Source organism: Chryseobacterium sp. UYP7, from assembly GCF_056279225.1.
This window is the reverse complement of the sequence record NZ_JBWBQW010000008.1, coordinates 1-57,671: the sequence shown is the minus strand read 5'-3', so window position 1 is coordinate 57,671 and position 57,671 is coordinate 1. Positions and strand designations below refer to the sequence as shown.

Below are 57,671 nucleotides of genomic sequence, written 5' to 3'. Positions count from 1 at the left end.
ATCATTTCTGGTTAGTGTTAATGAACGGATTAACACGCCGATAGCACCTTTTTTTGCAGCTTCTACTGCACCTCTATTTCTTTAATCCACAGCTTTTAAGTAAGCTGTAAAGGTTTCAATCTCTGTTGGATCCATGGCTCTATTAAAAAAGATTATTTTATTTTTAGAGCTTTCAAGATCAATTTGTTTTAACTCCGCGCAAGATCTTACTTCTATAACTTTTGCGGTTAGTATACCATCGGTTACGACCGAACCTCCAAGAGCACTTATATCAATGGTCACAGGTATACCAATGGTTGAAATATAGTAAGCTATTTCTTTCGGACCTCTTATCCAATTAGAAACCATATCCTCTTGCAGATATACAGTATCTGGTTGTATTTTTTCCATTGATAACTTAGCCCAGTTGACTGCCTTTTGAGCATTTGCTGAACCTGAAATTTGAAGTAAGGTGTTTTAAATTAACCTCCACGTCGCCTTGTAATAATGCTTCATTAAATACATGTCTTATAATTGTAGAATCATTGGAAATCAAATTCTGGGCAGGTATTTTGAAGACGGATGTTACTAAAAGCAATAGCATTACAAGCAATGTGCGGTGATTGAATAATAAATAAGAATTTGTTTTTTTTAAGTTCATAATTTTTGATTTGTATATTACTGACCCAAACCTGTTGTTGAATAATTAATAGGATACCATCGGTACTCTTTTTTGGCTTTACTAATGTGCCCAATACCTGGAAATGAAAGATGATCGCCTGCGATCCAATAATTTTTTTTCACTCCATCCGCAAATGCTTTTTTTCTTGATTCCGCAGCCTCTTTTGCGTTTACATCGTAAATAATTGTAACATCGGGATTTACAAATTGTACTGCAGCAGAATGTATTAAATCTCCCCAAAAAACTATAGTTTCCTCTTTACTTGAAACACTATAAATTGTATGACCTGGTGTATGTCCGGGGCTGGGAATTGGCATAATACCAGGAAATAATTCTTCACCGTAATCAAATTTCCGGATTTTACCCGCGTTAAGAATAGGTGTTATTTTCAGAATAGCTTCATCATAATAGGGTTTTAATTTATCTGAAACCTGTGCATAGTTTTCAGCAGTCATCCAAAAATCAAATTCTTTTTTACTTATGTAGACAGTTGCATTTGGAAATGTGATTTTGCCATTTGTAACCAGTCCTCCCGTGTGATCAGTGTGAATATGTGTTACTAAAATTGCATCAATTTGTTCTGGTGAGACCCCAATTTTCTTTAAGCTTTCAGGTAGGAAACCAAGAGTAGGTCCATACAAATCAGAAGTTCCAGCATCGATCAAAATTAATTTATTATTTGTTTTTATAAGATATGCATTTACAGATGCTTCAACAATTGGAGATTGGAAATTTTGCGATGTCAAATGATCTACTTCACCAGGTTTCACATTTGTTAAAAGCTTGCTTAGATCTTGTGGTATACTACCGTCCGATAGTGCAATAATAGTCATATCTCCTAATTTCATACTGTAATCACTGGTTTGCATTAAGCTTTTTGAACTTTGCTGGGCAACTACTGTAGATCCAAATAATATGAATAGTATCAGAGATCTAATCATGGTTGAAAAAGATTTTTTAGAATGGTTTATATGGGTTTTCATTGATTTTTATTTTATTAAAATTATCTACTGCAAAAATAATTATATATGTACATAACCGCAATAACGTACTTTATTATAGCATAGGGACAAAATCAGCAATATAGACTTTTTTGTACATTTGCATTACTGTAAAAAAATAGAATATGACTTACGAGAGAAAAACTCCGAAAAACTTGGATTGTGGAATGGCAATGATAATGGATGTAATAGGAGGGAAATGGAAACCCTGTTTGCTCTACAATATCTCTAAAGGAAGTAGAAGACCCAGTGAAATTCAACGTTTAAATCCTTTGGCAAGCAGACGTGTGCTCAATGAGCAATTAAAAGAATTGGAAGCTCACAAAATAATAACAAGAAAAGTCTATCCTGTTCTTCCACCGAAAGTTGAATATTTTTTAACCGAAATGGGAGAGTCACTTTTACCTATCATAGACACAATGGATAGTTGGGGTGAGCAATACTTGCAGGACCCTGGTTCTATACCTAAGTTAAATTTAAAATGTATAAGTAAATAAATTTGTATAAAATGATTTTTTATTTTCGTTTTCTGTACAATTTACATATAGATTAACCTTAGAGAAACATCTGGTTAATTAGAAAATAAAGTAATGATGACAATCCTTTTGATTAAAATTCTACGAACAATCATTGAAATAACAGGAAATTTATAAATTCTCTCAAAAAGGAGTATGGTTTCATTTTTGAAATTATTAATTTTGATTTCAAATAAAATACTATCTAATGTGCTACTACATTTCAAACAATCTGACCAAGAAAGAAATTAAGGATTCATTTGGTGTAAAATATAATGCTACAGATTTCAAAGGTTCAGGATTTCTAAATGGATTCTCACATCCCAAAACACCAATTATTATGGATGAAAATCCGGATGAGGCAATCTTGGGAGATTGGGGCTTAATTCCTTTTTGGGCAAAGAACAGAGATGTTCAGAAGATGACACTTAATGCCAGAATAGAAACTCTAACAGAAAAACCAAGTTTTAAAAATTCAGTTTCTAACAGATGCTTGGTTCTGGTCAATGGGTTTTATGAGTGGAAATGGTTGGATTCTAAAGGTAAAAACAAAGAGAAATACTTCATTAATTTAGATAATGGCAATCAACCTTTTGCTTTAGGTGGAATCTACAACATATGGACTGATAATGATACGAATGAAGTGCTTACAAGTTTTTCAATTGTGACTTCAAATGCCAATGAGTTAATGGCTGAGATTCACAATACAAAGGACAGAATGCCTTTAGTCTTATCTAAAGAAGCAGAAGAAGCATGGCTATCAGATAGACCTGTATGTGACTTTGCATTTCCACATTACAATCCGCAATTAGTAGCTTTAAATCTAGATTCTGCAAATCCAACCACGCTTTTTTAAGCTAAGAAAAGTATGGAAAAATAAACCTCGTTTTCAAGTGGTTTTCCTTGTTACATTACTATTTTGTTATTGATAAAATAAAAAATCTCTGGGAATCAAAATTATACAGGTTCTTGATACCCAGTGTAATCTTCCCATCTTTAGGCACATTCAAAAGTAGAGTTTTTTGTTAATAATTTATTGTTTTTGTTGTTGAAATTTTGTTGGAATGTGGGAAACTCATTTGCGCTATTTTGATTGAGTTTTCCATATTTCGATAAAAAATCTCGTGGTGTAAGGTATTGTAACGCACTATGCGGTCTTTCATTATTGTACATCCACATCCATATTTCTGTATGATTTCTCATTTGGCTTATGTTCTCAAAGAGGTAAACACTTAAAAACTTTGTCCGGAATGTTCTATTAAACCTCTCAATTAATGAGCTTTGTGTAGGTTTCCTTGGTTGAATGAAGCCTAGTTCGATATTCTCTTTGCGGCAATAATCTTTCATTTTTTCTGCAATAAATTCCGGTCCGTTGTCCACTCTTATTTTTTCTGGTTTTGTTCAAATTTTCTATATTTCTTTTGGTTTCACGAATGCTTTGCATTTCCACGCCATTCAATTAATTGTTTCAATTGCGAGATTACTTTTGCCGAGGGCAAGCTGCTGTCAATAGTTATATTCAAAATCTCTCTGTTAAAATCATCAACGATATTAAGAGTTCGCACGCTTTTACCATTTTCCAAACTGTCATGCATAAAATCCATACTCCAAGTTACATTTGGATAAATTGGGCGAACCAATGGTTGTTTTATCCGTGTTGGAAGCCGCTTTTTCCTTTTGCTTCTCAAATTTAATCTCATCGATTTATAAATCCTATAAACTCGCTTATGATTCCACCCAAAACCCAGATTTTTCAATCGATTATGCATCATCCAAAAGCCCCAGGTTTGGTTGGAATCTGCAAGCAGAACCAACTCGGCGCGGATCTCATCATCTGAACCTTTGTTCACCTTACGATAATAGAAAACTGAACTTCTTAAATTGAATACTTTAAACGCCTTGCGCAAACTCATTTTATGGATTTCTTTCGAATAATCCACCAATTCACGCTTCTCGCAAGGCGTCAGAGCTTTTTTTATTCAAGTCTTATATTTTTTTAATGATTTCATGATTTTGCGTAGCAAAGTTCGATTACATCTTTTAAAACCACAATCTCCAAAGTTTGCTCGGTAACAATTTTTTTTAATTGTGAAAGTTGCTTCTCCAACTCCTTCATTTTCGAAAGTTGATGAACATCCAATCCACCATATTTACTCTTCCAATTATAAAAGGTTGGCTGGCTAATTCCATGCTCCCGGCAAATCTCATTCACCGTTTTTCCTTATTTTTTTCAGATAATATCTTGATGATCTGAACTTCTGAAAATTTACTGTTTTTCATATTCTTCCCAAATTTAAAAACTCTAATTTTAACTGCCATAAATTTTTTCTTTTATTTGATAGTTACAACCCATTAGTATAAAAGTCAAAATAAATAAGGGTAATATTTTTCTCATTAACATCTCAATTTTGTTCGGTAGGGGCTCGATCTACCAATATTGTCGATGTTTTATTAGTCTGAGTGCTTACGGTTAGGAATTTCCGTACTCAGAATAAAAATACAAAAAATTTTTAGGAATAAATCTAATGGTAATGAATGTTTTGTCAAAATAAAAAAGATTTTATTTTAATCAATTTAAGGTTAGGATTGTAAAAAAGCTCAGCGTATAAAAACTGAGCTTTATTTTAGCCTATTTGGTTTTCTTTAATATGATTTCTTACTTTTTAATGATTTTTTTTATTAATTCTTTGTTATCCTTAGTAAGGATTTTAAGAAGGTAAATGCCTTTGGTTAAATGCGATACATTCATTTCAGAAGATTTGGAGAAGGCTGTTTGGCGACCGGACATATCATATAAGGTAGCGGAATTGACCGCAGTTCCGATATGAAGAACCTCTGAAACAGGATTAGGATACACCGAAACATTGGAAGTTTCTGGATTGCTAACGCGTAAAGTTGAAAAATTAATGGTGTAAGTGGCTACTCCCAAATCTGAGGTTCCAAGATAGACCGTTGCGTTATTTCCAGAAAAATCCGTCATCATGATATTGGTTTCTACATTAAATAGTTTTTCCGAATCAATAGAAGTCCAAGTGTTGCCATGATCGGAAGAGTAGGATAGTGCAAAATTGCTAGTTTGTGAACTTAAATTTGCGGCCACCAAATTACCGTCACCCGTATCAGAATAATCGATTTTTCTTACTTCCACGTCGGTTTTCTGCGCCCAGATTTGTCCGCCGTCCGTAGAAGAGAACACCCCTTTGGAACTCGCTATTGCTAATTCGCTTTTGTTGAAAGGATTCTGGGTAATATCATATAGGGAATCTGAAGAGGTGAGTACTGATAATCCTGAATCGAGATTGATCCAAGTGGCACCACCATCGGTAGTTTTATAAATTTCAGATCCAGCTAAAATCACTAATTCATTGGAAGAGGTTCCTGTGTGCAGTAATTTGAACACTGTTGCAGTAGAAGGAAGATACACATTTTCAATGTTGATTGCATCTGGATTTGAAACGTCTATTCTAATCACTTTCGCCTCTCCATTTTCATAAAAAGAAGCCCAGATTAGATTGTGATTCACGGGATCATTTTTCAAATCAAACATTCCATCAGAATAATTCATTTCCAAGAGTTGAAAAGTCTCGCCATGGTCGGAACTCATTTTTAAAGAACTACCCATAAAAGTATCAAGGGTGAACTTGAAAATTCTGCCTTCGGTATAAGAATCTGCGTAAACCTGAACACCGGAAGCATTTCCGAACATATTAAGCGCTCTCAAACCGTGTTCTGTTTCCACTTGGGTTGTAAGATTTTTATGCACAAAACCATATTGCACTCCATAATAAAGATGTTTGGGACCGGCGTTTTCATACTGGCTAATTCTCCCCATCGAATTGAAAAAAGGAGTCGTAATGGTTTCAAAAGTTTCCCCTGAATCTTGGGATATCATGGGTCTGTAGTTTTGCCCGATGACCAACTCATTCGCCCGTACCGGGTTGAAACTTACATTTAAACCGTAATAATAATCGGTCATATTATCTACATCATATTCCTTTTTCGACCAAGTGTTACCGCCGTCTTTAGAAATGGCTAATTCATCTTCTTCCAGCACATAGATGTAATTGTTCAGAGGGTTAAAGGATATTGCCAGAAAGTCATTGGAGATGCCCGTATTATTCCAATTGATAGGTACCGTACTCCAACTTGTGCCTCCATTGGTAGAATGGTACAATTGTTCATCTCCCTCATATTTATACCCTGTAGCCATATAAATATCATTGCTGTTGTTAGGGTTAAAAGCTATTGGTTTCAGGGTAATCCCCTGAAAAGTTTCAGTAAAATTATTGCCGCCGTCTTCTGAAATCAAAAGTCCACCTTCTACGCCCATCGAACCTTGGCTTCTCAATAAAAATAATTTGTCCGAATTGATTGGATCAAATGCCATGGTGTAAAGAAAAACTTTATCATGTTCGTTGGTATTGTAAATTTCTTTCCAGCTGTTGCTGCCGTCTTTGGTTAAAAAAGCCCTTCCTAAAGGTTCTCCATCTACCCGCATATTGGTATCCATTATTAATAGATTAGGATCTTTTGGAGAAAAGCTGTAGGAATTAATTGTAGGATTTTCTGCAAGATTCGGTGCAATAAATCTTTTTACGACTGTTTTGGAGGTCAAATTAAAAACGGCAACCGCTGCCTGACTACCTCTTATCGCAAAGGTCAAGGTGGATCCGTCTCCACTGATTTTGAGTTGGGATAATGAATTCCCCAGGGATAAAGGCAAAGAGTACAAAACATCCCAAGTTACCCCGTTATCATCGGAAACGACAATATGATTACTTAAAGTGGCAGCATAAATTTTGTCTGGATTGGTTTTGTCATAATTTAGGTCGAAGATTCTACCCAAAGTATTGGTCGAATTTACATTTAATTGTGCCGATACCATCTGGCTTGCCATCATAAAGGCGGCGGTAATGAGTAATGGTAATTTTTTCATTGAATTAATATTTAGTTTTAATTTTCCAAATATTCACAATAATAAAAAACAATACCCATAAATCCCCGGAAATTGCAGGACATACTTTTGGAAAAAGTGTGACAATTTCGTTAAATTCCTGAAATATAGACAAATAAGTCTCCATCTCCTGCGAGATTCATTTTTCGGCCGATGCGCTCTTTTCTTTTTCTGCAGGCTTCCAAAGTAATATTCAGGAGTGAGGAAACCTCTTTGGAACTCAGATTCATGTACACATAAGACAAAAAACGGATGTCGTTAGAACTTAAATCCGAATGTCTTTCTCTTAGTCTCTGCAGAAATCCCTGATTAACTTCCTCGAAATGGAATAAAAAATCCGACTGTTCGTTCTCTTCTCTGATGCCTTGTTTCAGTTGATTCACAGCAGCAGATAATGACGAACTATTTTCGATGGCAGGTTGCAACATCAGCGACTGCACTACTTTTTCAATAAGTTCATTTTTGCTCGATAGCTGAAGCACCTTTACCATCAGCTTCCTGTTTTTGGCTTCAATTTCGTTTTTTAATTTTTCCTGTTGAAGCAGCGACTGCATTTCGTTCTCTTTATAATGGTTCCGAAGGATTTCTTTGTCTTTCTTTTCCTGTTCCAGCTCCAGTTCTATTATTTTTTTTGTGGTTTCCTCAATCACTTTTTCCTGTTTCATCCGGATGTTTTTATTTCTGAGGAATAAAAAGATGCCTCCAATAAACATCAAAATACAACCGGTACTGATGATGAAAATAAGACGTTCGGACTGCAGTTTTCTTTTGCTGTCGGCTAAATTCTTTTCAGAATTCTGCAATTCAAATTTAATTCGGCTGTTTTCAAATAATCTTCCGTTTTTAATGATATTGATGGAATCGTGCACCACAATCACCGAATCTTTATACCGCAATGCTTGTTTTAGATCATTTTTTTGTTCATAGATTTCGGTTAAGTTTTGAAATATACTTTCTTTATTTAAAATTCCTGCATTTTCGTCCAGTGCCTTTTGACAATAGCTAATTGCATCGCCTAACCGATTTCGATTTTTAGCAATCTGAGCCAATAATAAAAATACCGCCACCCTGTTTTCTTTGTTCTGAATCCCTTTTAATTCCGGCAAGATGCTGAATGAAAGTTTTTGGGCATCAACATATTTCTTTCGTAAAACAAAATTTTCTGCCTGTACAATCTGAGCCTGTAAAAGGAGTTCTTTAAGGCTTAATACGGCAAAAGCCTCCTGAATATAGGCCGTAGACTTATCCAATTGTTGGGTTTGATTGGCGACCGTGGCAATGTTGATCGCGTAAATACCGATCTTAATGCTGTCTCCACTTTTTTGAGCAAGCTCGTAAGCTTTGAGGAAATAGTCTTCGGACTTCACATATTTTTTTTCCTCAGAATAAAGAATCGCAATATTATTAAGCACCGTCATTTCCGACTTGTAATCCAAATACATCAATGCAATTTTATACGCTTCGAGGTAATTATTGAGCGCTTCTCCATAATCCAACATGGCATAGAAATTTGCCCCGATGTTATTAAGGGCTAAGAATTCCTGTCGGTGCCATTGGTTTTCTTTCGCCAACGATCGGGCATCTGTAAGGATTTCCAAAGACTTGGAGTGATTTCTTTCCTTCATGGCTTTGACTCCCTCTAAAATCAGCTGGTCACAGGCTTTGATGGTAGTGGCAAAAATGGGTTGAGAATAAAAAAAGAGGAGAAAAAGAAAGAGTGTTTTAAAGGATGAAATCTTCCACAGCTTCATTGTATAAAAATTTGTTTGTAAATATAAGGAAGAAATTAATGAGGTTATTTTATTATTGAGAGACATAAACCGTCTCGAGATGAAAAAAATAATAAGCACTGCTGCGAAAAGTCTCCTACTTTGAGCAATTTATTTTAATCAATCCATTATTAATTGCAAATCACAATTTCCTACATAAACATTTTAAACAAAATATCGTCGGCATGCAATTCATGACTTTCATGCTACGTAAGTACCGTATTGGTAGGGTTTGCATCCGCTGCTAATTTATGTTGCAACTTCGTGGCTTGTTACACAAAATTAAAAATAAAAGAGTCGCAAATCATATTAAAAAAAATGGCTGGAGCAGATTTGTATGCCGTATTAATATCAATACTTAAAGCACGCTGTGTAGAAAAAGTCACCGACTACAAATCCGCGCCATCGGGAGTGCAATCTGTACTCCTATTACAAACTAGCTTTTCTAAACGGGTTTGCTCACTAGTCTATTAAGTAAAATACAATCCAAGCGGAAAGTAACGGTGTAGTTGTAGGTCATCATATTTATCCGCCAACCGTACTCCCATCAATATCTTCGCAAAAAAAACCAAGAAAAAGAATTCCGACATCAGGTTTTTGTGGCAGGATTACATATTCGATTAACACTTCGTACCTGCTTCTAGAAATACCGTGTATTATGTGCAGGTTATTCAGGGGTAGCCTCGCTTCCAGCTAATATTCCCCCGTCTATATTCAATTCTGTTCCGGTAATATATTTTGATTCATTTGTCGATAGAAATAATGCTCCATATGCCACATCGATTGGTTCTCCAAAATGACCAAGTGGAATTCCATTTTCTATAGATTTTATCATTTTTTTCCTTTCTTCTCCTTTTCCCAACATCATATCCCACATAGGGGTCATTATCGCTGCTGGATGTATGCTGTTGCATCGTATATGATATCCTTTTTCTGCGCAATAAAGCGCAACACTTTTCGTGTGATTTCTAGATGAGGCTTTACTAGAAGCGTATGCAACTGCTGTTGGAATACCAACAATTCCACTTCTCGAAGAAATATTTACTATTGCTCCTCCTTTCTCTTTCATCAATTTGATCGCATACTTGCATCCTAACATTACTCCATTGGAATTAACATGGTGTACTTCATTCCAAGAATTTAAATCAACATTTTCCGCATCAAATGGACCGGTAGTCTCAAGAAAACCTGTTATTCCAGCATTATTAATGAGAACGTCTAATTGGCCATATTTTTCTGAAATTTTATTGGTTACTTCTATCCATTCTTCTTCGCTTTTCACATCTAAATGGAAATATTCGGATTGGTTCCCTAATTCTTTAGATAGTTCTTTTCCTTCTTCATCTAAAAGATCAGTTACAATAACCGTTGCTCCTTCAGAGCAGAACAATTCCGCTATGGCTTTTCCTATTCCTCTTGCAGAACCTGTAATAAGAACAATTTTATTTTCTAATCTTCCTTTCATTCGATATTCTTTTTTTATTTAAACATAACGACTGGGTATTTCCGGATGCGAGATAAACATACGAAAATTTTCTACTTGTGAAAAGCCTTTTTAATCGTTAAAATCTTCGTTGAAAACTTTATATCCACTTGTAGTAATACCAAGATTAAAAATCTCCGTTTAACGGGTTTTCATTTCTTTTCTATAGACAAAACGAAAGCTTAGTTATTGTAGGCAGTGCTTTATTTTGAAAATTTAAACTTCTTACTATTCAAAGCTTTCTGTTTTATCCATTGAATTGAAATAGCAACAGTTTCTGTAATATCGCCGGAAGAAGTATCGTGACCTAACGCTGAAAACAAAGTATATTCGAAAGGTTTGCCTTGAACTTTGAATATATTAAGTTGCTCTATACATAACTTTACTGGAATTTGAATATCTTTCTCGCCGAAAAGCCAAAGTCCTGGAATTGAAAGTGTATTCAAAGAATTTTTTGGATCAGTTGCTGTAAACTGATACCGGTCAGGATCATTTTTGATATGTTCATGAGCTTCTGCATCCGTATGATTTTCCCAAAAGTTATTATTTCCGTTGGTGTAAAACTGAAATCGCATTTGTTCTAGTGTTGTAATGGTCGGGGAACTAAATAAAACCATAAATTCTATTTGTGGGTTTTTGTTTGCAGCAATGGGTATGATCCATCCTGCTTGACTGAAACCAAGTAATCCGATAGGGGTCTTTTTATCTTTCAAATAAGTTCGAAATAGATGTACTGCTGCATTTGCATCTTGAGATAATAAATTAAGATTGGTAGGGTCAATATTATTCGTGCCAACAGATGGTCCTACATATACGCCACCAGATTCTCCAACTCCACGTTTATCATAGGTCAACACAGCAATACCTTCTTTGGCAAGACGTTTTGCGAATTCCATTTCTCTTTTTACAGGATCAGATCCATGAACAATTACAACTGCCGCAAATATTTTTTTAGGCGTTAAAATGGAGCCTGCAAGAGTGATACCCTGACTTTCAAACTTTACATCTTGAATGGTGAACTCAGCCGATTGAGAAAATACCTTTTCTGGTAAAGCTATAAATAGTAACCAAAAAAATAATTTAGAAGAAAAGTTCATGTTCATTTTAGTTTAATATAAAAGATGGTCTTGGATTGTTGACCAGTGCTAGCATTGCCTACAACGATTGGTTATTTTCGCACGAGGTATAAAAATACGAAACTTTCTCTTTGCTAAAAACTTAATTAATTGCTATAATCTTCAATAAATATTTCATATCTGATTGTTGTATATGTTATGGGCAGTTTCTATTGATTTCTTTTTCAGTTTCCAAGCTATTTTTTGTAACTGTTTTTTAATAAGTTCTTAAAAAATAGAAGTAGCGATTTTTTCTTAAATACTGTATTTAGGTGGTGCACTTTGTCTCGGAATAAGTGGTGCACTTTGTGTTGGAATGTTGGTGCAGTTTACAGTGGAATATTTAAAAATTTCCGATTAGATTAAATAAGCATGAAAATAGGTTCCGCATTCGCCGTGCGTTGCATGCGTTTTATCTCACCGATTCCTTTTATCAGAAGATTTCTGAGATTCAAAAACCCGATTTGGTATTTATTTGTGTAAAAGAATATAATTTAGAAAACGTTTGTCATGAATTAGCCCAAGTTATTTCAACAGAAACCGTGTTATTTCCGATGATGAATGGCGCTGATATTTATGACCGAATCCGTGCGATACTGCCTAAGAATATTATTCTTCTTCTTCTGTCCTGCGTCTATGTGGCTTCACATATCAAAGAAAAAGGAATCGTGGAGCACAAAGGCAAACCAGGGAAAGTGATTTTTGCTAAAGACCCAGCGCACCTTTCTGAAAATGTTGACTGGATTGTCAATCTGATAGAAAAAAGTAAAATAAGTTTTGAATATAAGGAAAATGCTTTAGAAGATATTTGGACCAAATTTATTTTTATTGTAAGTTTTGGATTGGTTACTGCAAAATATAATTCTTCCATTGGAGCAGTCTGCTCCAATCAATCTCAAAAAGAAGAAGCTACAAAAATAATGGCGGAAATAAAATCAATCGCAGATAGAAAAGGAATTTATTTAGAAGATGACATTATTTTTAAAACATTTGAAAAAGCAAATACCTTTTCTCCACAAACACCAACATCCCTGCAACTCGATGTGAATTTAGGTAAAGAGAATAATGAATTAGAACTGTTTGCAGGTGCAGTAATACGATATGGAAAGGAGCTCAAAATCAATACATTTAATACCGAATTAATCTACGAAGAAATAAAGACGATGCTCCTATGAAAAGATAGTGCAGCAATCCACCCTTTTAATTGATGCGAGCAAGTGAAATGACGATAACCTCTTTTGAAGTAATGTAAGAGCGGTTTTTTTGATTTACACCGATTTCTAATTTGAACTGTTTCTCACTTCAAAAAGGGGTAGATCGCGTTTTATATTTTAAAGAAATATCAGATTTATGTTTTGAAAAAAATGCGATATTGGGTGAACTTTTCTTATTGTAAAAAGTACTTCAAATTGTTTGTATGATAGGTTGATGAAAAAAAACATGAAATGATATAAACAAATATCCGGTAAAGATATCAAACCAGGATTTTTTTTAAGTAAAAATATGCTCGACCTTATTTTGTGAAGAAGCTCCGAAAAGTCAGGAGACTTCGGAGCGCAGTTGCGTAGTTCCACTTTGTCAGACAAAAGCATTTCTCAACAGATCGCTTTTTTCAAAGCCTTCACACTGCAGCTGCGCAACCTTATCGAAGTAGGAGGAAGCGAAAATGTATCAATAAGAATTACTGATCTTATTGCATTACGCTGTAATGAATATAACCAATTTTCCTGCTCTTTGCGATTTCAACTTTGTACCACAGATTTTGGTATTCCAATATCATCACTTTCGTTCCGTTACGTACTTTTTCCAGAATTTCTGCATTTAAGTCGGGGCGTGTTCTAACATTGACCATATTCATTCTAAGGATAATAAATTTACCCACAACGGGGGTTTCCCAAGTGTTAGATGCATCCCTTTTATTTTCACTTTTTGGTCTTTTGTAGATCCCTACAGTTGATTTGCCCGCCGGTCTTTTAGAGGTGATCACAGGGGATTTTGTTTTTATCTTTTTAGGAGCAGCTTTGTAAGCAGAAAAGCTTCTGCCTGAAAAACTGCCACTGCACACTCCACAACTGCCACCTGAGGAACAATGTGCACACCGTGAACAATTGGAGCAGGCAGCGCAACTTGATGAACCTGTGCATCGAGCTTCTTCGACACTTTTTTTTGCACTATCATTTGCTTTTACGCATGAAATCAAAAAGAAGGCAGTGATAAGTATTTGTAAAAATATTTTCATATTATTTATTTTTTTAACCTCTGTTAATGAAGGCATCATTTAAAGCATTTACGATTTTCTGAATATAGATTTTATCTTTGGATACAATACTGTTGGCTTCGCCGGCATTGGTACTGATACGCACTGCGTACTCATTTTTAATGGAGGTGAACCACCATATTCCCAGAGCAATCAAGACTATGCCGACATAAAAAATATCTTTCGAAAACAGTACAACCAATCCGATAAGGATTAATAAAATGGCTTTTACCTTACTTTTGACAATTTCGAAAATATGAACCGAGGAAATGTTTCGCATGGTATAGGTTTTAGACTGCGTAACATATCTTGAAGGGGTGACTGTTACCCAGGCATCCTGATAAAAAATTCTTTCGTTGTTGGTTTCCATGATTATGTGTTTTTTAGGATTGTGTATTAAAGGTTATTTCTGGTCTCCAGGTTGATGTTCATGCGGTTTCAATGCAGGGTGTTTCGGTTTTGTCTCAGGGGTAACCCGTCTTCTTCGGTCCGGCGTCCCATCCTCTTTCTTAGGCTTTGGACCTGGTTTTATTGCAGTTATATTCATTGTGTTTTGTGGAATTAATAATTTTTTTTGTTAGGAAAAGATTAAAAAGGGATCTTCTTCATTTCATGAAGAACTCTTTTATAAAAGTTTAATAAGAACTGTTATCCCTTAGGAAGTGTGACATGGTTTAGAGCACGTTTTGCATCCATTGGATTTGGTATATGTTTTTTTAGCTTCTCTTACCGCTGTATCACAGTTATAAAATTCTCCCAGATATGATCTATTGATCAAAGAGGGCAGATAGGTACAATGAATGTGATGTACCTCATGATCTCCGTTCGGTTGTGCATTTTTGTTGACATAATACTTTTTCATAAAATTGTGTTTAATTTGTTTAACACTCAAAAGTATATTGTTTTGGCAGAATTATATTATGGAAAACCATAATATCGCAATACTTTTTTTAATCATAAAAATTTGAGATCAGAGTATTCCTAAATCTTTGCACAGGACAATCATTTCTATATTATTTTTTGCATCTAGCATTTCACGAAGGTCATTGAGTCGTTTTTCAACTGCGCTGCGGCTGTCAGGTTTTATACTGTGATCGGAAAAATGTTTTACTATTTCTTTCTGTTTCCACCCTTTTGCGATCAACTGTAAGAGACTTAAATCATAGTTGGTGAGGCTTTGGGTGGTATTTCTGATCGCATTGAGAAGGTGTTGAGGGAGGATTTTTTCGCCGGTGAAGACTTTTTTAATCGTGGTGACGAGTTCGCTCCCGTCATTTCTGCCTTTGCTCACAAAACCGTCAATGTTGTATCCTTTAAAAAGTTCGTCTATAACCGCCGGCTTTTTTTCAATAGAAAAGGCAATAATTTTAAGGTCGGGTTGAAGAGCCAATGCTTCACGGATCAGTTCCTGTCCGGTAGTTAAGCGCTGAGCCCGGTGGTCCGCAATAAATCCCAAGTCGGTGATGAGTAACTGAAAAGGATTGTTTTCTTGTAATGCATTTTTTAATTTGGTGTAGGCATCATCACAGTAATTTGCAAATGTAAAATCTTTAATCATCAATTCTTTTAAGGTATTAATGACCCCTAAATTTTCTATTTCGTGATCTTCTGCGATCAGAACTTTGGTAAACATGCTCAATTATTTGAAATTAAAATATCAATCATTAGACCTCCATTAGGATTCGGTTCAAAATTAAATGTTCCGCCCAGTTTTTCAATACGGTTTTCCATATTGTGAAGTCCTGATTTTTCTGAGGCGCCTGAAACGTCCATCCCAATTCCATTATCGGTGTATTTAATGTGAACATTTTTTTCCCGTTCTTCAAAAATAAGAGAGGCAAATTTAGCCTCACTATGTTTTCTCATATTGACCATTAATTCGCGTAAGACATAAAAAATTTCCATCTGATTCGCAGCGCACAGTTGCTCCCAAATTTGAGGAGTATTCCCAATAATGAGAATACGTTGATGATCGGATGAGTAAGACACCAACATCTCGTATAAATGAAGGGAAAATTCTTTATGGGATTCTGATTCATAATCATCTTTCGCAATATCACGTGACTCTTCATACAATTTTTCAATTCCGTTCAGCAGGATCTTTTTATCAATGTTCGGATTGTTTTCTATTTCGACCATGATATGGTACAGTCCGTTGGCTACTACATCATGAACTTTCTTCGAATATTTAATCTGCGTATCCTTCACGGCGATTTCTTTTCGGTGCGCCTGCTGTTTTCGCCATTTAAAGAATGCAATTACACCAATTCCTACTAGAGCAATCAATGTCAGAATAGATATCCGCTGATTCAAAATCTGATTTTGTGAATCCAGTATATCGGCCTTGTTTTTTTCCGACTCGTAGATCACGGAGGTGAACTGATTTTTTGATCTATTTTTACTATTTTCGAGACTGTCATTCAGTTTCCGGTACTGATCAAAAAGAGGTTTAATGTTTTCGCCTCCTGACGCATCCATCATCTTTTTCAATGCCTCTAACTGATCATCCGAATTTCCGGTTTTTCTCGCATTGTCGTACATTGCCGCGGCAAATTCGTAGGATTTAAGTGAATTGGTAGGATGGTAAAAATCTGCCAGGTGAGCGAGACTGGCCGTCATTCCAAAACGGTCGTTGTTTTTTTTTCTTTTTTTTAAAATATTCAACATTTCGCTTCCCGCCTTATTGCTTTTGCCAGATAAAAATTGCACATAAGCAAAATTGTCCAGAACCCTGTTACGGAAGTTAATACTGTCTTTAATAGTTGGGTTTTGGGAAATTTCTTTGAATATGTTTTCGGCCTCGGAATATTCTCCCATTTTAAGGTGGGAAATGCCTATATTGTTCTTAATGCTTAATTTAGAATAGGTGTTTTCGGTAAGCAGTAACGCTTTATCATACCAGTATACCGCTTCTTTGTTGTTTTTCAAATAGTTATGGTTGATGGCAAACTGATTGTACACGGAGGTGAGCAATATTTCATCTTTCCCGGCAAGGCGGGCGGCTTTGCTCAGATTTTCGTTGCTGCCGAGAACATCTCCTTTTTCAGTCTGTATAATTGCAAGAAAAATGAGGGAGTAGGAGGCATCGTTATATTTTTTTTCGAGGAGGTACCCTTGATACGCCTGATAAAAATAAGGAAAGGATGCATCGTAGTTTGAGTGATCGTACAAATTTTCCCCTTTTTTATAAGCTGTATCTGCAAGAGACGACTCTTTACTATTTCTACAGGAGAAATGCAAAAGCAGGATTAATAAAAAAAGGGAATGAACTGTTTTCATTCCCCTAAATTAATAAAAATAACGTTACTTTCTCGGAGGGATCGGCTGTGTTTCGCCTCCCGTGTCACCATCGGCGTTGGAAGGTTGATTCTGGTTCACGGGATGATTCTGGTCAAGCTTTGCTGAATGATGATTTGTCGTATTCGTATGGTTAAAGTTTAACCCTAAAAGGATCATTAATAATTGTAACATTGGTAAAAAATTTAAGATTGAATAATACACATGCATGTTCAGAACACAGGTTCTGATCAGAGGGCATGAAAAAAAGAAGCGCTTCTTAAAATTTTCAGGGAAGTACGGCAGGTGATTAACAAAGGGGAATTCCGCTTCCCCAAAACCAGTTTTACCCTCTGCTTTTTCTGCCGTTTTTTAAAATCAGTTTTGTAACTTTGTTTTTTTAAGAGTTTCTTATCTCACTGATTTATAGGACAAAGTAACGGCTGATCAAATGAATTTGGAAGACAGGGGAAAGACAGCTTGAAGACAGAATATCTGCTTTGTTTTATGGAAAACCTTATTTTTCAGGACATCAATCTGTCTATTTTTAGACAATAATTTTAAATATTTCTTCCGACTGCTATGCAAAAAAAACGAGCTCTTCTTAAAATGGTGTTTGATAAGGCCAGAACAGAACTTCCGCAAGGAAGCATTACGACGCTTGCCTCTTATTTAAGTGCACATTTTGAAGAACGTTTTGGGCACGCTAAAAATGAAAGAACATTTGTGAGGTATCATAAAAATCTCGTGGTCGATCATGTGGATTATGGAATCGATGAAATCACGCTTGATCGCTTAAGCGCGTATGTGGGTTTTAAAAATTTTGCAGAATTTTCATGGAAAGCCAAAGAGGAAGAGGCCCAATTAAAACATCCCTTACAGGTTACGGTTTCAGATGGGGAAAATGAAGTGAGCACGCTTTCGGAAACGCTCTCCAATATTGTGATTCATATCACCAACTCACCGGTGTTCACGCTTCCGCAGTTTATTTCGCATCATAAAAACAGTTTTGGTATGGTGGGCTTTTTGTTACTGGGAAGTTTTATTGCGAGTCGATCGGGATACTTTCAACAGCAAAAAGCGCAGCCTCTGATCGTGAAAGGCAATCCTGTGCAGACTGAGATCGCTCAGAATCCCATCTTGATTCCACAACCATTGATATCAGCAGTAAATGCTACTCCTGCTTCTACTATAATAGTTCCACAGGAACGGAAAAAGGAGTGTATGTACTGGAAAGAAGACCACTATGAAGCGGTTTTCTGCGATGAAAAAATAGCAGGATCCACCGTTATCGCATGGGATGAAGGAAAATACAAACAGCTGAAAAAAATCAATTTACCCGATACCTTAACGGTGGATAATGCGATGGGAAAAGTTTGGTATGACAAGTCGAACAATCAACTTGAATATTTTACTAATTTTGGAATTCATCCTTTGAACGGTAAAACACTGAGACCAATTACGAAGCATATTGTTGAAAATCATCTCGAATGAAGTAATTCATTTATTAAAGTCCATTTTAGAATCAACAGGAGGAAAATTAGGTTGCATATTCTGAATCCTGTTATGTCCAATTCTTTTTTAGATAATTTGAAATGACTGGCATTTAGTTACCATTTGATAGTCGATCTACGCTTTGTCGTGGAGTATTTTTAGAGTAAATAGGCGACTTTTCCTGAAATAGATTCACACAACAATTTTACAGGTTAGATCAATTACAAGAGAATTTTTAAAATCAATAATTAGACCTAGTTTCAAGAGAGACTATATAAATAAAAACTATAAATATAAGATGTATTTATAGTTGTAAATTACGGTTAACCGTAAGGTTTTTAGATTGTTGTAATGTAAATTTGAATTTAAACTTAATACCTTATCATTATGGCAAAAACCGCAGCATTCCACAGTCCTCAACAGAAAGTTCATCACAACAACACGTCCTGTACAGAAGGAAACAACATTGAAGCAAGAAACAGAAAAGATGGAACGGGGGGCAAACCACTTTGTTCGCACTGTGCAAAGCTTTAATAAGACTCTTTAATCAGAAGGCTCACCACGATCGGTGAGCCTTTTTCGTTAATTGCAATAAATGAGAAGCTACTTCTTCAATTCATCAATTTTACTTTTCGCATCGGTAAATGCTGTTTCAATGGTATCGCCATCATTAATAAAAAAGGTATTATCTGTTCCAAATTTTTCAAGTTTGATATACCAATTAGCTTTTCCTTTACTAACGTAATAGCCAACCTGAAAACCATCAACAGTCACAAATTTGTTTTCCATATAGTCTGAGTTAGCGGCAATATCGTTGACGACTTTGCCCTTCAGAACTTTTACAGCTTTTAACAATTCAATCAGATCGGCGTATTCGATTGAGGCAACACTGTTGCTTTATTTGCCCTCTTTTGTTATTTGATAAAAGTACGCCGTAGCTACTCCATTTGTTATTTTTCTAACTCTTGTTTCTGCAGACCCATAGGAGGCGGATAGGTTGGGTAGTTTATTATCGACAAACTTTGTGATACTACCGGTTTTCGACGCAAAGACATCCATTTTAGTTTTTACGGATTCTGCTTCTTTTTTAACATCTTGTCCGTAGGAGAGAGTAGTGATAAAAAGGATTCCAGAAAAAAAGCATAATTTTTTTAGCATTGTATATTTTTTTTACAAAACAAAATTATCTGTTTAATATATTAGCTCATTACGGAAAACCACAAATCATAGTTGCTGAATTGTCATATATTTATAAAAATTTACAACCAATTTAATTATCTTCAAAACTAAAAGCCGATGACCTTATTTCTCCTATTTGTTATTTTCTTACTCCTCCTCATTTTTATAAGCCAAATCAATGCGAAGAAAAAGGAAATCACAGCATTCAAAATAAAAATTCAGGAATTAACAACAGTCAATGTTAATTTAACAGCCACCAATCAGAATTTAAATCAAAGTGTAACAGGCCTGAATGTACAGGTGTCTTCGCTAAATAAATATCAGGGAATCGTTGACACGGAGAAGAAAGCCAATGAACTTCTTGCAGATGCGGGTCATAATGCTCAATTAATTATTAGTGCAGCAGAAGACTACAAGTTGAATATTCTGAATGATGAAACAAAAATTAGAGGAGAAGCAGAGGAGACGCTAAATGCTGCTAGAAATCAGTCTAAATTAATACTCGAACAATCACAAGTGAAATTGGATTCATCAGTACATGAATCTGCTAAGATTATTCAGCTCGCAGAAGAAAAAGCGATAGAAATTGCAGGTAGTGCTTATGAAGCAATGAAAAATGCTGAAGAATATCAAAAGACGGTCACTGCCATGAAAAATATTATAAAAGGATATGGTGACGAGTATTTGAAACCAACTTTTAGTCTTTTAGACGATTTAGCAGAAGAATTTGGCCATACAGAGGCGGGGCAGCAATTAAAAATTGCTCGGGATCGAAATAACAGTTTAGTAAGAACAGAATTGGCTGCTAAATGTGACTATGTAGAATCAAACAGAAAAAAAACTGCGGTTAATTTTGTGCTCGATGCCTTTAATGGTAAAATTGATTCTATTTTATCTAAAGTTAAAAAAGACAATTATGGTATTCTGGAGCAAAAAATGAAAGATGCTTATTACATTGTAAATAATAACGGAAAAGCATTTAGAAATGCTGAAATCACAACCGAATATTTAAATTCTAGGGTAGATGAATTGCATTGGGCGGTCATTGTACAGGAACTGAAATGGGCAGAAAAAGAAGAGCAACGGCTTATCCGGGAACAAATACGGGAAGAAGAAAAAGCCAGACGCGAATATGAGAAAGCAATTAAAGAAGCTGAAAAAGAAGAGCAACTCCTGAAAAAATTAATTGAAAAAGCGCAGAGAGAAGTAGAGAAAGCCAATGAGGAGGAGAAAGCACAGTTCCTGGATCAATTAAACGATCTCCAAGAAAAGTTGAGGACTGCTGAAGAAAAAAATCAGCGGGCAATTTCAATGGCACAACAGACCAAAGCAGGAAATGTATATGTTATTTCGAATATCGGATCCTTTGGAGAGGATGTCTTCAAAATCGGTATGACAAGAAGATTGGAGCCGTTAGATCGCATCCGAGAATTAGGGGATGCAAGCGTGCCCTTCGAATTTGATGTTCATGCGATGATCTACAGCGACAATGCACCTTCGCTAGAGCGGCAACTTCATAAAAGGTTTTTAAAACTGCAAATGAACAAAGTGAATCCGAGGAAAGAATTTTTTAAGATCGGTATAATTGAGATCAGGGATACTGTAAATGACTTGGGGATCACTGGGAAATGGACCATGGCTGCAGAAGCCAGACAATATAGAGAGAGTCTTGCGATTAATGAAGCGATAAAGAACAATATAAATCTGGAACGGGAATGGGAAAGCTTTCAGGAAGAGGCTGAAATTGAAATACAGGAGAGGGAAGTAGAGGCGATTGAATGAGAGGGATCACGATTTCTCAAGGAAGAAACGTCGAAGGCTGGATAAATATTGGAGATAAAATGTGTTTTTCGATTAATTATAATATTTTAATTTAAATTTACTTTAAAATAAAACCTATGATTAAAGATAACAAATTTTGCGATTTACAAGAATTGTCAGATGAGCAAATTTTAAAAGAGTTTGTTAAAAGATTTAACTGCGACGGTGCAATCCTATTATATTTGGAGAAAAATCATGAAAATGGAATCGCACAATGGGTAAATAATGATGGAAAGAAGTGGGTTAAAAACCTTATGCCCTTGATAAAAGAAATTCATACATAAACTAATATAAAACTAATACGATGAAAGGAGGTGGAGGCGGAAGCCTGAATTACAGCAGACCATTAGCTGGAGCAACAGTAGGAGGGAATCTCCAAGATGGTGATGAAGAATGTTTAAAAATTAAATTTGAAGCAGTTCTTAAAAAGTTGCAAAGTAAAATACAAACTTTAAACATTGGAGATGTTTTGCAACTTGATTTGGAGCCCGATATGCAATTGGTAAATGCATTGTCAGATGGTTTCTTATGTGGCACACTAGATGCGCCACAGGTAATTCAATTGCGAATTTGCATGAAAAAAGGATATAAATTTAAAGCTACAATAGTTGAACTGGATAGTAATTCATGTAGAGTAGTAGTACAGAATTTAATAACTATTCCATGATTGATATAGTTGGAGGAACGTACTATGAAGTCTGTCATGAACCCCAGTATGAGGATCTTTTTGGTTCTGGGTTAAGAGGAGCAGTAGCGTTGAGTGAAAAAGGAATTACAATTAATTATCATTCCTCAATTGGCAGGGAGTTAAAGGGTCAATTTGATTATAAAACTTCTCTATATGGTATCAAAGGTCACATGGAAGTTCAAGAAGAATCAGTTGTATTTGATTACTATCATCCATTATCAAAACCAACCCCTTATAATTTGCCCATTGATAATTTCAAGTTACCACCATTAAAAGCAAAAAACATTCTTTATTACGGCATGATCGAATGTGATTGCTCAGTTGACGGTGAATATGTGGTTTACGACCCGCAGAATCACGTAGGCTTTAAAGAAACAAACTCAAAAGCAAAACATTTAGCCTTAATTCTTAATAAAAATGAGGCAATGTTGTTAAGCGATAACATTAGTGATAATCTTACAATAGTTGGCAAACATTTATTAAAAACCGAAGGTGCAGAAGTAGTCGTAATTAAGAATGGAGCAAAAGGTGCAACTGTTTTTTTTGAAGATAAATGCACGGTTATTCCAATTTTTGAATCGGAATCAGTTTGGCCAATCGGTAGCGGCGATATTTTTTCTGCAGTATTTGCTTGGAAATGGATTATTGAAAAACTTTCACCACATGAATCAGCATTATATGCCTCAAAGTATACAGCTGATTATTGTAATTCTAAAAATATCCCTTTATCAACTGAACCAAGAGAATTTGATAGCATAGCACCAACTGGGAGAAAAAAAATATATTTAGCTGGCCCTTTCTTTACAATCGCTGAAAGATTTTTAATTAATGAAATACATTCTGTATTAGAAGGTTTTGATGTTGATGTTTTTTCGCCATACCATGATGCAGGCATATCAATAAATAGAGATGATAATAATGAATTGCTAAAAAAAGATATCGAAAATTTGGAAGATTGTGACGTGGTTTTAGCCATATTATCAGGTAATGATCCTGGGACAATCTTTGAAATTGGATATGCAAAAGCGCTAGGTAAAAGAGTAATTATTTTCTGTGAAAATTATAAAGATAGCGACTTGTTTATGTTCGAAGGAACTGATTGTGAATTGACCTCAGATTTACCGACTGCCATTTATAAGTCAACATGGTAAAAAAAGCATTTATAATTATCGGCCTGGGTTTTGGCGATGAAGGAAAAGGAATTGTTACTGATTTTCTTTCATACAAATGTCCAGATTCAATAATTGTGAGATTCAATGGTGGCCATCAGGCAGGACATTGTGTTGTAAATTCAGCCACTGGTAAAAGTCATATTTTCTCAAATTTGGGATCTGGTACATTTAGGGGATTACCTACTTATTGGTCGGCATATTGCACTTTTGCCCCAACATATTTTGTAGAAGAAATTTCAGATTTAGATATCGATTTAAAATTTTTCATTCATCGTAATTCGCCAGTGACAACTCATTACGATATTTTATATAATAGGACTTCGGAATTATCTCTTGGGAGTAAAAGGAAGGGAAGTTGCGGAGTTGGCTTTGGTGCAACGATCGACAGGAATCAAATTATTTCTTTAACAGTATCTGATTTGTTTAATGATGAAAAGTTTTTAATGGGAAAGCTTGGAGAGATTCGCAACTACTACAGAAAACTTATAAATATTGAGACTTCTTTTGATTTCAGTCATTTTGATCATGAAAGCGAAGATTTATTCTTTATGCAACAAATTGACTATCTAAAAAAAATAGAAGCAAACGGGTGCTTTACTATTGTCAATTCTGAACAAGAAATATTTAAAAATTGGAATTCTTTTATCTTTGAAGGATCACAAGGTATTCTAATAGATCAAAATTTTGGGACAAAACCCTACATAACAAAAAGTAATACGACTTCGGAAAATGCTGTCGAAATGCTAAAGCAATCTGGAATATCTATAGATACAGAAATTTTTTATGTAACACGGTCATATCAAACTAGGCATGGTAACGGTCCGTTTAAAGAAAATAATCCTACATTTCATCTAATTAACAATTCTACAGAGACCAACATAGATAATGAATATCAGGGAATAGTTCGAGCTAATTTTCTAGATATTGATGACTTAAAATATGCAATTAAATGTGATAACCAATACTCACATAATATCAATAGGAATTTGGTAATTACATGTCTTGATCATATGATATCAGAAGAGATACAAGTTTACCATAAAGGTGAATTGTTTATAACAAATTACAGAAATATTGCTAAACTCCTTAAGGTCAATTTTAAAGAGGTTTTCTTCAGTAAAAGTAATGTGTCAGAAAATATTTTTCAATAGAATTTTTTATCAAACTTTAGCTAATTAAGAAATAATATCACATTTTGCCAAATAATAGATTGATTTTTTGCTTATTAAAAACCACGTATGGAGTTTAGATTACCTGATGAAATAAAGGAGCGCATTTACAATGAGATAATTTCCTTAAATAATCCATTTGCATTAAATGAAAATTTCACTTTGATAGATTTCTTATCAAAGCTGATCAATTTAAAAGATTTGCCATCAGAAGATGAAAGATTTGAAAATGCTTACGAAGATGCAGTGCAGCATCTAGTAAATAACGATGACTGGGATTATGACTATACTTTTAGACATAGATTTAAAGTCTTAGAAAATAACGAGTTATTTAAAAAATTTGTAGAGATTGTAATAAGTGAGGTTTCAAATCCGGATAGTATAGCTATTTCCTCAATTGTTAATAACTACATTGAGAAATTTAATTATAAATTAATTAAATCCCGAAATCCTGACGGAAATCCTGTTTTCATAATCAGAGAAATTGATTTACGATTTAATGTTTTTGATATACCCGAAAATAAAATATTATTTTATGTCACCAAAAAAAATGAAATTGTTGATATTAAAGAATATCCTTGCTTTCTTTTGGAGTATGATTTTTGGGATGATTTTAGTTTCAAAACAAGATTTGAACTATCATATTATGACGTCGAAAAAAAATATTTAAATATTGGAAAAATAAAAATATTAAAACGTGGAGAATATAGAACTTATGAAGTCATTGAAAAGGAATTTTATAAATTAAGTAATGAGTATTGTAGCCTATTTTTAAATGAATACAGTTATTTTGAATTAAAAGAAATATTCGGAAATAATTTTGATTCTATTCTTGCGGCTCTAAATGACGCGGCTTACTTTCCAATAATCAATGAGAAATTTGAGAATGAAAAAGGCTTTATTGATTCATTATGTAGAAATGATAAAGTGTCTGAAAAAATATTAAGAACAATTCGACATAAACTTAGTTATGAAAATATATCCGACCTGTTTGTCTTTAATTACTTATTTACTCCTTTGTATTCTCAATCGAATGTAAATTTTAATTTTGATTTCAATGGTAGTACCCCAATAGCAAAAAGAGTATACAGTGTTATTGGAAAAAACGGAGTTGGGAAAACATTAATGATAAAGGATTTACTTGAAAATTTATCTAAAAAAAATTCTGAAATAATTAAGCCTCGAATTCCTCTTTACGGTAAAATAATACTAGTATCTTTTAGTTATTTTGATGCGTACGAAAAAATTAAAAATAAATTAGATTTTAATTATTTGTTTTGTGGACTTGTCGATATTGAAGAGAAAAGACCTCTAACTCATGATGAAATTAAGTCTAGATTAATTGCTTCTCTATTAAAACTTACTGAAAAAAATGTCTTGAACAAATATTTTTTTATTATTAGAGAATTTATTGATGAAGAAGTACTACGCCTCATTATCAAGATCCCGAGTGGCGATATTGATTTAGAATATTTTCGAAATAATGAATTCGTCAAATTGAAGATAAACATTAAAAGAGTTGCGGAAGTTGTTGATAAAATGAGTTCTGGTCAATTAGCTTTATTTTATATTATTACTGAAATTATTGCTAATATTAGATATAACTCATTGTTGATTTTTGATGAACCTGAAACTCACCTTCATCCTAATGCTATTACTGAGTTTATGTCAGCCTTAATGCAATTATTGGAAGAGTTTGATTCTTACTGTATTATTGCAACGCACTCGCCTTTAATTGTTAGAGAGATTTTTTCTGATTGTATTTATGTTTTTGAAAAAGAAGAAAATGTACCAAGCATAAGAAAATTAGAGTTTGAAACTTTTGGAGAAAATTTATCTACCTTAACTGAGGAAATATTTAATAATAGAGATGTGCCAAAATATTTTTTTAAAAGTATTGAAAAGCTTGTTGAGCAAGGAAAAAGTTATGAAGAAATTGAAAACCTTATTCAAGGAGAAGTTCCCTTGAATTTAAATGTGAAAATTTTAATAAAGAGTTTGGTAAAAAATAGAGATGAAGAATCTGAAGTATTATAATGATGACTGCTTTGCCATTCATAAAGAAGCGGTAAGTAATAAAAATGATAACGAAAGCAAGAGAGTTTTAATTTCTGTCGAAAATAAAGTTGAACGACAATACGGAGTTTATTTAGATAAATTTCAAAATAAAAAAATTTTTGAAGTCGTTTCAGATAACTTTTCAGATGTGGAGAAAGATATAATGATTGATTTGTACCAATATAAATCCTCTATAGTTAAGAAAATAAAAAAGAAAATATTAGATGGACAGGTTAGAACAATTAACGCTACTTGTCAATATTGTACTTTGAATTCTGTAAATTCGTTAGATCATTTTATACCGAAAGCTGATTTTCCTGAGTTTTCAGTAAATCCTTTAAACTTATTTCCTTGTTGTCCAGAATGTAATAGCAAAAAAAATAATTTTTGTTTCAATGGAAAAGAGAGCCTTTTTCTAAATTTATATCTTGATGAGCTTCCTGAAAAAGAATATTTGAGAGCAGAATTTGATTTTGCAGATGAAATTCCGTTGGTAACCTTTTCTTTACATAATCCTGATAATATTGAAGTTAATTTGTATAGAACAATTTGCAACCATTATGGAAGGTTGAATCTCTTAGAAAGGATGAGAGAAAAATCCAATGAAATAATTACCGAAATTATTCGCGCCTTGAAAACCAATTATAAACTGAATAATGACGTGGAATTTTTAAAAACTTTTATCGAAGATGAAGAAAAAGAAAACAAAGATGCTTATGGATTTAATCATTGGAAATCTATACTCAGATTATCTCTAATTCAATATGAAGAATTTTGGAGAAAATATATTGTAAATACATAAAATTATCTTTATTCCCCCAAAGTAAAATTTTTCTAACAATTTCTAAACTTTCTTTTATTTTTGTATAACAAATATTTCATGGAAGAAAATCATATATCAGCAAAAGGTGAAAGAGCAGCAATTGGTGGTTATCTACCACAGTTTGATGAATTTGCTCGATTTGTATATATCAATTTAATCAATAAAACTCTGGACTGGATAAGAGTTGCTGATCCACATGCTGAAAAATTAGATGATATACAGTATTCTACATACACGGAAATACACGCATATCAAATAAAGTGGACCATAGCAGATGCAGTAATATCATTCTCAAGTTTTCTGAAAATTTTTCCAAGCTTAGTAGTAAGCTGGAAAAAAATCAAAGCCAATAATCCTGGAAAAATAGTTGTACCACATCTTCTAACAAATAAAAGAGCATCGGAAAATGACCTTATAAAATTACAGGATGGTACAACTGCTTCATTTTCAGAATTTATTTATGATGTCCTCAATAAGATAAAGACAGGTTTGAGCCCAGACGATAACTGGAAACCTGCGCTGGAAAATCTTAAAAAGACTTGTGATTCTGAAGAAGAGTTTCATGAGTTTATCAACCTATTCGATTTCCAATACAATTACCAACAAAAAAAATTCAGTGTAAAGAATGCAAGACAAAATAAAGATGAGGAAGATCTTAAAAATTTAAGTAGACTCATCATCGAAAAGGTTGCCGATCCTAAAAAAATTGTTGAATTCTCCTACTCTAAAATCATTAGTGAACTAGGGTGGGATGATCGTTTTAAAACAATTTTCAATCACGAATTAATTGTAAATAAACCAACCTATCAACCAATTCAGACAACAATTGATGTACTGAATGAGAAGTTTAGCAAAGTCGAAAAAGGATATTTGTTTTTAATAGGCGGTCCTGGAACTGGTAAATCAACTTTACTGAATCAATGGTCGAAAAACATTAAAGAAAAAGTTATCAAATATTACGCATTTGATTTTTTAAGTCCTTCTTCGCCGATGAACTATTATGAAAGAGGAAATGCAACCAACCTTCTTTTCGATTTAGTATACCAACTGAAGGATGCAGGTGTATATCAAAAACCAATACTTCCCTATAAGGATATCGCATTTTTAAAAGATGTTTTTTTTGAACAGCTAAATATACTTGGGAATAAATATAGAGAAAACAGAGAAAAGACTGTTATCCTGATAGATGGACTAGATCATGTTCCACGAGAATACAAAGATTTGGCTAACACCTTCCTAAAAGAACTTCCATTACCTGAGGTTTTACCGGAAGGAATTATTATCGTTTTGGGAAGTCAGTCTTTTGAACTGCAAGATATTCCTCAAGAGATAAAAAAAGAATTCGGAACAAACGAGAGAACTATTAGGATGGATGCTATGACAAAATATAGCGTTCATCTATATGTAGACGCACTAAACTTAAATTTTTCGGTCACTAAAATGGAGAAAGATCTAATTTTTGAGAAATCGCAAGGTCATCCCTTATATCTCTCCTACATTACGAGCAGAATAGAAGACAGCGCTTCAATTGAAGAATTGCTAAGTGAACTAACTACGATCGACGGAAACATTGAAAACTACTATAGAAAGTTATGGATGCCCATTAACAGTGAAGAAGATCTTGTAGATTTTCTAGGGCTCATATCAAGAATCCATGGCAGTATCAAATTAAACTTTATCGAAGAATGGAATGTTAGCCGTAATATTCTAAGAGAATTTAAAGCTAAAGCCAAGATTCTTTTTAATGAAGAAAATAAGTCCCTTACATTCTTTCACAATTCCTTCAAACAATTTTTATTGACTGAAACCAGTATAAATTACCTCACAGATGCTTTTGATGAAAATGCTAATATGGACTATCATAAAAGATTAGCTACCTTCTATCTTAATTCGAAGGTTGTAAATTCATGGAATGCAAATTACCACCTGTTCCAAGCCAACGATTTTGAAAAATTTGTTGAAATTGTCACTCCTGGACACCTTTCAGAACAATTATTAGAATTTAGACCTTCAGGTGAAGTGAAGCAGGATGCCAAAATGGGGATTGAAATAGCCAGAAGAACAAAAAATATTTCGCTTCTTTTAAGATATTTATTCTCTCTATCAGAAATCCAAAGCAGGCTTTTCACCTTCAACCCGCTATCTTTTATCGAAGGACTTATTAATATCGAGAGGACAGATGATGCCATTGGATATTTAAGAAGCGGAAAGGCGCTGATCGCTGATCGTGCCACAGCATTAAGTATCGCCAGGTTATTTATAGAAAAAGATATCAAAACAGAAGGTCAATTATTATACGATCTAGCATACCCCGATATAATAATGAATCAAATGATAAAGATCGATGATTCTGTTCAATATGAGGAAGTCAAAAACCTACTGGAAGAATGGGTTTGTACATCAGTTTTCTTCGAAAAAATAGATGTGGTAATTGCCATTATCAGCAATATTGATATCTCAGCCGAATTAAATACTCATATCTCTGAAGATCCTCATCAAGATCTATCAAATTCTCTTATTTTTCAATTAGGTCACACATTGATTACTCAAAACAGATGGGATGATTTTAATAAGGTTCTGAAACTGGCTCAAAAATCAGATACAGATGCGAATAAGGGATTAAAAAATATCCTTTTACATCTTTTAAGAGAAGCTATAATACAATGTTTGGTAGAAAAGGATAAAAATAGGTCGTACATTTATTTGGAAATCCTAAGAAAATCCTTTATGAGAGAGGCTGTTTCGGATGATACAAAGATCCTCATTGCAGATCTCATCTACAGAGTAACCGAAGATAGAATTGAAGTCTTTGAGTGGATTAAAGAAATACGATATCCAACTACAGCTGAAATAGCCGAAGAATTAGGTTTGGATACCTCGCTTGACGAGTTTGAGACAATGATCAGGCTGAATAAATTACTTAATCTATGTAACAAAAATAGTACAATCGATGAGGCGGTACCTAAAGCAAAAGGAGATGAAGAAATTTTGGCCTTATTTCAGAGAATGCTATATCTGACCACAAGAATTTATACAGATGCTTTATTAAATGTGGAAATTCCAGATATCATAAACCGCATCCTTCCAATTGTGCGGTTTTACTATAGAGCATATACTCCTCATCACAAATTCTGGTATAAACTGACTAGCGCAAAAGATGCGTATTTCGATTTTCTTATTTATTCTGTGGGAGAACTAGGCGATGATGCTCTTCAGCAGACTGCTGAATTTATCTTTGAAGAATTTGAGAAAAATCCTAAATATTGGAAAGCTTCAGAGCAAAGAAACATTATCATTGCTCTAATTAGCAATGGCCAAAATTCAGCTGCTGTAGTAAAACAGTTGGAGAATATTGAACAATTCATGTTTGATGATCAAGATCTGGATAGTCGAGTTCAGGAATGTTTATCTCAAGCTAATGTTTACTCACTTATTAACAGATCCAGCAAATCCGAATATTTTCTGAAACAGTCGTTTGTTCAGTCGTTTGGTGTAGGCTATCGTAAAGATTACCAATACAGCACATGGATTGATTGGCTGAAAAAAATAAATACTAAAGATCCTGAAGGTACGGCAAATAGAATTACATGGTTTTTGTCTCATCTAAACCACATTAAAAGCACGACAGAAGGAAGAGCATACTGGCACGCATCTGAAGATTTATTAGAAGCTGGTCTGGAACATAATCTGAATAGTGGACTGATACAATTAAAGTGGCAACTTGAAAAAGGGCTTATCAATTTCATTGATTCCCACAGAATCTTCTTAAAACATGCTATTAGAAATACTAAAACTTATATTGAATACACATTGCTTATAGCATTGTATACAGATTTATACCTTGTAGTTGCCGAAGAAGAAGACACTCAGATTTTAGATGATATTTTGGAAAAGGGCTTTAAACTTTCCGGGGTAAAATTTTTAAGAGATTATCTCGAAACAATAATCCAAAAAATAAATACAAACGCATTTGAGACCAACAGACATGATTTGTTAAAAAATATTGAAAGATTTGTTCAAAGTAAAAATTTAGAAATTAGCAGTTTTGTAGAAAACTTTTCGATACCACCCTACATTGGAAGAAGAAGTGAATCAGGCAGCCACAATAATATTGTATTGAAGAATCCTTACTGTCGAATGAGTGAGGAAGAAATCCTTACTTTCTGCACTAATTTTGACTTTTTAAAACAATATATACTACGAGAAGATCAGGGAAATTCCTATTTTGACTGGTCTCTAATTATAAAGGAAATAAGTTCAAACTTTTCAGTAGAACAAATAAGGGAACTTACATCAACAATGCAGATTCGAAAAAGGGAATCGGGACTTTACTCCACTTTAAGCGAAGTAGCACTAAGAAAAGGTGATCGCATTCTGGCACTTGATCTCGCAAATAGAAGTTTGGAAATTTCAGGCGAATCAGGTTGGAACGTATCTTACGATGGTGGAAGTAGAATTAATGCTTTTAAAGCGTTGAGTAAAATTGATTCCGAATTATCATCTATAAAAGCATTTGAAATATTCGCTCAGGATGTACAGGCTAGTAATTATCCGGGATATTTTTTAGATGAATTAGATAACATTATTCCGCTTTTAGTAGAAAATGTCAATGAAATTGAAATATGGAATGAGGTTTTTTCTTATGTCCAAAGGCTTATGAATAATAGTGTTGTCAGTAAAGATGTACCTTCAATGTCTATCGAAAATATAAGTTTTGACAAAACACTTGTTGACTATATCATTTATTTGTGTGATTTTCCAATCTCCTTTGTTTCGGAAAATTCTAAATTGTTACTCGCCCGGTTCATTCATCTAAATAACGATTATGCAACCAACATTTTTAAGGGTGACTCAATTGATAATGATCTTATTTTCGATGTTTTATTACTTTTACATAAAATGGATTCTCCGTCAGCAAAAGATTTTATATCAAAATTTAAAATACTCAGCATATCACGTGATTTAGAAAAAAGATTATTTTCAAAAAAGGTACTTGAAAGTTATGCAGAAAAAATCTTAATTCCAAAGACCACTGAACTTCCGGGAATATACTCAATTCATTTACCCCCAAATACAATAAAATCTTCCTTTATAGTAGATAAAAAGTTAATGATTACTACAAATAATGAAACTGACCCAAGATACCTTACTCGTCCTTTTCTACATCTTATACGAATATTGTCAGACTGTTCTAACCTTCCCGTACAAAATATTATGTTTAGAACACAAACGATAATGAAAGAAATTGAAAATGAGTACAATTGGTCCGAAAAACATGAGCTAGAAATTCGTGCCCATTTAACTGACATTGATTTCAAGCATTCATTCCGCAAACCTTATATAGCAACGGCGAGAAGAGCGGTTATGATTGCGGCGGCAGAATTGATTGATTGTAATGTAATAGGTGAGTCCGAGATCGCTTCTTTCTTCGATTTGAAGGATCCAGCGATGCTGTTATTTCCAGCCGATAACAAACCATCTTTTATCCATGAAATAAAAGAAGTTGAAAACGGTGGTGTAAAAACAAATTGGGTTGATCGAATTGAAGAATCTGGCAGATTAAATGAAAAAATTATAAATCATGAGGGGTTTTTCATTATTGCAGAATATACATTTTTAAAAAATGTAGACTGGGAATTGCCTACAGAAATATTCATGAGCCAATTGTCCGATGAGGAATATTCTTACAATTATGGCACAGATGAAATATATGAAGTTATAGATATCCATCAAAGTGAAAGTTATAGCGAAATTCAAGATTGTAGTGATTCCATAGTCATTAAAAGAGATCAAATTTTGAATTTCGGACAGAATAAAGATAATTGGTTGGCCTTTAATCCTGTAATCGCAAAAAAATTAGGATGGAATCCTGTACAAGGAAGGCTCTTTGCTTGGAAAAATGTTAAAGATGAAATAATGGCCAAATCGGTTTATTGGATGAATGGAAATGTAAATATGGGAACAAGACATGATGGAGAGGTTGGAGAAGGCTGGTATGTGCAAATATCTGCTGAAGCTCTAAAAACACTCGAAACTTTATATCCAAATCTTTATTTTCAGAAAAAAATCAACAGATCTGCTGGAAATAATACTGAAGAAATTGAAAGCAGTATCCCTGTAAAAAATGACACGAATACAGGGGGGAATAATGATTTCTAACAATTTAGATGCATCATTATTATTTACGCATAGATAAAAAAATCAAGTATTTGCAGGACAAGAAAGTTTTTTATTCGGCAATAGGCAGAATTTTAGGAGTACGTCGGTTAAAGGTTAGCAGTTTTGTGGAGAATCAAAGTGTAACTTAATATCAAAATGTCCAAATTTACTTTAATAATTTTTTTTAAGCCCATTTAATTAAACCTATCTTCCATTTCTCATCTTGCAAACAAAACTAATACTCCGTTATTAGCTGCACTTTTTATCTAAATCTATCTTCTATTTCAGGTGTAATAGTTGGATTTAATTGTAATTCTCTCCATTCAGATAAGAATATATTTGCAATTTTTTCTAATTCTGGAAGTTTTTCAAGAATTACACCAACTGATTCAATCTCAATAGGAATAATGCCATGTGCAATATTTTTACGAATTGTATTACATTCATCAATCCAGTATTTTTGACCACCAATAAATTCCCAGTTTTCGCATTCACCCCAAATAGTTTTAAAACATTCCCAGATATGGCAAACTGTACCTTTACCTTGGCAATTGGTTTTATTAGGATTGTATTTTGAAGTGACAGTTTCGATTGAATTCCAATATGCTAAAAATCTATCAAATGGATCTTGGGAATATTGCCCTTTTCTAAACCAACTTAAAGCTCTTAAGAATGTTGTTTCTGTTAAACTTAGTAGTCTTGCTTCATTAAAAGAACTTATAAAATCCTCTCGGTCAATTATTCTTCTTACATTTTCGTATTTTTTTTGTACTAGTATGTTACTAACTAAATCCAATTGAAAAGGTAAATTTAATTTTAGAGACAAGACATCCAACATTCTACCAAAAAATAAAATAGCGGCTTTTTCAGCCAAATAAGAATTTGGAGCAAAAGCACTAATTGTAGCCGTAAAACCATTTACATGGCTTTGTATTTTTATATTACTATAAAAAGCGTCTGGATGCTCTAATTCTTTTCTTGTACTAAAGTTTATATTATTTTGTATAGTTACAGGACCAATAATATAAATGTCAACTTCCCAAATTGGAATATTATTGTGATTTGGCATAATTTTTTTCTCAAATATAAGATCATTATATATTAGAACCTTACGGTTTTCCGTAAAAGCAGAAAGGGTTTTTTTTACCCTTTTATAAAAACTAGAAATTCCAATTCTCGTCAGGTCAAAGCCGAGACTTTTATAAAAAGTATTCTGTGTAATAAAGGTCATTGATTACGAATCCGACATCGGGATCTTTTTGTATTCTATGTGTTTTTCGGGAAATACTTGCCATCTAAAAGACTCCGCTCCATTATTTCGGTAGAATCCAACGTCGCAAAATTATCGGCGACTAAATCTTTTACTCGTTGAAAGTCCTCTTTTGAACAATTAGGATAAACTCTGATCTTTATCTCCTTCAAAGCATTTTCATCTATTGGGAGATCTATATATTCCGGAAGACCATCCCTTTCTTCATGCTTGCAATTTGCATGTAGATAAAATCTAACTTCATCCTGAAATGACCAATATACATCTTTAAATCTAATTGGTGCTGCTATGTGAGATAAACTAATTTCATTACCATCTTCGTTTTCTCTCCAGTGTTCCTTCTTTAACGTGGCGAAGTTTTCATTATATTCAACTTTGACAATAAACCCATCCTCCTCATCCATAGGAGGTGCAAAGTAATATTTCTGACCATTTTGATACCAGTCGAAAAATGGTCTTGGATAAAATAGATTTTTAGCTGGATGACTATCTTCCACTGGCATTTTTTCCAAATACTGATCAGTTCCTGTAATAGGTATAGGAAATTTCTTATACCATTTAACAGGCATTTCAATGCGAACTCCGTTCGGAGAATACATCGCCCACTGGGGAATTTTTTCATTCTTATCTAGGACCCAACATGACAAGAAATAATTTTTTTTCAACATTTCTGGTAATCCGTCTGTTTCTGTTCTATCATCCATCAAATCAAATCGTTTGAAGCGAATAGTTTTATTTTTTAATATTAAACCTAAAGTTGTAATATCTGTATAATGGTATACTTTTTCAATCATCGTTTTGTGTATAGTTTATGTTTCCTTCCCTTGAAGTAATACTTTTACGTAATATCCCAATATCCAAAACCTTCTTCCACATAATCTTATGGTACCCCCGCCTAAAATCCAAAATTGTCTTTTAACCCTTCGGTAAAAACAAAATTGCAACTCTCGTCAGGATTTAAGTTTTGAAAATTTTTCTTTCGCTGCAATTTCTAAATTGATATAATATAATTCTTTTTGTGCTGTAAGTTTTTTCTCAAGACTTAAACATTCCTTAATGATTGATAAAATTGATTCTAGGGGTTGTAAAATAAATAGAGAGTGAAAATCTAACTCTAATAATCGGCATACTTTAAGCAAGTTAGTCCAACTAGTAGAATTCTCATATCTCTCTATTCTGCCAATAGTAGTACCATTGGACTCAAACATTAGACCCAAATCATCTTGTGAAAGTCTTCTTCTTAACCTTTCTACTTTTACTATACAGCCGATTTGTAAGCCTAAGGCATCAATTTCTTCATTACTAAATTCTTGCATTCAGTAAAATTTGTGATTATTAATAAAATTATTCGATACAAATATGTATTGAATAGAAAATATTTATTATATTTGTCTCAAGATTACAGTCAAAAATGTAATTTTGCGATACTTCAAAGAATAATAGAAGCTATTGCTTAGAACCTCGACTTGAAAACTGGTAATTTTAGTACACGAGAGGATAAGTATAGTAGCTCACGCTAAAGCGTGGGCTCACTTATCTGTGTACACGGTATACCAGTACCTCAAGTCGGATATGTTGAGTTCCACGCTGTTTTGTATCCAGTATTCTCAATTCCCTAAGCGCCCGCCTCTCAGAAAACAGTATCTACGACATTTACAATGGTGTGCACAACCATTGCGGCTTAATTGCTTTGCGGGAAATAAGATTACATACGCAACCTCTTCATGCTCTAAAATCATGAACAGACACATTCTCTACTTCATCGACAGCTCTTAAAAAAGCAAATTTTCATATCAATGCTCTTTTAAAGGATTGATCTTTAGCGGGAAAGTAACCCCACTGTAAAAGTGTTTCTACACGCTTTCCCCTAAGGCAATCCGATCAATTTTGCCGGCTGAGGGAAGTTGAAGCCAAAAGTAAAAAGAGCCAAGAAAAAAAGAGTTAATTTATCTGGCTATTTTAGGAAGGGTCACCTAAAAAAAATGGCAGAGGATCCTTCTGGGATGCTTCATGGTTTCCCCTTAGGATACTTCATGGATAGTTCATGAGGAGTTCATGAAAAGTATTTACGAATTTCACTACAAAAGTGCAGTTCAGATCAATGGTAAAATAATAAAAACGATGATCTATTTTTATAACAGTTCATAAAAGAACAACACATTCATATCAATTATTTTAAAGGATGGTCTTTAGCGGGAGAGTGACCCCTTCTTCATAAGTTTCTACACGCTTTCCCCTAAAACATTCCGAATAATTAATGGGATGATTTGGCAATGTGATGATGTGCTAATTTTAGGCATCTGGCATCTAACATCCTGCACCCAGCAATAAAAACGCCCTTCCCTACAAGTTTGACGACCCAGAAGGAAAGAGCAATAACAGTCAATAGAACAATAATGAACTAAAAACCTTAACAAAACTATGAAAAAAATCCTATCAACCATAGGAGTTGTTTCCGGTTGCCTGATATTTTCTGCGGTACACTCGCAAGTCAAGGCGCAAACCCGTACGATGACGGGTCACGTAAACGACGGAGAAAAACCCATCAGGGGAGCAACAGTCACTCAACAGGGAACTACCCAAATGACCACTACCTCATCAACCGGAGCCTTCACCCTCCAAATTACTGGAGAAAACCCGGTACTGATCTTCAGGCATCCCGAATACACGGAGCAGAAAATGACGACCGACGGTAAAACCACTTTCAGAATTTCCCTAACCGAAAAAGTAAAATCGATTGAAGAAGTGGTACTGAATGCAGGCTACTACAATGTGAAAGCAAAGGAAAGCACGGGGAGTATTTCGAAAGTGACCGCAAAGGATATTGAGAATCAGCCCGTCAATAATGTACTTTCGGCAGTGCAGGGGAGAATGGCGGGAGTCAATATTACATCAAGTGGTGGGGCGCCCGGAGGCGGATACCAGATAGAGATCAGAGGAAAAAACAGCCTTAGAACTCTTTCAACAAGCGGAGTTGACGGGAGCCAACCTTTATATGTAGTCGACGGCATTCCGATCAGTTCAGGAATGAATTCGGAATTTTCGGGAGGGATATTGCCGGCACGCAGCATTAATCCGCTGAATTCCATCAACCCTAATGATATCGAAAGTATTGAAATATTAAAAGATGCCGATGCCACCGCTATCTACGGATCGCGGGGTGCTAATGGCATTGTTTTGATTACTACAAAAAAAGGAAAATCGGGAAAAACAGATGCCCGCCTCGATATTTCTTATGGAATCAGCAATGCTATTTCTAATCTCAAACTTCTGAACACAAAACAATATTTGGATATGCGCAGACAGGCCTTCTTAAATGATGGTATTACGGTCTACCCTAATGAGGCATACGATATCAACGGTACGTGGGATCAAAGCAGAAATACGGACTGGCAGAAGAAGCTTATTGGTGGAACTGCAACCTCCTCAAAAATTCAGAGTTCGATATCAGCAGGAACAGAAACAACTACATTTTTATTAAGCTTGGGACACAGCGAACAAACGACTGTTTTCCCAGGAGAATTTAATTACAAGAGCAACACTATTTCCAGTAATTTTAACCATCAGTCCCACGATAAGCGGCTGCGCGTTGGAATGTCTAATTTATTTTCTCTTCAAAATAACAATCTTATCAACACCGATCTTACCCAGCAGTCAATCTGGATGGTTCCCAATGCCCCATTGCTGTATCATCCAGATGGTAGCCTTAATTGGGAAAATAATACGTTCGATAATCCTCTGGCAAAACTGGCTGCCACTTATGGCAACAAAAATCTTCAATTCCTGAATAATATTACCCTCAGTTATGAATTGGTTCCCCAATTAACCCTCAGATTGAATGGCGGCGTGAACTACCAGTCCCTCAAGGAGATCACGCTACGACCTCATACGCAGTACGCTCCATTTTGGGGAACGACGAGTGCAAATTCAAGTGCATTCAAAAATACGCAGGATCGTTTTTCTTATATTATTGAACCACAGCTTAACTGGAAATTGCGCAAAAACAATTATGAACTTGACATTCTCGCAGGCGGAACTTACCAGCAGGAAACCAACCAACAATTCTCTATACAGGGGTACGGTTTTATTAGTGATGCTTTCATCGAAAACCTGAGCGCAGCACAACTGAAAATTCTGTCTGATGATGTACAAAACATTTATAAGTATGCAGCCTTTTACGGCAGGGTCAACTATCAGTTCAAAGACCGGTACATTTTAAATGTCACTGGCAGGCGTGATGGCAGCAGCCGGTTTGGACCCAACAATAAATTTGCCAATTTTGGGGCAGTAGGCGCCGCCTGGATTTTTTCGAAGGAGAATTTTCTCAGAGATCTGAAATGGCTGAGTTTTGGGAAAATACGGGGAAGCTATGGATCTGCAGGAAGCGACAATATCGGAGATTATCAGTTTGCAGATACCTACACAGTATCCTCACTTACTTATGATGGGATCCCGGGACTGTTGCCTTCCCGTCTATATAATCCTGACTACAGCTGGGAAAAAACAACAAAGATGGAGGCGGCGCTGGAGGCAGGATTTTTTAACAACAGACTTAATATCTCCACCGCTTTTTACCGTAACCGATCTTCCAACCAATTGGTAGGATATCAACTGCCCTCCATGACGGGGTTTTCCTCTATTCTGGCGAACCTTCCTGCAACGGTGGAAAATACCGGAGTTGAAATCGAGCTGAACGGGCGACCAGTTGGTGGTGGTTCGTTTCAATGGAATACTTCATTTAATATAAGTTACCCGAAAAGTAAGTTGATTTCTTTCCCGAATCTCGAAGGATCAACTTATTCTAACAAATATGTAATCGGTATGCCTATTACCATTGTGAAAGTATTTCAATATGAAGGGATCAATCCAGAAACAGGAATGTATCAATTTAAAGATTTCGATGAAGATGGCGATATTACCTCTCCCAATGATAATATGATTCCCGAGGATATAGGGGTTAAATATTTTGGTGGATGGAACAATCAATTTTCATATAAAAACTGGGACTTTTCATTCCTTTTGCAGTTTGTAAAACAACGGAATTATAATTATAACCGCATTATGTCGACAATTCCAGGAGACATGTTTAATCAGCCTGTGGAAGTATTGGACGTATGGTCAGCCGAAAATCCACAGGGTACTTATATGCCCTACAGTACTGGGATGGATTTTGATAAGTACATTTCTCATTACAATTTTATTAATAGTACTGCAGCGATCTCCGATGCTTCTTTCCTCAGGCTAAAAAATATTCAGCTAGGATACCGCATTCCCTTGACGGGTAATCTTCTCAGAGAGGCCAAAATTTATTTTCAAGGCCAGAATCTGTACACTTACACGAAATATTTTGGAATGGATCCGGAGTTTATAGGGATTGGCTATCTGCCTTCCCTTAAAACATATTCTTTTGGATTACAGTTAAATTTTTAAAAATCGAAAAATGAAATCTTTATATACAACAATTCTTATTTTCTTACTTCTTGCCACACAGAACGTCTTTCTTTCATGCGAAAATTTAATTGACGTGGAAATTCCCGGTAATCAGGTAGGTTCAACCCAGGTTTTTGAAGATGCACAAACAGCAAATGCTGCTCTGGCTGGATTATATGCGAGTCTGTATGATCACTCAGTACTGTCCGGTGAGGGATTGGGGGTATTACTGGGAAGCTACACTGATGATTTGGAGGGCTATTATTTAGGTAGTACCAATGGTGCCACAGATATTTACCGGAATCAGCAACTCCCGACCAATACTGATATCGCCAGAATATGGGCAGATGCTTATCAACAAATTTATATGGCCAATGCTATAATCAGCGGAGCGGAAAATTCTGTTTCCATGGAATTAGCAGATAAAGACAGGATCAAAGGTGAAGCCTTAGTGGTAAGATCTATTCTTTTTTTTTACCTGCAACAGTTATTCGGAGATATCCCTTATCCGATCAGTACAGATTATAAGGTGAATCAATCGCTTGATAAAACAGTATCGCAGGAGGTTCTTGACAAATTGCAGGCTGACCTAAGTAGTGCGGTTCAGTTGCTCAAAGAACAATATCGAAGCGAGGAACGAATTATTCCAAACCGGCAGGTTGCCAAACTAATGCTAGCTAAAGTATTCATGCTAAAAAAGGACTGGAATAGTGCTGAATCGGCATTAAAAGGGATATTGCAGAGTCCCATGTACCAATTTCAAAATGACATTACTCAGGTATTTCATAAAAACAGCAACCATATCCTTTGGCAGCTCAAACCACTTAGTCAGGGTGACGCTACAAAGGAGGCAACACTGTACTATTTCGAAGATGCTGCACCAACTTCATACGCCGTCTCGCAGGATCTTGTGAATGTTTTTTCAGCTGAAGATCTGCGGAAACAGCAATGGATTGCCCCAGTCGTATTTAATCAAAATACTTACTACCGCTTAGAAAAATATAAAAACCGAATTCCGGGGGAAAATACTTCTGAATATTCTGTTGTTTTTCGCTTGGAGGAAGTTTATCTCCTTCTTGCAGAAGCACTGGCACAACAGAATAGGGTGAACGAAGCCGTTCCTTTCATTAACGCTACAAGGCAGAGAGCAGGACTTCCTGTAATAATGGATACAATCACAAAAGAGAAGTGTGTGGCTGAAGCGTTGCTCGAAGACCGAAAAGAATTCTTTGCGGAAATGGGACACCGATTTCTGGATCTCAAAAGAAACAACGGCCTCGATATTCTTATCGCAGTAAAACCAAATTGGAAAAGTTATCACCGTTTGTGGCCTCTGCCACAGGGAGATCTGCTTGCTAACCCCAATCTCAATCCGCAAAATCCCGGGTACTAACATGGTAAGACTCTACTATACAATGCTCCTGTTTTTGCTGACAGGTCAATACTACGGCGCACAGACCCCCGCGGATACGATTCAGAAATGGGTCAACGGATTTTATCATGTTTCTCTGGAACATTTCTCAGACAACGGGGAATGGTCGGCACTCAGAAAGAGGTACGACACCAATCAGGATACACTAACGGTTTTCAATAACGAATTGCCAGGCACTGCTGTAGGTTACACTACCAAGAAGGATTACAGCGAATTTTTGAATAACGGATATCTGTTATCATTAGGCGAAAACCAAGCAGAACTGTGGAATTTAAATACTCAAAATAGAGTGTATTATCACAATGTCAACAGAGTATCAGCACTGGGTTCTCACAAACAGTTTATCGTTCTGGACCGCGATCACCAATTAAAATGGTATAACACCGATGGCCTTGTGATTAACAAAGCAGGGGATGTGAAAGATTTCATAACGGATAAAAAAGACCGCTTTTATTTTATCCGGCAGCATAACGGTCTGTCAGAGGTGTATTCGGGATATCAGTCTCAGTTCTCAAAGCTATATGCCACCCGGAATAAACTGTCAGGTCTGCTATTGAGTGCGTCGGAAAGGCGTCTCATTCTGCTGGAAGAAGACAGCAGTGCGGCGGTTCAGAGACCAGTATTTATTACGCTGAAAACGGGTCAGGTGGATTTTCCCGCAGAGTTTTCTATATCTGCTTCTGTAAATTTCAATATCAGAGAACTGGGGAACGGAGATGCTTATTTTATCAATACTTATGAAACCGTTCAGCAAGATCATCCCGCCGTAGATATCTGGTATGGTAACGATCAGAAACTTGAAAATAAATTCATGCCGCATACGACTGACAGGTACTGGATGTGGAATGCGAATTCCAATGAATTAAAAAAGATTCCAAACGATCAATTTAAGACCATTATTGATGTGGGCAGTTCGCGGTATTTTATTGGAGTGAACTATGACGAGCTTATCGATTACACCTCTTTTTTTCCGGATTTAAATATCTGGATTTATGACGCTGATCAGGAAGCATGGCAGTTTTCAGGAAAGGTAATCGCCATTAAAGAGAATACGAGTTTTGGGCGAGGCGTCTTTGGCAGTTCTGTACCGGCACTGGCAGTATCGTATAACGGTGAAAGCATCCTTTATAGCAAAGCTGTGGATCAGTGGGAGCTGTTCCATTTAATTTCTGGTAAGAGGACGACCATCGCGGCAAAAGGAAATCCTGTTTTCAGCACTGATAACCGGCACATCCTTTTTGAAGGCATAGACCTTCTGAGCTACGATATACGGACCGGAACCTTAACATCCTTACCTATTTCATCTAAACAGCAAGTAGAAATTGTGAACATAAAAAAAGAAATTTTCAAAGAAGGAACTTTTGATTTTGGAAGAGCAACAGTGGATACCAATCAACCCATACTCCTACGAATTTATGATGATCTCAATAACGAAACGGCATACCAGATTTACAATAAAGGTAGGACTTCCGTAATTTTAAGAACGACCAATAATCATATCAGGAATTTGAAGTATGACAAAGGTCTCAAAAAGTTTGCGTGGCTAGAAGAACAATATAATATGCCCACCAAACTGGTTTTTGAAAACGCGGAAAAGAACGCGGAAAGTACTATTTTTAACGGAAACTTAAAAGACAAAGACGCATTAAATCTGAAGCAGGAAATCATCACGTATCAAAACTCAGAGGGGCAAACATTAAAAGGAATTCTTTATTATCCTGTGGAATTTACTTCTAGCAAAAAATATCCCATGGTCGTCCAAATTTACCAGATTCAGAGAAGGACGGGTAACCATTATGTTATTCCTCAATTTTACTCGAAAGGGGATGGTTTCGATATACGGACACTGCTGGAAAAAGGATATTTTGTCTATTTGCCTGACATTGTTTTTGGACCTTCCGGAACAGGATTGTCGGCACTAGATTGTGTCAACAGTGCTTTAGATGCGCTCAACAGCCATAAAAATATCGACTTCGGAAAGATGGGTCTCGTGGGTCATTCTCACGGAGGATATGAGACCAATTTTATCGCTACGCATTCCGACCGTTTTGCGGCGTATATCTCGGGGGCAGGAAACAGTGACCTTATGCGCTCCTACTTCTCCTTTAATTATGGATTTTTATTGCCCTTTTATTTTCAATTTGAAAACGGGCAATATGAAATGAAAAAGAAATTTTCGGACGATAAAAAACGGTATCTTCAAAACAGCCCCATCTACCACGTAGAAAAAGTACAGGCACCTGTATTTTTATGGGCAGGTAAGAAAGATGATAATATTGCGTGGGACCAGGTGATGGAATTTTATATCGGACTGAAGCGCAATAATAAAAACGTGATCGCTGTATTTTATCCATTCCGGAAACATGATCTGGGTAGGGGTAACGAAGAGGGAAAAGACCTTTTTATCAGGATGCTGGAATGGTGGGACTATTTTCTGAAAGATCAAAAAGAGGTACCCTGGATCAACAAGCAAATGAGAAAGGACAAAACATAATCAATGGTGGCGGAAGTATATTTCCGTCATTTGTTTTTGCCTATCTGCAGCAGTAACCGAAGAGTTATCGGAAATGTAAAAAAATTCAAATATTTAGAAATACTAAGGAGCAAGGTTGTAAGAACAGCATTACATTTATTTCAGACTAAAAAGCCGGAAGAAAATCTTCCGGCCCGGATAAATAACTGCTCGTTTACCTATTAAGGCTGATAGAGATCCATTCCACACTGTGTTCCGTTGACAAACCGATTTAGATTATGTCCGGAAAAAGTACATGCAATTACACCACTAGGTGAACAGTTGACGGGTGTAATGTTACAGACCCCGTTTGCAAAGTAGGCTCCTTTTTCGAGTGCTGAAGGAGCATCCTGAATTTTGTTGGTGGCAAAAGCTGCCCCAACTCCGGCAAAGATCAATACTGCCGGAAAAATTAAATTTTTCATAATTAAAAAATTAAAAAGTGACGCTTACTCTTTTTACAGGTTTTCAGCATCCCCTGTTTTGAGCTGCCCGATAAACGACTGCGCAAATCGGTACCGGACGAGCTCGTTTCCGGAAATTATGTAGAGGTAGCGTTCCGTTGCAAGCATTTGCGCTACTTTGTTTCTTCCTCTGTTGGAGATATAAAAACTGCCTATATATTTCTGTTGGTCTGTGCGGTAACAGTCGATCACAGAAGCCTGCTTCCAAGCAGCTTTTTCTTCAAATTTTCCCCGCAGATTCGATTGGTTAAAAAGAACACCGCCAATGGCTGTCGTATTTTTGTTTACCTGTAGCGGGGGAGCAACCATTTTACGTCTTCCATCCGACATGACTACTGCGCGTACCTGCGCATGGCTGATGGTATCAATAGTTTTTAGTCTTCGGAGCAGATGGAGTCGGGAGTCCATTACTAGAAATTCATTGCGGTAAAAATAGGTGTAGATGAGATTTCCACTTTTCGGATCTTCCACCAGTTTGCCGTCTGAATCGAACAGGCCGTCCGTTTGCTTCTGAAGAATATCGGGATTGAGATATACCCTTGCAGGATTTGTAAGATGGAGACTGCCTATGATATACATATTGTTATCTCTCAGCATGGTTCTTATACCAAAATTTACACTGTCAATTACCGCAAGCTGCGAAAAAAAAGCCTCGTTGTAGCTGACAATATGTGCACCGTGACCAGGCAGCTTTCCCCGATAAATTACAGGGACATCACCGTCATACAGATAAAAATAGGGTGCTTTTACATTTACCCGTACGTTCCGGAAGGAATAATCGGTCTTCTCCGGTTTAATTTTGAATTCCGTTTTCGTTTTCAGGGCAGTATCTACTGTTGTGAGTACAAAAGGTGCGGTAGTATTTCCCAGATAAAGGTGATAGTTGTCAAAACCTGCAAAATAATAGGAATTAAAACCGAGGTTTATTTTAGCATCTTCATCTTCCAAAGGATGCAAAAGAAACCTGCGCGTAAAATTATTTTCTTTTTTCATGATATGTTCAGAAGAAAGAAACAGGGCGATCATACTGCCTGCAGAAAGAACCAGCAATACCATCATTTTATAAGCAAGCATTCGTCGGCTTTTTCTTCGCTGCCAGTAATTATTCATCCAATCTTCTTCAGAATGATCCAAGGACGAAAGATCCGGAGGGAAAGGAGATGCGGCTATTATAGCAAGACCTGCCATCACAACACATGCAATATTAAAAATCAGATGTTCGGTCCAGCCCAATTTTTCTAAAATGCCGCCGCAGGAGCACGGCACAAAATCACTATAGTTAAGGATGAGATAGATGTAAACCGTAAAAGCGACCATGATGGCAAACGAAGCATATAAACCCAAAAGTCGGCTAGCGTGGAAGCAAAGAAAACCTACGATAACCAGTTCTAAGATAATGACCCCATAAGAAACAAATCCCGCATAGGCACTCAGCAACGGGGACTGCGCCAACTGCACCTGAAAATTTTCAAAATCGAACATTTTACTTCCCGCTGCATATATAAAAAGTAAAATAAAAGCATACGATGCATATATGGGCAATTTGTTAATAAAGGTTTTCATGTCTGCATTTTTGATGATGTAAAATTGCAACATCCCTTTTTCAGATACATTTACTTTAGTGGCAGAAGTATGTGTAATAAAAATATTTTTATGAATAATAAAAACGTTTATATGCATAATAGTATCAACAGAATAATAAAGTTGGTACGGTAAAGTCACTGTTGCAGTGCGATCCGGGGAGTGCGGTGGAACGGGAAGTGGTAAGTTTTATGGAACAAAGTATAGAGTTGATGGTAACTGGCAAATCCATTTTTATAGGCAATTTCTTTATAGCTCAATGTACTCAAAAGAAGATCTTCGAGTACAGGTATCATTTTGATTTTAAGATAATGATGGTAAAAGGGACTTTCAAAAAATGCATTGCTGTCTTTTGAAATTTGGCGGTAAGAGAGGCCTTTGCTTTTAACAAAAGCTTCTAAGGTTCCTTTGTCGTCAGGATCATAAGTTTCTAGCAATCTCAACAGGTACCGGTACCGGTTGTTTCCTATCGATGCAGATGGTCTTGGAAAAACCGTTTGATGGGATACAACGGAAATTGTGTAATGGTGCTGCTCCTTGGTCACAACCCCTAAAAAAATTTGAATTTCCTCTGAATTGATTTGCTGAACATGTATAGGAAGAAAAAACTGGTCTTTCAAAGCTGATTCAGAGATGCGCTGGTAGGCTTTAAGTAGTAATTTCACCATCTCAGTATGATCTCCATTGGTTGTTATCACTTCCTCCATCTCCTGATAACTAAAGATAAATCCATGGTGATAGTATTCCTTTTGTTGATCTAAAAAATGTAAAGTCTGAAACAACTTTATATAATTTTGAACAATTTCTTTGGTTTGTGATAAGACATTCTCCGTGGAAATATACTGCCGTTCCGATGAGGAATCACAAAGTTGACAGTAGCGCTCCAATGCTTTTTTAAGATGTTTTTGTAATAGATCAAAATGATAAGTGTTCATGGAGGTAGCTTTACATCATGGAGGTCCTTCCTGAATATCCTAAGTTCACTGTTCAGGAAATCCTTGTTTTTGTTTAGGAAAACTTGATATCCGGCCCAAGGCAATCTTATGGGAACTGTTTCCGATCCCATATAGAGTATAGGCTTACCAATCGCTTCAGCTTCTATCCCTAGAAGCTGGATCGTTCGCAATAATTTAACGTCGCATTCTGCTAAGACAATTCCTTTATGACTTTGTTGCGCAACTTGTAGTGCAAGTGCAATCAGCGTTTTAAAAATATGGAAACCTTTCTTGTCTGCTCCTTTGGATACAGCGAATCTGCCGATATGATAAATGGGTGTTCCCAAACTGACTGAGGTTTCAATATTAATATTAAAAATCTTTTCTATAGGTAAAATTTGAGTTGGTGTTTTTTGGAAGATTCTGATGCTCCCACAAATAATATTATACGACATTGCAACGAAAATATGAGCGTTAAAATATTGTTTTTCTTCAGCACATAATATTTTTCTCGTAGAATTTATGTCTTCAGCTGTCAAAATTTCCCGATGATGCAGACGGTTTTCATTAACTACAAAATAAATTAATTCATCGATATTTTCAGGAGACATTTTGTAATATTCTATATTTTGCGTCATATTTTTATTGTTTTAGCAAAAATATTATGATATTTTTATATATTCTCTACACTTTTGTGTAGATTTGATAAATAAAGATAAAAGCTACATGATAAGGTAGATAAGTTCAACAAAATTCGCTCTTAGTTATGGATGAAATACACAGATTCTTTTCAAGAAAGAATACGGTAGATTTTTTATCGGAAGATGAGTATGCTCAAAGTGACAATTATCTCGAAACCCTAAGAGCCGTCTGCAGGCTTTCATACATGAGCATGTATGTAATCGACTATGAGAGAAAGGAATTCGAATATGTGTCAGATAATCCACTTTTTCTATGTAATCATACTCCTTCGGAAGTCATGGCGATGGGATATGCTTTCTACTTCAAATACGTATCGAAAGATGACTTGGAAATGTTGATCAGAGTGAACGAGATAGGTTTTGATTTTTTTTACACTACACCACTCCAAGACCGGAAAAATTACAGCATTTCCTATGATTTTAATTTACAGACTGGAAAAGAGAAAATCTTGATCAATCACAAATTAACCCCGATATTTATTACTTCCGAAGGTAAAATATGGAAAGCACTTTGTGTCGTTTCGCTGTCTTCCCACGATGTTTCAGGAAATGTCCTACTTTCGAAGACAGGGGAAGATTCATTCTGGGAGCTCGATTTAGCCGCCGGAGTATGGAATAAAATTGATAAAAGTAGATTAACGGAACGGGAGTTGCAGACTGTTCGCCTGCATGCGCAGGGATTAACTATAAGCCAAATAGCAGATAGAATGTTTATCGCTGTCGATACTGTTAAATTTCATCGAAGAAAGCTTTTTGAAAAATTGCAGGTTAAAAATATGGGAGAGGCATTAGCTTATGTCAAAAATAACAAACTACTTTAATAAAGAATTTCTTCCTTGTTCTTCTTCCTGAAATAAAGAACTCAAATAAAACTCCGGAAATTTTTTATAAAACCTCCCTGTAGCTATTTTCACCAAAAGATGGGTACACATCGCGGCGACATACCACGATCCAATAGCCAACTGGGGTGGTGGTTGCGTGAGTTCTTCATTTCTATATCGATTTAATATTTCTTCAAGCCATATCTGAGGTTTCTGCCAGTAACGTTGGTAATTTGCAGCATATTCTACTACCTCCACTTCATTAAAACTACTGGATTTTCCAATTGATTCAAGAGGTAGTCCATCGGGTGAAAGAACAGTAACTAATCCTCCCCATCCAACATTATATGGATGTAAAACCGGTATGCCACTGTTAAAACATGATTCATCAAATAGCTGAGGTGCTTCATTCGTGTAGTCCAAGGCGTTGATTCCGGCATTGTATCTCCCTGTTTCTGGCACATTGCCGATACTTATAAACTCATTTATATAGCCGATTTCCGCATGCGAATTGATGCTTTTTAGTCTTTCGTAAAGTGCGGCAGATTTTGAAGTTCCTATCTGGCCTTCAGTGTAATTTTGTCTGTTGAGATTGGAGTCTTCGATGAGGTCACCATCAATCACGCATATTTTTTCAAATCCCGTACGAAGTGCACATTCCGCGATATTGCTTCCGATTCCATTACCGGCAATAACAATCGAGAAATTTTTTAATTTTTGTTGCTCACTGTTACTGAGATAAATGCGGTTTCTTAAATAACGGTCCATGATAAAAAGTTTGTCAAATCTACTTTTTTTGCATGTTCAGCTACCTACACTTTCGTGTAGTTCTTTGGGCTTTTGGCATTATTTAATCTACAGTGTAGCAAATGAATTAATGATGGGCAATACATTTGAGTATAAATGAAATATCTATGGTTAAGTTCATTGGAAATCTCGAAAGTGAATTGGAAAGCAGATTACTATTTCTAAGTTTAGAATCTGACAAACCTCTAAGAAGAGCAGAAGAATCAATGCTGGAAATTAATAATGCATTGAAAAAACTGAAATCTTTTGTTTTACGCACTAAGTTTCCTTCAGACACTGAAGAAATAGATTTCTTCAAAAACCGTAAACCCTTGATATTATCAAAATTAATCTATCATAATGAAGTCTATAGAATCGAAACCCGTAAGCCAAGTGGAGGTGAAAAGATGATTCGAAAATACTATCAGACAGAACTCATTAAACTGAAAGAGTTTTTTGAGGAAAATGTCGATTTTTATGGATATTACAGAACCCTCAGTACCTACCTTGATCATAAATATTTTATCCGCAAAAAACTCGACGTTAAGTTGAGTTTAGACTCTTTTGTTTTTGAATCAGATGCAAGATTCAGTACTTCTCATGATTATAAAGTCGCAAAAATCATGGCAAACGACCTCCTCGAAGTTTATCTGAATGACCAATTGCTAAAATTAAATAGGCAAGGGGACGAGCATTACCGAATATCCACGCCCAAAACAAAACTGGCCTGGACAGATAATAAGACATCCCTGATTGAATTAATTTATGCCTTGCACTGCAAAGGAACATTCAATAATGGAAGTGCGGATATCAAGGAGATCAGCGCTTATTTTGAGGCGGTTTTCAGTATAGAACTCGGTGATGTCTATCGGACATACTTGGAAATAAAAAACAGGTCATCCCGGACAAAATTCTTAGATAATCTGCAAAATTTGTTGAATAACAAAATGGATTCGCAGGATGAATAAGAAATTTTCTGACTTTAAAGCCCACCTTGTAGCAATTCAAAAAACTCAATATTTTTGGAAAATTTTTTATTGATTTTGTTGGAGCTTTCTGAAGTTCAATGAAAAAAAACTTAGTGATAGCGCCTTCAACTCAGCTTTCTTTAAAATATCAATACCCAACTTGGGTACACCTTGGGGGTGTAATCCATCAATAATACCAAAATTTGTTATATAAAATAATTTCAAATTATGGCAATAGCAATTATCACCAAAGAAGATCTCCAGCAGTTTAAAATTGAACTCCTCGAAAGTATTGAAACCTTGCTTCAGGGAAAGAAGACAGAAGAGAAACTATGGCTTCGAACTTCCGAAGTCAAGGAGCTTTTAAAAATATCTTCAGGAACCTTACAAAACCTGAGAATTAACGGAACCTTGTATTACAGTAAAATAGGAGGGACGCTGTATTACAATTATAAAGACATCCAGAAACTACTGATGGATTTTAAACATTAATTGTAAATCAGCATTTATGAAGCAGTCTAAAAATATCATCAGTTTTTTTGAACGGGTCATCGAGGATGACCGTTTAAATCCCTCTCATATCAGTATGTACGTTTCTCTTTTCCAGCTATGGAGTTTAAACCAGTTTCAAAATCCTTTTCGTATTTGCAGAGAAGAAGTGATGAAGTTAGGTAAAATCAAATCGATCGCTACTTACCATAAGTGCATTAGAGAGCTTTACGAAGCCGGATTTATTATTTATTTGCCTAGCTATGATTCCTACAAAGGGAGTTTGATTGAAATTACTGCTTTTGAAACTGAAAAGGTAGATAATAATAAAGGATTACAAAATCGAAAAATATTACCAAAACTAGAGGTTTCTTTTTCTGTACCGATGAGGGATGAAGTTGAATTATATTTTACCGAACGTGATTTTCTTTCTACAAATGCAGATCAATTTTATTCATCATATCAATCTGCAAATTGGAAATTGAGTAATAATAAACCCATGAAATGCTGGCAAGCGGCCGCGAGGAATTGGATTTCTAAAGTGAATAAAGCTCACAACAAGAACATTCATGATAATCAGATGAACTAGTAATTTAAAAGATCACTTCAAATGAAAAGTATTGATCCTAAAACACCGATTTGGCAGTTAACCGTTGAAGAATTCTTAGAAGTTTCCAAAAATCTCAATTCTTATAAAAAGTATGAATACGGTTTGAAAGGATTGGCGAAGATTCTTGGTTGCTCCGTGTCGAAGGCTTCGGAAGTAAAATCTTCAGGTATTTTAAATGAGGCCATCATCCAAAACGGAAATATCATCATCATCGATATCGAAAGAGCATTGGAACTTTTTGGAAAAAAATAAGCATGTATTATCTTGAACTCATTCAACGGTTTTGGCATTTTAACAAAGAAAATCAAGTAGGTTCTACGGCAATCTCAATTTATCTCTACCTTTTGAAAACTAGTAATGACACCAATCGTTATGATTTCAATATTTCAGATGTTGAAATTAGTAAACAGTTAGGATTAACAAGAAAAACGGTAAAATGCACAAAAGAGAAACTAAGGAGTTTAGGTTTAATTCAATATCAAACTAAAAATGGTTCTCCTGGATATTATAAATTGATTTTAGATTATCCTTTATTGATTACTCACTCTAAAGTTTCGGAAAAGCAACGAAAGGGAAGAGAGACTATTTCTCAAAAAACAGAACAATTAGAAATTCCATTGCAGACTGGTTTACCGATTCAAGATACAAGTGAAAACATTCCCAAAATTGTCAATCAAAAGATTACACCTCAGTTGTCAAAAGTATTAAGTCCAATTATAGATGATAGAGGTTTTCCTACAATTGAAGAGTTCATTGATTATGCTCAAACATTAGAAAGTTATGATTCCCAATTAGATTTCAGCATTAAAGAAAAATATAGAAATTGGATAAATAATAACTGGAAAAATAGTTCAGACCGGCCGATTACCAATTGGAAGTCTTCATTGAAAAGCACTTTGCCTTTTATGAAAAGTACCACCAATAATACAATCCGATCAATTCCCAATATAAAGCGCTCTAAGTTTTCAATTGATAACTAAAAAAATAAAATCGGTAATAGACTCCAAAACAAAACCTAAAAAACGATTATGAACATTCCAGAAAAGGATTTGAAATTAATCCGCAAGGAATTTGAAAAAAAAGAGGGGAGATTTCCTGACAGAATAAGACTGGGAAATAATTTCGTGGACGATTTCATTTTTGAAAATAGTGAGGCGGCAGATATTCCGATCAATGCACTTCGAGTAATTTTCAATATCGTTTCAATTATTAGTAATGAGCAGTTTCGACCGGAAGACCGTCCGAAACAACTGACTTTATTCGATGAAGAATTTGAAACCGAAAATAACACTTTTGCTTCTATAAAAATTAGGAACAGTAAAATCTCGCCAAGTGGTTCTACAAAACAAGTTGTAAATGCGTATGAGTTTTTGGCTAAATTCAAAATGAGTTGGTACAAATCACTTAATTCGAAAGGTAGAGAAATTAAAACTTTTGGAGGACTTATTTCTACGCCAAGTTATGATCACAGAGGTTATACCTCATTTTTGATAAGCAGTTATTGGTTGAAAAAACTTATGGTCATTCCTGAATACAATTACATCCTTTATAATCTGGTGTATAACATCAAAAATAATAAACATATCATTTTTGCAATATGGCTTTCTAAATTACCTGAAAATGGAACGGTTTTAAAGCTTTCTACGTTGAATAAGAAATTCAATTTGAATTATAAAACAGCCAATGATTTTTGCTTTAAATTTTTAAAATCTGTGAGAATCAGTCTTAATAAGTTCAATAATATGTCTTTCAATTATAAATGCGAAAGAGATCATATTTTCATCCTTCCTTATCATACCAAAACGATTTTGGATGATACTTTGTCCGCCGATACACAAGATCTATTGGAAATTACCCGAAGATTAATTTATTTCAGAAAAAGGTATGGTTTACAGGAAGAAGAAATGCTTCATTTTTCTCATCAATACAGGAATATTCCACAAACTAGAGCGTTAATCGACCAATCTTTCAAAGAGTTTATCAGAACAAACCGATTACAAGAAATTAAATCTACAGATTTTCAGGGAAAAATATTTCTGAATGAAATTCAGCTAATAATAATAAGGAAGTACAGAAAGACGAAAATGGGAGAGTTATTACCAAATGGTTATCCAAATATTATCTGAATTCGGATTCGCACTTATTTCATCTCGGAATTGCACTCATTCAGACTTCGGAATTGCACTCGCTGAAGTTAAGGAAATGTTAAAATAAAGGGAAATTGTAATGAGTGTTCGGAATTGCACTCTTTTCAAAATTTTAAAATCATTACAACTATGGATAACGATATGAAATTACGACTAACCGCGATTATTGCAGAAAAAAAAATATTTCTATTCGGAATTGCACTCATTTCAAAACAGGTGGATTTTCGGATTTGTACTCATTTCAATTACGGATTTGTACTCATCTTTGATTCGGAATTGCGCTCATTCTAAATTGTTACAAAACTACTTTGCATAGAGAGTGTCAGCCATCCACTAAAAGTATATCAAAAAGTAATTAAAAGTCTTTTTTTATTAAAAAGGAAAATGTGGATAAAAAATTTGCTTTAAAAAAGAAAAAAATGAATTGCGAAAAAATAACAGAGAAAGTGAATATCAGAACGGTTTTAGAATCATTCAATCTTTTTCCTGTAAAAGAAAACCAACGGATTGCATTTTATTTTGCTTTGGATAGAGTAGAGGCAGTTCCTAGCTTTTCAGTTGATTTTGTAAAAAATGTAGGATTTGATTTCGGAACAGGAAAAAGTTATGATGTAATTTCGATTGTTCAGCAGATGAAAAAATGTTCAGTTTCTGATGCTTTGAAATATCTTTCGGAATTCAATTTTCGTGTTCCGGAAAATGATTTTAAAAATGAAACTACGAAGAAAAGTTATCAAATTGTTGAAGTCAATGAGGTTAAGCATCCGGCATTAATTCAATACTTGAAATCAAGAAAGGTTTTTGAACAAAGTCATTTTGTTAAAGAAATTCATTACGAATTGAATGGCAAGAAGTATTTCGGAATTGGGTTTTATAACAATTCTGGAGGAGTGGAAATCCGAAATAAATATTCTAAAATATGTCTGGGCAAAAAAGATGTTACGTTGATTAGAAATTCAAATCATCAGAACAATGAAATTTGCATTTTCGAAGGTTTTTTTGATTACCTAACTTTCAGAAATATTGAGAAATCAGAAAATCTAATATCAGATTATTTGATATTGAACTCTACTGCAATGCTTTTTAAAGCTGATGAAATATTGAAAAATTATGATCGAATTTCGCTTTTCTTGGACAATGATCCAAATGGAGAAAATACAAGAGAAATTATTCGTGAGAAATATGAAAATGTAGATGATTGTTCTTTATTGTATCGTGATTTTAAGGATTTGAATGAGTGGTTTTGCAAAAAAAAATAAAGATGTACTAATTATCGAATTGACATGAAATCCTAAAGATTAAATTTAGAATAGAATTTTAATTATCTTTATATCTCAAAATCAATTGGATATGATCTGGAAAGCGAAATTAATTAACCATAGAAATGAAGATCGAATTGGTGTATAATTCGAGAAAAACAAGGAATTGATTGAACGCATAAAACTTATACATGGTGCAAGATGGAGTCAACAAAAAAAACTCTGGCATATCCCGGACACGCGAGAAAATAGAGAACGTTTCCGCATTATACAGAAAAAAGATATCAAGCTTTCAGTAGAGGGACAAGAAGATCTCAAACAGTTCATTCGCTGGCTCTCTTCGAAAAGATATAGCGCAAATACAATCAAAACTTACTCTGAGGCGTTAAGATCATTTTTGGTTTATAACCAGGCGAACAATATTTGTGAACTAACTAATGCAGATGTACTTGATTATAATAATGATTACATTTTGAAAAACAAATTATCTGCATCTTACCAGAACCAAGTTATTAGTGCTGTAAAATTATATTTTGGAACAGTACGTAATACCAAAATAGAAGTAGATAAAATTGACCGTCCAAAAAAGCCTAAAACATTACCAAATGTTTTAAGTAAAGAAGAAGTAAAGAATATTTTAGAGGCACATGCCAATATGAAGCACAAAATGATGCTTTCTTTAATCTACAGTTGTGGGCTGCGATGTAGCGAATTACTCCAATTAAGACCTCTTGATATAGATTCTAAAAGAAATATTGTTCTGATCAAGCAAGCAAAAGGGAAAAAAGACAGAATTACACCCTTATCTCCAAAGATTTTAGAATTATTAAGGGCATATTATCAGCTTTACAAACCAAAAACGTATTTATTTGAAGGTCAAGAACCAGGTACTATTTACTCTCCAAAAAGCCTTCAGAGTGTACTAAAACATGCATTGCAAAAAGCCAACATTAAAAAGCCAGTGACCTTACATTGGCTTCGCCACAGTTATGCTACTCATTTATTAGAAAGTGGAACTGATTTACGCTATATTCAAGAACTACTTGGACATAACAGCAGCAGAACAACTGAAATTTACACCCACGTAAGCACAAAAAGCTTACAACAGATAAAAAGTCCGTTTGACGATTTATAAAGAAAAAAAATATATCTTAGTGATTAGAAATAAGTCTTACGATAATCAGACAAATACCTACCAAATAGGTTGTATTTGTCTGACGAAGTAAGACATATAAACAAGTTATAAGATATTTTATGAAGAAAGTGCTATATTCAATACTACTTCTCATTAGTTTAAGCTGTAACAAACAGCCTGATTTAAAATTTCAAAATATTTCTACTGATAAAATGGTTCAAAATGATTCAAGCATTGATCTTTCTGAAAGAGCTAATCTGAAAAACCAAAAAATTCTGCAGACAAGCAACGTCAATCTGAAAGAATTAAGCTTGATAATGTTAAGTCCGAATTTCAATCCAGAATTTATGAACAATTACAAATATTTAGTAGAAATTAAAACCTTATATAATTCTGAACGTCAACAATTTTCCTCGGATGAGAAAATGAAAAAACTGGACGATTTTGAAGAAATTATTAATGAAGAATTACTTAAATCAAATCTGGATGTTAAATATGTTTTTAGAATTAGACAAGCAGGGATAAGTTATTACTATTTAGCAAGTAACGACACTATCAAAGTAAAGGAAAAACTGAAGGAAAATATAAATGAAAATTTCGTTGCTATTTCTATTCAAAAGAACTGGAATGTTTATAGATCAGCACTTGAAAGAACTAGTAAGAAATAAAAACATCTTATAACAGGGTATTTCTATTAGCGGGTCGGAAGTTCCTATCATCAAGATTTTCGCTAATTGTTCAATTTGTTATATTTACAAAAACTTGTTATAAAAGTCCCCGCCAACAGAAATACGCAACCGTTGTAACACATTTTATAAAAACCGAGATTGAAATTTATATTAAAAATAATTTTAGTAGCATTAATTTTTTTAGTGGTTGCAATTATAACAATTGTAATTGCATTTGGCGACCACACTAATAGAACTAACTTTAAAATTTATTCTGCTGATAAAAAACAATGCGTATCTGTAATTACTGATGGAGAAACGAGATATTTTATAAACGGAGAATATAACTCAATCCCAAAAACGAATTATGTAAAAGTTGAAATAAGTCACATCGACCCAATCGGAGATGAAATTGGTGTATGTTGGAAAAACGACCAATATGATTGGCAAGTTGTAAATCATAGTTCTAAAGTAGTTGAAAATAGATTGGATACATTAAAATACAAATTCAAAACAAGTTGGGACACAGACGAAACAGGAATTCTAAATGCAAAAAAATATCGAAAAAATAGTTGTGGAACAATAGGACTAACAATGATGAACACTTTTGGTGAACATATTATTTTGGAAAATTAGGCGAAAAAAAACGTGTTACAACATCGTATTGGCAATAGTGCGGAGGAATCGCAAGTTTAACCATTTCACATGTTCCGAATTTTAATTTATAATAAGAAAGTTTCCGCGTTAAAGCCGCACCATCGCCAATACGCAAAACGTTGTAGGAAATTTCGAAAGCACCCTCAAAATATAATAACAATTTAAAATTTATCTTATGAAAAAATTACTTTTTACTTTTTTGACATTCTTTT

General features: G+C 34.8%; 52 protein-coding genes and 1 pseudogene. 28 read left to right on the top strand and 25 right to left on the bottom strand.

The window, feature by feature from the left end; genetic code table 11:
• Nucleotides 1-81 precede the first annotated feature (81 nt).
• The gene (locus ACZ9HT_RS14700) at nt 82-390 is read right to left on the bottom strand and encodes a protease-associated domain-containing protein (RefSeq protein ID WP_476041253.1); all 309 of its coding nucleotides are present in this window, start codon (nt 388-390) and stop codon (nt 82-84) included.
• Between the two features lie 267 nt (nt 391-657).
• Entirely contained in the window at nt 658-1,644 is a 987-nt protein-coding gene (locus ACZ9HT_RS14695) for an MBL fold metallo-hydrolase (RefSeq protein WP_476041252.1), read from the bottom strand.
• A gap of 143 nt (nt 1,645-1,787) precedes the next feature.
• Between ACZ9HT_RS14695 and ACZ9HT_RS14690 the strand changes: the two genes are divergently transcribed.
• Complete coding sequence (locus ACZ9HT_RS14690; RefSeq protein WP_476041251.1) at nt 1,788-2,159, top strand: winged helix-turn-helix transcriptional regulator; 372 nt, start codon at nt 1,788-1,790, stop codon at nt 2,157-2,159.
• A gap of 226 nt (nt 2,160-2,385) precedes the next feature.
• Entirely contained in the window at nt 2,386-3,033 is a 648-nt protein-coding gene (locus ACZ9HT_RS14685; protein WP_476041250.1) for an SOS response-associated peptidase, read from the top strand.
• A 140-nt stretch (nt 3,034-3,173) separates the two neighbouring features.
• On the opposite strand, the gene ACZ9HT_RS14680 is transcribed toward ACZ9HT_RS14685, so the two are convergent.
• The 7 genes from ACZ9HT_RS14680 to ACZ9HT_RS14650 form a co-directional block, all read right to left on the bottom strand.
• A complete protein-coding gene (locus ACZ9HT_RS14680) occupies nt 3,174-3,524 on the bottom strand; it encodes an integrase core domain-containing protein (RefSeq protein ID WP_476041249.1) in 351 nt (116 codons plus the stop codon).
• A gap of 80 nt (nt 3,525-3,604) precedes the next feature.
• Nucleotides 3,605-4,090, bottom strand: a complete 486-nt coding sequence (locus ACZ9HT_RS14675; protein ID WP_476041248.1) for a DDE-type integrase/transposase/recombinase — start codon at nt 4,088-4,090, stop codon at nt 3,605-3,607.
• Between the two features lie 92 nt (nt 4,091-4,182).
• A complete protein-coding gene (locus ACZ9HT_RS14670; protein WP_476041247.1) occupies nt 4,183-4,389 on the bottom strand; it encodes a transposase in 207 nt (68 codons plus the stop codon).
• A 444-nt stretch (nt 4,390-4,833) separates the two neighbouring features.
• Complete coding sequence (locus ACZ9HT_RS14665) at nt 4,834-7,113, bottom strand: VPS10 domain-containing protein (protein ID WP_476041246.1); 2,280 nt, start codon at nt 7,111-7,113, stop codon at nt 4,834-4,836.
• Between the two features lie 110 nt (nt 7,114-7,223).
• The gene (locus tag ACZ9HT_RS14660) at nt 7,224-8,882 is read right to left on the bottom strand and encodes a tetratricopeptide repeat protein (RefSeq protein ID WP_476041245.1); all 1,659 of its coding nucleotides are present in this window, start codon (nt 8,880-8,882) and stop codon (nt 7,224-7,226) included.
• A gap of 685 nt (nt 8,883-9,567) precedes the next feature.
• On the bottom strand, nt 9,568-10,365 hold the full coding sequence (locus ACZ9HT_RS14655) for an SDR family oxidoreductase (protein ID WP_476041244.1): 798 nt from the start codon (nt 10,363-10,365) through the stop codon (nt 9,568-9,570).
• 221 nt (nt 10,366-10,586) lie between these two features.
• Nucleotides 10,587-11,480 (bottom strand): alpha/beta hydrolase family protein, encoded by an 894-nt coding sequence (locus ACZ9HT_RS14650; RefSeq protein WP_476041243.1) that lies wholly within the window; start codon nt 11,478-11,480, stop codon nt 10,587-10,589.
• A gap of 419 nt (nt 11,481-11,899) precedes the next feature.
• On the opposite strand from ACZ9HT_RS14650, the gene ACZ9HT_RS14645 reads away from it, so the two are divergent.
• Nucleotides 11,900-12,673, top strand: a complete 774-nt coding sequence (locus ACZ9HT_RS14645) for a ketopantoate reductase family protein (protein ID WP_476041242.1) — start codon at nt 11,900-11,902, stop codon at nt 12,671-12,673.
• Between the two features lie 515 nt (nt 12,674-13,188).
• Here the strand turns inward: ACZ9HT_RS14645 and ACZ9HT_RS14640 are convergent.
• From ACZ9HT_RS14640 to ACZ9HT_RS14615, 6 genes are all read right to left on the bottom strand, one after another.
• Complete coding sequence (locus tag ACZ9HT_RS14640) at nt 13,189-13,737, bottom strand: SH3 domain-containing protein (protein ID WP_476041241.1); 549 nt, start codon at nt 13,735-13,737, stop codon at nt 13,189-13,191.
• Nucleotides 13,738-13,750: 13 nt separating this feature from the next.
• On the bottom strand, nt 13,751-14,125 hold the full coding sequence (locus tag ACZ9HT_RS14635; RefSeq protein WP_476041240.1) for a DUF6232 family protein: 375 nt from the start codon (nt 14,123-14,125) through the stop codon (nt 13,751-13,753).
• A gap of 285 nt (nt 14,126-14,410) precedes the next feature.
• Nucleotides 14,411-14,617: a hypothetical protein gene (locus tag ACZ9HT_RS14630; protein ID WP_476041239.1), complete on the bottom strand. Its 207-nt coding sequence runs from the start codon at nt 14,615-14,617 to the stop codon at nt 14,411-14,413.
• A 108-nt stretch (nt 14,618-14,725) separates the two neighbouring features.
• Complete coding sequence (locus ACZ9HT_RS14625; protein WP_476041238.1) at nt 14,726-15,388, bottom strand: response regulator; 663 nt, start codon at nt 15,386-15,388, stop codon at nt 14,726-14,728.
• 2 nt (nt 15,389-15,390) lie between these two features.
• On the bottom strand, nt 15,391-17,034 hold the full coding sequence (locus ACZ9HT_RS14620) for a tetratricopeptide repeat-containing sensor histidine kinase (protein ID WP_476041237.1): 1,644 nt from the start codon (nt 17,032-17,034) through the stop codon (nt 15,391-15,393).
• Nucleotides 17,035-17,058: 24 nt separating this feature from the next.
• Nucleotides 17,059-17,226, bottom strand: coding sequence for a hypothetical protein (locus tag ACZ9HT_RS14615; RefSeq protein ID WP_476041236.1), 168 nt, complete (start codon nt 17,224-17,226; stop codon nt 17,059-17,061).
• A 387-nt stretch (nt 17,227-17,613) separates the two neighbouring features.
• On the opposite strand from ACZ9HT_RS14615, the gene ACZ9HT_RS14610 reads away from it, so the two are divergent.
• Both ACZ9HT_RS14610 and ACZ9HT_RS14605 read left to right on the top strand, forming a co-directional pair.
• Nucleotides 17,614-18,525, top strand: coding sequence for a hypothetical protein (locus ACZ9HT_RS14610; protein ID WP_476041235.1), 912 nt, complete (start codon nt 17,614-17,616; stop codon nt 18,523-18,525).
• 387 nt (nt 18,526-18,912) lie between these two features.
• Nucleotides 18,913-19,059: a hypothetical protein gene (locus ACZ9HT_RS14605; RefSeq protein ID WP_476041234.1), complete on the top strand. Its 147-nt coding sequence runs from the start codon at nt 18,913-18,915 to the stop codon at nt 19,057-19,059.
• 69 nt (nt 19,060-19,128) lie between these two features.
• Here ACZ9HT_RS14605 and ACZ9HT_RS14600 read toward each other — a convergent pair whose 3' ends face one another.
• Both ACZ9HT_RS14600 and ACZ9HT_RS14595 read right to left on the bottom strand, forming a co-directional pair.
• A complete protein-coding gene (locus tag ACZ9HT_RS14600; RefSeq protein WP_476041233.1) occupies nt 19,129-19,314 on the bottom strand; it encodes a hypothetical protein in 186 nt (61 codons plus the stop codon).
• A gap of 108 nt (nt 19,315-19,422) precedes the next feature.
• Nucleotides 19,423-19,683, bottom strand: coding sequence for a hypothetical protein (locus ACZ9HT_RS14595; protein WP_476041232.1), 261 nt, complete (start codon nt 19,681-19,683; stop codon nt 19,423-19,425).
• 138 nt (nt 19,684-19,821) lie between these two features.
• Between ACZ9HT_RS14595 and ACZ9HT_RS14590 the strand changes: the two genes are divergently transcribed.
• The 9 genes and pseudogenes from ACZ9HT_RS14590 to ACZ9HT_RS14550 form a co-directional block, all read left to right on the top strand.
• Nucleotides 19,822-21,486 carry an SNIPE associated domain-containing protein gene (locus ACZ9HT_RS14590; RefSeq protein ID WP_476041231.1) on the top strand — a complete coding sequence of 555 codons (1,665 nt, stop codon included), beginning with the start codon at nt 19,822-19,824 and terminating at the stop codon, nt 21,484-21,486.
• A 116-nt stretch (nt 21,487-21,602) separates the two neighbouring features.
• The gene (locus ACZ9HT_RS14585) at nt 21,603-21,809 is read left to right on the top strand and encodes a hypothetical protein (protein WP_476041230.1); all 207 of its coding nucleotides are present in this window, start codon (nt 21,603-21,605) and stop codon (nt 21,807-21,809) included.
• Between the two features lie 20 nt (nt 21,810-21,829).
• Complete coding sequence (locus ACZ9HT_RS14580) at nt 21,830-22,192, top strand: hypothetical protein (protein ID WP_476041229.1); 363 nt, start codon at nt 21,830-21,832, stop codon at nt 22,190-22,192.
• Nucleotides 22,189-23,364 (top strand): PfkB family carbohydrate kinase, encoded by a 1,176-nt coding sequence (locus ACZ9HT_RS14575; protein ID WP_476041228.1) that lies wholly within the window; start codon nt 22,189-22,191, stop codon nt 23,362-23,364. The genes ACZ9HT_RS14580 and ACZ9HT_RS14575 overlap by 4 nt, the downstream gene beginning before the upstream one ends.
• Nucleotides 23,358-24,536 (top strand): adenylosuccinate synthetase, encoded by a 1,179-nt coding sequence (locus ACZ9HT_RS14570; RefSeq protein WP_476041227.1) that lies wholly within the window; start codon nt 23,358-23,360, stop codon nt 24,534-24,536. Before ACZ9HT_RS14575 ends, ACZ9HT_RS14570 begins: the two co-directional genes overlap by 7 nt.
• 87 nt (nt 24,537-24,623) lie before the next feature.
• A complete protein-coding gene (locus ACZ9HT_RS14565; RefSeq protein ID WP_476041226.1) occupies nt 24,624-26,591 on the top strand; it encodes an AbiJ-related protein in 1,968 nt (655 codons plus the stop codon).
• Nucleotides 26,569-27,414 (top strand): HNH endonuclease signature motif containing protein, encoded by an 846-nt coding sequence (locus tag ACZ9HT_RS14560; protein WP_476041225.1) that lies wholly within the window; start codon nt 26,569-26,571, stop codon nt 27,412-27,414. The genes ACZ9HT_RS14565 and ACZ9HT_RS14560 overlap by 23 nt, the downstream gene beginning before the upstream one ends.
• 78 nt (nt 27,415-27,492) lie before the next feature.
• A complete protein-coding gene (locus tag ACZ9HT_RS14555; RefSeq protein WP_476041224.1) occupies nt 27,493-33,594 on the top strand; it encodes a hypothetical protein in 6,102 nt (2,033 codons plus the stop codon).
• 32 nt (nt 33,595-33,626) lie between these two features.
• Nucleotides 33,627-33,743: pseudogene (locus ACZ9HT_RS14550) on the top strand (invertase); the annotation flags it as partial.
• 113 nt (nt 33,744-33,856) lie between these two features.
• On the opposite strand, the gene ACZ9HT_RS14545 reads toward ACZ9HT_RS14550, so the two are convergent.
• From ACZ9HT_RS14545 to ACZ9HT_RS14535, 3 genes are all read right to left on the bottom strand, one after another.
• Complete coding sequence (locus ACZ9HT_RS14545) at nt 33,857-34,825, bottom strand: hypothetical protein (protein ID WP_476041223.1); 969 nt, start codon at nt 34,823-34,825, stop codon at nt 33,857-33,859.
• Nucleotides 34,826-34,860: 35 nt separating this feature from the next.
• Complete coding sequence (locus tag ACZ9HT_RS14540; RefSeq protein ID WP_476041222.1) at nt 34,861-35,658, bottom strand: hypothetical protein; 798 nt, start codon at nt 35,656-35,658, stop codon at nt 34,861-34,863.
• A gap of 156 nt (nt 35,659-35,814) precedes the next feature.
• Nucleotides 35,815-36,180 (bottom strand): helix-turn-helix transcriptional regulator, encoded by a 366-nt coding sequence (locus ACZ9HT_RS14535; RefSeq protein WP_476041221.1) that lies wholly within the window; start codon nt 36,178-36,180, stop codon nt 35,815-35,817.
• A 1,105-nt stretch (nt 36,181-37,285) separates the two neighbouring features.
• Here ACZ9HT_RS14535 and ACZ9HT_RS14530 point away from each other — a divergent pair.
• Genes ACZ9HT_RS14530 through ACZ9HT_RS14520 form a run of 3 tightly spaced genes read left to right on the top strand, consistent with a single transcriptional unit; the run spans nt 37,286 to nt 44,220 of the window.
• A complete protein-coding gene (locus ACZ9HT_RS14530) occupies nt 37,286-40,294 on the top strand; it encodes a SusC/RagA family TonB-linked outer membrane protein (RefSeq protein ID WP_476041220.1) in 3,009 nt (1,002 codons plus the stop codon).
• Between the two features lie 10 nt (nt 40,295-40,304).
• Nucleotides 40,305-41,687, top strand: a complete 1,383-nt coding sequence (locus ACZ9HT_RS14525; protein ID WP_476041219.1) for a RagB/SusD family nutrient uptake outer membrane protein — start codon at nt 40,305-40,307, stop codon at nt 41,685-41,687.
• A gap of 1 nt (nt 41,688) precedes the next feature.
• Nucleotides 41,689-44,220 (top strand): alpha/beta hydrolase family protein, encoded by a 2,532-nt coding sequence (locus ACZ9HT_RS14520; protein WP_476041218.1) that lies wholly within the window; start codon nt 41,689-41,691, stop codon nt 44,218-44,220.
• Nucleotides 44,221-44,420: 200 nt separating this feature from the next.
• Here ACZ9HT_RS14520 and ACZ9HT_RS14515 read toward each other — a convergent pair whose 3' ends face one another.
• From ACZ9HT_RS14515 to ACZ9HT_RS14500, 4 genes are read right to left on the bottom strand one after another with little or no spacing between them, the layout of a single operon-like run.
• Nucleotides 44,421-44,663 carry a DUF6520 family protein gene (locus ACZ9HT_RS14515; RefSeq protein WP_476041217.1) on the bottom strand — a complete coding sequence of 81 codons (243 nt, stop codon included), beginning with the start codon at nt 44,661-44,663 and terminating at the stop codon, nt 44,421-44,423.
• Between the two features lie 33 nt (nt 44,664-44,696).
• A complete protein-coding gene (locus ACZ9HT_RS14510) occupies nt 44,697-46,382 on the bottom strand; it encodes a MauE/DoxX family redox-associated membrane protein (RefSeq protein WP_476041216.1) in 1,686 nt (561 codons plus the stop codon).
• Between the two features lie 38 nt (nt 46,383-46,420).
• Nucleotides 46,421-47,218, bottom strand: a complete 798-nt coding sequence (locus ACZ9HT_RS14505; RefSeq protein ID WP_476041215.1) for a helix-turn-helix domain-containing protein — start codon at nt 47,216-47,218, stop codon at nt 46,421-46,423.
• The gene (locus ACZ9HT_RS14500; protein WP_476041214.1) at nt 47,215-47,856 is read right to left on the bottom strand and encodes an N-acyl amino acid synthase FeeM domain-containing protein; all 642 of its coding nucleotides are present in this window, start codon (nt 47,854-47,856) and stop codon (nt 47,215-47,217) included. Before ACZ9HT_RS14500 ends, ACZ9HT_RS14505 begins: the two co-directional genes overlap by 4 nt.
• A 128-nt stretch (nt 47,857-47,984) precedes the next feature.
• Between ACZ9HT_RS14500 and ACZ9HT_RS14495 the strand changes: the two genes are divergently transcribed.
• A complete protein-coding gene (locus ACZ9HT_RS14495) occupies nt 47,985-48,740 on the top strand; it encodes a response regulator transcription factor (protein WP_476041213.1) in 756 nt (251 codons plus the stop codon).
• On the opposite strand, the gene ACZ9HT_RS14490 is transcribed toward ACZ9HT_RS14495, so the two are convergent.
• On the bottom strand, nt 48,732-49,508 hold the full coding sequence (locus tag ACZ9HT_RS14490; RefSeq protein ID WP_476041212.1) for a ThiF family adenylyltransferase: 777 nt from the start codon (nt 49,506-49,508) through the stop codon (nt 48,732-48,734). The two genes, ACZ9HT_RS14495 and ACZ9HT_RS14490, sit on opposite strands and share 9 nt — an antisense overlap.
• A 146-nt stretch (nt 49,509-49,654) precedes the next feature.
• Between ACZ9HT_RS14490 and ACZ9HT_RS14485 the strand changes: the two genes are divergently transcribed.
• The 10 genes from ACZ9HT_RS14485 to ACZ9HT_RS14440 all read left to right on the top strand — a co-directional run bounded on the left by ACZ9HT_RS14485 (nt 49,655) and on the right by ACZ9HT_RS14440 (nt 57,438).
• Nucleotides 49,655-50,494: an RteC domain-containing protein gene (locus ACZ9HT_RS14485; RefSeq protein ID WP_476041211.1), complete on the top strand. Its 840-nt coding sequence runs from the start codon at nt 49,655-49,657 to the stop codon at nt 50,492-50,494.
• Nucleotides 50,495-50,722: 228 nt separating this feature from the next.
• Nucleotides 50,723-50,986, top strand: a complete 264-nt coding sequence (locus ACZ9HT_RS14480) for a helix-turn-helix domain-containing protein (RefSeq protein WP_476041210.1) — start codon at nt 50,723-50,725, stop codon at nt 50,984-50,986.
• 16 nt (nt 50,987-51,002) lie between these two features.
• Nucleotides 51,003-51,572, top strand: coding sequence for a hypothetical protein (locus ACZ9HT_RS14475; protein ID WP_476041209.1), 570 nt, complete (start codon nt 51,003-51,005; stop codon nt 51,570-51,572).
• A 21-nt stretch (nt 51,573-51,593) separates the two neighbouring features.
• Nucleotides 51,594-51,845 (top strand): DUF3853 family protein, encoded by a 252-nt coding sequence (locus ACZ9HT_RS14470; RefSeq protein ID WP_476041208.1) that lies wholly within the window; start codon nt 51,594-51,596, stop codon nt 51,843-51,845.
• 2 nt (nt 51,846-51,847) lie between these two features.
• Nucleotides 51,848-52,573, top strand: coding sequence for a hypothetical protein (locus ACZ9HT_RS14465; protein WP_476041207.1), 726 nt, complete (start codon nt 51,848-51,850; stop codon nt 52,571-52,573).
• A gap of 48 nt (nt 52,574-52,621) precedes the next feature.
• A complete protein-coding gene (locus tag ACZ9HT_RS14460) occupies nt 52,622-53,719 on the top strand; it encodes a hypothetical protein (RefSeq protein ID WP_476041206.1) in 1,098 nt (365 codons plus the stop codon).
• 440 nt (nt 53,720-54,159) lie between these two features.
• Nucleotides 54,160-54,999: a toprim domain-containing protein gene (locus ACZ9HT_RS14455; RefSeq protein ID WP_476041205.1), complete on the top strand. Its 840-nt coding sequence runs from the start codon at nt 54,160-54,162 to the stop codon at nt 54,997-54,999.
• Between the two features lie 166 nt (nt 55,000-55,165).
• Nucleotides 55,166-56,134 (top strand): site-specific tyrosine recombinase/integron integrase, encoded by a 969-nt coding sequence (gene xerA, locus ACZ9HT_RS14450; RefSeq protein WP_476041204.1) that lies wholly within the window; start codon nt 55,166-55,168, stop codon nt 56,132-56,134.
• Between the two features lie 119 nt (nt 56,135-56,253).
• Nucleotides 56,254-56,802: a hypothetical protein gene (locus ACZ9HT_RS14445; protein ID WP_476041203.1), complete on the top strand. Its 549-nt coding sequence runs from the start codon at nt 56,254-56,256 to the stop codon at nt 56,800-56,802.
• 159 nt (nt 56,803-56,961) lie between these two features.
• A complete protein-coding gene (locus tag ACZ9HT_RS14440; RefSeq protein WP_476041202.1) occupies nt 56,962-57,438 on the top strand; it encodes a hypothetical protein in 477 nt (158 codons plus the stop codon).
• Nucleotides 57,439-57,671 lie beyond the last annotated feature (233 nt).

Excerpts from the sequence above, each read along its gene's own strand:
- ACZ9HT_RS14700 (WP_476041253.1), bottom strand. The coding sequence starts at position 390 with ATGGAAAAAATACAACCAGATACTGTATATCTGCAAGAGGATATGGTT.
- ACZ9HT_RS14695 (WP_476041252.1), bottom strand. The coding sequence starts at position 1,644 with ATGAAAACCCATATAAACCATTCTAAAAAATCTTTTTCAACCATGATT.
- ACZ9HT_RS14690 (WP_476041251.1), top strand. The coding sequence starts at position 1,788 with ATGACTTACGAGAGAAAAACTCCGAAAAACTTGGATTGTGGAATGGCA.
- ACZ9HT_RS14685 (WP_476041250.1), top strand. The coding sequence starts at position 2,386 with ATGTGCTACTACATTTCAAACAATCTGACCAAGAAAGAAATTAAGGAT.
- ACZ9HT_RS14680 (WP_476041249.1), bottom strand. The coding sequence starts at position 3,524 with ATGAAAGATTATTGCCGCAAAGAGAATATCGAACTAGGCTTCATTCAA.
- ACZ9HT_RS14675 (WP_476041248.1), bottom strand. The coding sequence starts at position 4,090 with ATGAGTTTGCGCAAGGCGTTTAAAGTATTCAATTTAAGAAGTTCAGTT.
- ACZ9HT_RS14665 (WP_476041246.1), bottom strand. The coding sequence starts at position 7,113 with ATGAAAAAATTACCATTACTCATTACCGCCGCCTTTATGATGGCAAGC.
- ACZ9HT_RS14660 (WP_476041245.1), bottom strand. The coding sequence starts at position 8,882 with ATGAAGCTGTGGAAGATTTCATCCTTTAAAACACTCTTTCTTTTTCTC.
- ACZ9HT_RS14655 (WP_476041244.1), bottom strand. The coding sequence starts at position 10,365 with ATGAAAGGAAGATTAGAAAATAAAATTGTTCTTATTACAGGTTCTGCA.
- ACZ9HT_RS14650 (WP_476041243.1), bottom strand. The coding sequence starts at position 11,480 with ATGAACTTTTCTTCTAAATTATTTTTTTGGTTACTATTTATAGCTTTA.
- ACZ9HT_RS14640 (WP_476041241.1), bottom strand. The coding sequence starts at position 13,737 with ATGAAAATATTTTTACAAATACTTATCACTGCCTTCTTTTTGATTTCA.
- ACZ9HT_RS14635 (WP_476041240.1), bottom strand. The coding sequence starts at position 14,125 with ATGGAAACCAACAACGAAAGAATTTTTTATCAGGATGCCTGGGTAACA.
- ACZ9HT_RS14630 (WP_476041239.1), bottom strand. The coding sequence starts at position 14,617 with ATGAAAAAGTATTATGTCAACAAAAATGCACAACCGAACGGAGATCAT.
- ACZ9HT_RS14625 (WP_476041238.1), bottom strand. The coding sequence starts at position 15,388 with ATGTTTACCAAAGTTCTGATCGCAGAAGATCACGAAATAGAAAATTTA.
- ACZ9HT_RS14620 (WP_476041237.1), bottom strand. The coding sequence starts at position 17,034 with ATGAAAACAGTTCATTCCCTTTTTTTATTAATCCTGCTTTTGCATTTC.
- ACZ9HT_RS14615 (WP_476041236.1), bottom strand. The coding sequence starts at position 17,226 with ATGTTACAATTATTAATGATCCTTTTAGGGTTAAACTTTAACCATACG.
- ACZ9HT_RS14610 (WP_476041235.1), top strand. The coding sequence starts at position 17,614 with ATGCAAAAAAAACGAGCTCTTCTTAAAATGGTGTTTGATAAGGCCAGA.
- ACZ9HT_RS14605 (WP_476041234.1), top strand. The coding sequence starts at position 18,913 with ATGGCAAAAACCGCAGCATTCCACAGTCCTCAACAGAAAGTTCATCAC.
- ACZ9HT_RS14600 (WP_476041233.1), bottom strand. The coding sequence starts at position 19,314 with ATGGAAAACAAATTTGTGACTGTTGATGGTTTTCAGGTTGGCTATTAC.
- ACZ9HT_RS14595 (WP_476041232.1), bottom strand. The coding sequence starts at position 19,683 with ATGCTAAAAAAATTATGCTTTTTTTCTGGAATCCTTTTTATCACTACT.
- ACZ9HT_RS14590 (WP_476041231.1), top strand. The coding sequence starts at position 19,822 with ATGACCTTATTTCTCCTATTTGTTATTTTCTTACTCCTCCTCATTTTT.
- ACZ9HT_RS14585 (WP_476041230.1), top strand. The coding sequence starts at position 21,603 with ATGATTAAAGATAACAAATTTTGCGATTTACAAGAATTGTCAGATGAG.
- ACZ9HT_RS14580 (WP_476041229.1), top strand. The coding sequence starts at position 21,830 with ATGAAAGGAGGTGGAGGCGGAAGCCTGAATTACAGCAGACCATTAGCT.
- ACZ9HT_RS14575 (WP_476041228.1), top strand. The coding sequence starts at position 22,189 with ATGATTGATATAGTTGGAGGAACGTACTATGAAGTCTGTCATGAACCC.
- ACZ9HT_RS14570 (WP_476041227.1), top strand. The coding sequence starts at position 23,358 with ATGGTAAAAAAAGCATTTATAATTATCGGCCTGGGTTTTGGCGATGAA.
- ACZ9HT_RS14565 (WP_476041226.1), top strand. The coding sequence starts at position 24,624 with ATGGAGTTTAGATTACCTGATGAAATAAAGGAGCGCATTTACAATGAG.
- ACZ9HT_RS14560 (WP_476041225.1), top strand. The coding sequence starts at position 26,569 with ATGAAGAATCTGAAGTATTATAATGATGACTGCTTTGCCATTCATAAA.
- ACZ9HT_RS14555 (WP_476041224.1), top strand. The coding sequence starts at position 27,493 with ATGGAAGAAAATCATATATCAGCAAAAGGTGAAAGAGCAGCAATTGGT.
- ACZ9HT_RS14545 (WP_476041223.1), bottom strand. The coding sequence starts at position 34,825 with ATGACCTTTATTACACAGAATACTTTTTATAAAAGTCTCGGCTTTGAC.
- ACZ9HT_RS14540 (WP_476041222.1), bottom strand. The coding sequence starts at position 35,658 with ATGATTGAAAAAGTATACCATTATACAGATATTACAACTTTAGGTTTA.
- ACZ9HT_RS14535 (WP_476041221.1), bottom strand. The coding sequence starts at position 36,180 with ATGCAAGAATTTAGTAATGAAGAAATTGATGCCTTAGGCTTACAAATC.
- ACZ9HT_RS14530 (WP_476041220.1), top strand. The coding sequence starts at position 37,286 with ATGAAAAAAATCCTATCAACCATAGGAGTTGTTTCCGGTTGCCTGATA.
- ACZ9HT_RS14525 (WP_476041219.1), top strand. The coding sequence starts at position 40,305 with ATGAAATCTTTATATACAACAATTCTTATTTTCTTACTTCTTGCCACA.
- ACZ9HT_RS14520 (WP_476041218.1), top strand. The coding sequence starts at position 41,689 with ATGGTAAGACTCTACTATACAATGCTCCTGTTTTTGCTGACAGGTCAA.
- ACZ9HT_RS14515 (WP_476041217.1), bottom strand. The coding sequence starts at position 44,663 with ATGAAAAATTTAATTTTTCCGGCAGTATTGATCTTTGCCGGAGTTGGG.
- ACZ9HT_RS14510 (WP_476041216.1), bottom strand. The coding sequence starts at position 46,382 with ATGCATATAAACGTTTTTATTATTCATAAAAATATTTTTATTACACAT.
- ACZ9HT_RS14505 (WP_476041215.1), bottom strand. The coding sequence starts at position 47,218 with ATGAACACTTATCATTTTGATCTATTACAAAAACATCTTAAAAAAGCA.
- ACZ9HT_RS14500 (WP_476041214.1), bottom strand. The coding sequence starts at position 47,856 with ATGACGCAAAATATAGAATATTACAAAATGTCTCCTGAAAATATCGAT.
- ACZ9HT_RS14495 (WP_476041213.1), top strand. The coding sequence starts at position 47,985 with ATGGATGAAATACACAGATTCTTTTCAAGAAAGAATACGGTAGATTTT.
- ACZ9HT_RS14490 (WP_476041212.1), bottom strand. The coding sequence starts at position 49,508 with ATGGACCGTTATTTAAGAAACCGCATTTATCTCAGTAACAGTGAGCAA.
- ACZ9HT_RS14485 (WP_476041211.1), top strand. The coding sequence starts at position 49,655 with ATGGTTAAGTTCATTGGAAATCTCGAAAGTGAATTGGAAAGCAGATTA.
- ACZ9HT_RS14480 (WP_476041210.1), top strand. The coding sequence starts at position 50,723 with ATGGCAATAGCAATTATCACCAAAGAAGATCTCCAGCAGTTTAAAATT.
- ACZ9HT_RS14475 (WP_476041209.1), top strand. The coding sequence starts at position 51,003 with ATGAAGCAGTCTAAAAATATCATCAGTTTTTTTGAACGGGTCATCGAG.
- ACZ9HT_RS14470 (WP_476041208.1), top strand. The coding sequence starts at position 51,594 with ATGAAAAGTATTGATCCTAAAACACCGATTTGGCAGTTAACCGTTGAA.
- ACZ9HT_RS14465 (WP_476041207.1), top strand. The coding sequence starts at position 51,848 with ATGTATTATCTTGAACTCATTCAACGGTTTTGGCATTTTAACAAAGAA.
- ACZ9HT_RS14460 (WP_476041206.1), top strand. The coding sequence starts at position 52,622 with ATGAACATTCCAGAAAAGGATTTGAAATTAATCCGCAAGGAATTTGAA.
- ACZ9HT_RS14455 (WP_476041205.1), top strand. The coding sequence starts at position 54,160 with ATGAATTGCGAAAAAATAACAGAGAAAGTGAATATCAGAACGGTTTTA.
- ACZ9HT_RS14445 (WP_476041203.1), top strand. The coding sequence starts at position 56,254 with ATGAAGAAAGTGCTATATTCAATACTACTTCTCATTAGTTTAAGCTGT.